Below are 44,315 nucleotides of genomic sequence, written 5' to 3' on the forward strand. Positions count from 1 at the left end.
CGATTGCGGCCCAGAGTCGTCACTTTGGCAAGAGTATGCGTGTCACTCATTGGCACTCACCGAGAGACAAAAAATGAAGAAAAAACTCCCTCTGAGTCTACAGGACTCGTTGTTTATTGGTTTTTGCGCCACTTTGCTGGTGGCCTTGACGGGAATGTTAAGGCTCAAGCTTCGGATCTCTGGTCACAGCATGTTTTTAATGAGCTTCTTCTACTTGATTTGCTACGGCGTGCTTGGGCGTTTCGGCAGCATGATTGCCTGTGGCGGGATAGCAGGCTTAGTCGCCATGGCGCTCGGTGTCGGCAAGGGCGGCCCGATGATTTTATTGAAGTTTATCTTACCGGCGATTGCGATGGATCTGGTGGCCTTGTTGCTACCGCTCACATTAAGCCTGTACTGGCGCTGCGTGATTTTAGGCATTATTGGCTGTATGGCCTGGGCGGTAAAAGTGGCACTCACTAATGCGTTGGCGGGCATGGCCTTCGACGTCGTGCTTATCCAATGGGGCGCGAGCGTGCTTAAGGGCGGATTCTTTGCCACCTTAGGTGCCTTGCTGGTGCCGCCTGTGTTGCATAGGCTTAAGGCCCATGATCTCCTCCACCGTGACAAGTTTTAATTGCTAGGAATACCGATGAAAAATTGGCTTATTTGTATCGACGATACCGACGACATTGGCACTAAAGGCACAGGCGAGATAGCCGAGGAGATTGCACATTTGCTCGCCCAAACTTTAGGTGGCAAGGCTTCCTTTGTGACGCGGCATCAGTTGTTTGTGCATCCTGATATTCCTTACACCTCCCACAACAGTGCCATGTGTTTTGCGTTGCAATCGCCATTATCGCAGGCGGAAATCCATCGGCTAGCGGTAGCGCATTTAGTCGCAGAGTCTGCGCCTAAGGCGGATCCTGGGATTGCAATTTTGGATATCGATTCCGACTATGATGTGAATGCGCTGATGGACTTTGGGCTCAGAGCCAAGCGCGAAGTGATCACCAAAGCGGCCGCTTATCAGCTTGCCGAGCAGTTACAGATCCAACTCACAGAGCACGGTGGTACTGGCCAGGGCGTGATTGGTGCTTTGGCGGGATTAGGGCTGCGTCTAATGGGCAGTGATGGGCGCGTTAAGGGGCAAATCAAACTCGGTCAGCTTGAAGAAGTGTCCCTCGAGTTAACTGTGGCAGACATTCTCGAGCAGACAGGCCTCGATGCGGTAATGAGCACAGATAAAACCCGTTTAGCGGCGGATGAAAAGGTTCAACTCAAAGGCAAAGTGAAGGCGGTTTATCTTGAGCATCAATTTGTATTGCTAGTTAGCCGTGACGGTGAGCAGTGGCGTAATGCGGGCAAACAAGCTCTGCAGGACTATTGAGGTGAAGATGAACCAGGAACTTCTCAACCAGTTTGAATACGAGACCGAACGTTGGATTTTTCGAGCGGGTTTGCAGCAATATCCTGAAGCGAGGCGAGCGGCACAGCTGTGTTCTCGCTTTGCACCCGACGATGAGGATGAGCAGGTCGATGATGAAATGCGCTCCTGCTATAACTGCCAATATCGCCGTTGGATGGTAACAAGCTTCGAATGTATGATGCTAAAAAATACCGTATTATTAAATAATTAGCCTTTAACTGAGCAATACCCCATCATTCTGCTTGGTTTTTATCTGGTTCTTTGATGCTCGTCATCAAAGCATATGGTGCTTTTCCCTCCCTCGGCTTAGAATGCAGGATAAACTGTCCTATACTACCAAGAGATAAGTCACAGCTAATATGCCCAATAGGGCGGCAAGCTGCGTAGTAAATAGCAGTCATTTTCTCTATGCCTTGGGGTTGCTAGATATGAGTGAGTCGGCAGAATCAGTTGACCTAATCAAATTGCCCGTGTCGCAATTGACACTGGGTATGTTTGTCAGCGCGATAGACAAAAGTGATCAAGGTCGGCTCGCGATTGCGAATGCAGGACAAATCAAGCATAAGGATGCGATTGCTAAATTAACGAGGAGTGGGATCAAATTTGTTTGGGTCGACACTGAGCGGTCGGCCGAACATTGCGGTTTTAAGCGCAAAGCCAGTAACGATGGGTCTGCTGGCGTTAAAAAGCCGTTAGCAACCCGCGAGAATCAGCAAAAGCAGGCTCAAGTCATTCTGACAGAGGCTAAGGATTTGATCCGCAAAGTCTTGTCCGAAACCTTTGAGGGTAAAGCGATAGAGGTCGCCCCCTTTGAAGCCTTAGCGGACAGCATGATTGAATCGGTCTTGTTGGATGAAGACGCACTGAGATGCATGTCAGCACTGCGCTCAAAGGATGCTTATCTGCTTGAGCATTCAGTGAATGTGGCCTTCTTGTTGGTGACTTTCGGTAAGTACTTAAAGCTCGACCGTTCGATTCTTCGGGAGATGGCGGTCGGCGGGATTTTGCATGATATTGGCAAGATCAAGGTCGACAACAAGGTCCTGCACAAACCTGGCAAACTCACCCCTGAAGAATTCGAACATATGAAGCTGCATCAAGTGTATGCACTTGAAATTATGAACGAAACAAAAGGCTTATCTCAGGTCAGTAAAGACGTTTGTCTGATGCACCATGAAAAGCTCGATGGCCGTGGCTATCCTCGGGGATTAAAGGCCGAGGAAATCCCGCTCCATGGTCGCATGAGTTGTATTGTCGATATCTTCGATGCCTTAACCGCTACTCGTTGCTACAAAGAGGCCATGAGCCCAGCGGCGGCCTTTAAGATCCTATTGAGTCTGACGCCATTCCACCTCGATCAAGAGCTGGTATACGAGTTTATTCGCTGCGTCGGCGTGTATCCTGTCGGCTCTTTGGTCGAATTGTCCGACGGACGCGTAGGTATCGTCTGGGCCTCGAAGGACAGGGATGCATTACACCCGATCGTAAAATGTTTTTATTCTTTAAAAGCAAAACGTTATACCGAGGTGGTTATGGTCGATCTGCTCAAATCGGATCTGCATATTGAACGCGGCGTGTCGCCAAGCTCGCTGGATATCGATCCTAAACCCTTCTACTAACGCGCGCCGTTGCACCTGATATCTGCCACGATGTCAGGTGCCATTCATTGCCCAGATAAGGGGAAAGGCCGTACACTGAGCCAAAATTTCCCAAGGGCTTTGTTATGAACAGTGTACGCAATTCTCTTCTTCCCATTCTCGTTATTCTGCTGTCTTTGGCGCTGTTAATCCCCGGCGTAACTCAGCCCATTTTGAGCCTCAACGGCAGCATAGATAAGGCCAAACTCACCGAACAAGGGATTGAGCAGGTCGCACAAAGCTTCGATGAGGATTCGGGGCGTGACAGTGCCCGCGGCATGTTGAATATGGTCAGTGGCCTATTGGGGCTGAATAACCTCAAAGGCGAGGTGGAGGTATTACAGCAAACCCGCAGTATTTGGAGCACAGTCACCGAATTATATAATACCGGCAATGGCTTAGTGGCTGGGCTGGTGATGCTGTTTAGTATCATAATCCCCACCATGAAACTCAGCCTAATGTTGGTACAACAAACCGTGAGTTCGGTTGCGTTGCAGTGGCGCATTCACCATATTGTCTCTGCGCTGGCGAAATGGTCGATGGCCGATGTGTTTGTGGTGGCTCTGATCATTACCTTTTTGGCGGGCAATGCCTCGGGTGGCATGGGTGAAATGTTAAAGACCAAGGCGCAGTTTGAGAGTGGATTCTACTTCTTTACCGCCTACTGCATTCTCTCCATCGCCAGTGGTTACTTAGTGCGTCGTCCAACCCCGATTCTGTAGTCAGGGCATACAGCAGGTTCTGTATGCCCTTTATCGTTAGGAAAGCGTGCCGTTTTGATAGATGGGCATAATCCAATAACGGCAAGGGTTGTGTTTACAAACCTTTGCTAGTGCCTCAAGCAAAGCGGTTTGCTGGCTTGCAGGGTGCATAATCTCAAACTTACAAAACTCCCGATAACCTTCCACCTGTTCCTTGATATTGAAATGGCTGTGCTCTCGGCTAAATCCGCAAATATTGCCCAAGCTAAAGCCGGATAAAAACTCCAACTCAATCAGAGTATCGACTATATCGTCCTTAATATCGTTTTGGGCGATCAGGACTAGCAGTTGTTCCGTGCTCATCGGCGTTTCTCCAGCCAAAAATACAACATGGGCAGTAAATACAAGGTCGTGATGGTGGAGGAGAGCAAGCCACCGATCACCACAATGGCCAAGGGTTTTTGGATTTCAGCACCGGGACCCGAGGCGAACACTAAGGGGATCAAACCAAACATGGCGGTGGTGGCCGTCATCAGAATGGGTCTGAGTCGCCGCGCGGCGCCCTGTTCGACTCGCTCCCTGAGGCTACCGAATAAGTATTTGGTTTGTTCGTAATAACTGACCATCACCACGCCGTTCAGCACGGCGACACCCAGCAGGGCGATAAAGCCTACCGAGGCGGGCACCGAGAGGTATTCCCCCGAGAGATACAAGCTGACGATACCGCCCATCATAGCGAACGGGACGTTGGCGAGGATTAATCCCGATTTTGCCAGCGAGCCGAAGGTGGTGAATAAAATCAAAGTGATCAGCGCGATAGCAATAGGGATCACCAGCAATAAATTGCTGGTGGCGCGCTGCTGGTTTTCAAACTCGCCACCGAAGCTGACGCTATAGCCGCTGGGCAGTTTGATCTCCTTGGCGATTTTGCTATTAAGCTCCTCCACAAAGCCCACAATATCCCGCCCTTGCACGTTGGTGGTGATCACCGAAAAGCGATTTCCCTGTTCCCGCTCGATCAGGATAGGGCCTTGTTTATAGCTCAATACCGCCACATCGCTTAGGCGTTTCAGGGAATGATCTGGCATCACCAATAACTGATTTTGCAGTTCGTTGATATTGCTTATCTGCGCCTGATTATTAGTGATAAGCACGGGCGTGCGCTTCTTCCCTTGCAGCACTTCGGTAACAACCACGCCTTCGAGTTGGCTCTTGAGGTAGCGGGCAAACTCCATAGTGCTCATCCCAAACCCTCGGGCCAGCTCATTATCTAAGGTGAGATTGATAAAGGGGCTGCCTTCAATCATCGCCATCTTAACGTCGACGCTGCCCTGAGTGGCGGTGACCAGTTGTTCTATTTCACCGGTGAGTTTTCCTAAGGTTTCGATATCATTCCCGAATACTTTAATCGCGACATCCCCAATACTGCCGGTGAGCATTTCGGAAACGCGCATCTGTATCGGTTGTGTAAAGTTAAAGTTCACGCCGGGATATTTGAGCAGCACAGTGCGGATGGCATCGATAAGCTGCTCTTTGGTCGCAAAACGCCATTCGCTGCGGGGCGCCAACTCTAAAAACACATCGGTTTCGTTCAGCCCCATGGGATCTAAACCAATCTCATCGGCGCCGGTGCGCGCCACCATCTGCTTGATTTCGGGGATTTGGCTTAGCAGGGTTTGTTGGATCTGTTTATCGATAGCGATGGATGCGTCGAGGGAAATCGAAGGGGATTTCTCTAACTGGAGAATGATGTCGCCCTCATCTAAGGTCGGCATAAAGGTTTTCCCCACCAGACTAAACAGGCCGAGACTGACGATCAGCAAGCTAAAGGCGGTGAGCATAAAAGGTTTTTGCCAACCAAAGCAGGCTTTTAGGCTGCCAAGGTAAAGGTGTTTGAGCTTTTCGATGGCCTTAGGTTCTTTGGCGGCCTTTTCGTTGACTAGGTACGAGGCAATCACGGGGATCACGGTCAGGGATAACACCAGCGCCGACAGCATGGCAAACACTATGGTGATGGCGACTGGGGTAAAGAGTTTGCCCTCTAAACCACTGAGGGTGAGCAGTGGTGAGAACACTATGATCACGATAACCGTGCCCGACACCACAGGAATGGCGACGTCTTTGGTGGCGCGAAAGATCAAGTGCAACCGCGGTAAACGCTGTTTAGTGGCGATTAAATTCACCATGTTTTCAACCACTACCACGGAGGAGTCCACCAACATGCCGATGGCGATAACGAGGCCACCGAGGCTCATCAGGTTAGCGGAAAGATTGAAGTGGTCCATCATCAAAAAGGTGAACAGTGCAGCCAGCGGCAACGACAGGGACACCACTAACGCGGCGCGCACATTCCCTAAAAACAGCGCCAGCAATACGATGACCAGCACAACTGCCTCGAATAGCGCATTGGAGATGGTCTCGATGGCGGTATTGATCAGGTTAGCGCGGTCGTAAAAGGTGTTTATCTGGCTGCCTTCAGGGAGAGTTAGGCTGATTTGCGCCAGCTTTTCCTTAATGTTGTTAACCACTTGTGCCGTATTGGCGTCCTTGAGGGCGATGATTAAGGCTTCGGCGGTTTCATTACCATCCTTAGTCACGGCGCCGTAGCGCGCAAGGTGGCCTATCTGGATATCAGCGAGATCCTGCAAGCGATAGACCTTAGCATTATCGGCTTTGATCACTAGCTGTTTGAGCTCGTCGATATCATCGATGCGTCCCTCGGAGCGTACTATGATGGTGTCTGTACCTATGGTGAGCTTACCGGCACCTTCGTTGTGATTATTCTCCACAATCGCCTGTTGCAGCGCGGCAAAGCTCACGCCCGCAGCCGCCATCGCCGCAGGATTAGGGCTGATGCTAAAGCTCTTGGCATAACCGCCAAGGATATTCACATCGGCAACGCCCGGTACTGTGCGCAGCAGCGGCCGAATTTCCCACTCGAGTAATTGACGTCGCTCCAGCAGGGAAAGATTGGGATTTTCGAGTGAAAACATAAAGATTTCACTCAGCGGCGTGCTCATGGGCGCCACACCGCCACTTACGCCTTCGGGAAAACTATCCCAGACCGCAGTGAGGCGCTCGCTCACCTGTTGGCGCGCCCAATAGATATCAGTGCCTTCTTCAAAATCGAGGGTGATATCGCTAATGGCGTACTTAGTGGTCGAGCGCAGAATCGATTGCCGCGGAATACCCAAAAGCTCGGTTTCAATCGGGACAGTAATCTGCGCTTCGATTTCCTCCGGCGTCATGCCGGGAGCCTTGAGGATAATCTTCACTTGGGTTGGGGAAATATCCGGAAAAGCATCCAAGGGAATGGCAAACCAAGCGCGTGCGCCAGCCAACATGAGGATCAGCGTCACAATCAGCACAAACAGCCGCTGAGTGAGCGAAAAACGGATCACAGAGGTGAGCATCTTATTCGCCTCCTAAACCGAGCATGATGCCTTTCACCGCGGCAACCGACTGGGATAGGACTTGCAGCTGACTCAAGTCTTGATCGCTGGCGACAATATATTGCTCTGGCGTCGAACCTAAGATATCGACCGTTAGTGCATTGAGCTGATTATCGGACTGAGTGAACACTTGGCTGTCTTGCTCCCAACTAAACACACTGTTTTTGGGCAGTAAATACACGGCTTTTTGATACTCGGGAACCACAGTCATTTGCTGACCTAACAACAGGTTACATTCCTGCGGCACCGCCGATGACCAAGCTGTTACAAAGGCGCCTTCGGCAATCGCCGACAGTGACTCAATCGCGATATGGCATTGATTAATATTGATGGCAGACAGGGAGTGGGACTGCCCTGTCGGCACATTCACTTTGATGCGGATGCTGTTATTGGGCACCAGTGAAAACAGTTGATCCCCGGCCATATAAGGGCCGCTGATGGCATTGAGTTTGACGATACCGTCAACGGGTGCGGCGACCACTAAGGAGTCGGTAGCCGCATCTGTGCTGTGGACGCGCTCCATAAAGTGCTGCATATGCTCGTATTCGAGGTGAGTCGTGAAATAGTCCTGACTGATCTCACGCCATTTTTCGGCGCTAATGCTGCCATTGGCGAGTAATGGTTTGTTGCGCTCATATCGACTCTTGGCGAGTTGATACAGGCTCGCCGCGGCCTCGACTTGTGCGAGGTAGTGGAATACTTCTGGCCCCGTGAGTTTGACTATCGGTTGGCCTTTACTGACGCGCTGGCCTTGGCCGACGAGAAAGTGCACTTGCTGGATATTCTCGGGCGTGCTGATCCAATAATCATTGCCGGGGAGGATTTCAACCTGCGCCGGCAGTGGGCTGCCCTCATAACTGGCGACTCTTTGTGGTTGGGTGTAACTGAGGTCGAGATTGCCTAAGGCGCTAATGGCTAAGCTTTCGGCCTGCGCCGAACCTACAACACTCGCGGATAAACAGAGAAGGCATGCGCCGTACTTGGCCATCATAATGAAATTCCTAAGGCTTGGAGTTGTTGAGAATGCAGTTGTTGCAAGCTGACGCGGTTGAGCGCCAAGCGGGATTCGGTGTCGAGCGCCTCCATATAGCGGCGCAGCCAGACTTCATAACTCACCTGATCTTGATCTTTTACCTTGGCGAGTTCCTCGGTAATGGTACGGCTGAGGGCGAGCGCTTGGGTGAGTAAGCGCTGTTGCTCGACGAGGTTAGTTTGCTGGCGGACTAATTGATCCCACTGGTTTTTAAGCTCGAGGGCGCTGCGGTCAAGATTGAGGCTTTGCTCGGTATTTGCTTGTTGCCATTGGGATAAATCGCTCTGTGACAGCGCCGAGCCTAAGGTTAAGGGCACTGATACGGCTATGCCTAACTGTTGATCATCTACGCCCGTATCCGCGGTATTTTTTGCTGTGAGTGAGACGGTCCAAGGATCGCGCTCACCCGCTTGCTGTGATTGGATCAGCAGCAGATGTTGCTGTTGTTGTAGCTTCAACAATTGCCACAGGGGATGTTGTGCTAAGGCCTCGGCGCCCTTGCCAAGTGGGCGGTCAGTTTCCTCAATCGCGCTGGGCATCCGGTCTTGGCCCGTCAGCTGTTGATACAGGACTAAAGACTGGGCTTGTTGCTGCAGAATGTCGGCGCGGCTTAAGGCGATATCGACACTTTCCCGCTCCAGCAGCAGAGTGTTGGCCAGTGGCAGTTCCCCCGCATCGGTCAGTTGTTTTTGCTGGCGATGGAGTTTATCGAGCAACTGCTGTTTACGCTCAAGCTGTGACCGTTTGACTTCGCTTAGGCGGTATTCCCATAGGCTTTGCCTTAATAATCCCGAGAGATACAAGCTTTGCAACGCCGTTTGTTGTTGATGAATTTGCTCGGCGAGCTGTTTTATTTGCTTATCGCTGCTGTGTAGCGCGGGGGATTTAAATGGCAAATTGACTGAGAGTTCCTGCTCGTAGCTGTTACTATTATCCAAACTCCCGAGGTGACTTAAGCTGATGCTCGGCAGGCCTGTGAGCCAGGTCGAGCTGGTTAAATGTGCCGATTGGGTATTCGACGAAGTGATATGAGCCAACCTAGCTTGGCTACTCGACAGCGCTTGGGAAAGTTCGGCTTCCGCCGCAAGACACAGGAAACTACTGCCGACTAAGCTGGTCAACAGACATAACTTGATACAAGACGAACTGACAGACATGACATGATTCTGTGGTATTAAACAATGCTGTCAGTGTAGGGATTGACGGGTGAAAGTCGTCGGGGACCTGTATCATAAATCCGCCTATGGTACATATGTCCCATAAAATAATTGATTGATTTTGCTTTTATTTAGGAGTTTTAAATGAAGGATATTGTCATTATTGGTCTGCTGGCACTCATCATGTGCTTTAAGCTTTTTGACATTAGTTCCGACATTCAATTAGGCATTCCGCAATGGCATTTAGTGCAGGAAGCCATACTCTTAGTGCTCACCGCAGTCGGGGCCATCTACCTCAGTTACGATTTAATTCGCCGCTCGCGCGAAGTTAAAGCCTTGGCGAAACGCCTCGAGTACGCCGATAAAAAAATCGACAATATGTCGACCCAAATGCGTTCCGCCAGACAGGAATACAGCCAAGCTGTTGCAAACCAGTTCAATACTTGGGGTTTTACCAAGAGCGAACAGCAAGTCGCGTTTTTATTGCTTAAAGGGCTGAGTTTTAAAGAAATTGCCGAAGTGAGACAGACAAAAGAGAAAACGGTGCGCCAACAGGCGTCGACCATTTATGGCAAGGCCGCCGTGGATGGTCGCCACACCTTTTGTGCTTGGTTTATGGAGGATTTTATTCAAGAACATAACCAAGAACTGGCGGCAAACGAGTCCGATAGCGCCCATAAGGCCGCTTAACCTAAACTCTCAGGCTTAGTTGTTATAGCTATTTGTTATTGAAAATCGATATTGGCTGGCTTTTTGGTTCTAAACAATAATGAGCATCCCCTAAGTTTGTCGGAGGATGCAATTGAAAAACTCGCTGCTGATTGTGTTTTGCCTTATTGCCTTGGTTGCATCCACGCAAACCACAGGATTACTCCGCTCGCTGATCGAATTTTCCGCCTTTTTAGGCGTACTGGGGTTGGCTTGGCGGATTAAACCCAACGCCGAGTAGGCTTCCCGCGTCAGAGTGTCAATTTAAGCCGCTTAGCTTAAATCCAGTCTATTGAAAATACAGAATATAAGCTAAAGACGTTACCCCAATCGCCGCCCACAGAACCACACCCAGTAGCAAAGGCTTGGGGCCGCTTGCCCGCATTTTTTGCACCGTAATCCCCGCGCCAATCAAGAACAGACACAGAACCAAGGTACGTTTCGACACCATAAACAGCGTGTCGTAGAGCGGCTGAAACTGCGGTAACCAATGGGCGATTGCGATGGCTAAACAGTAAAATCCGATAAAATACGGTAGGTTAAGCTTACGTTTATCGCCGCCAAAGATCAGCGCACTGACAAGGGCGATGGGGATAATCCACAGTGCGCGCGCCAGTTTAATGGTTGTGGCGGTTTTAAGTGCTTCATCACCATAGGCAGAGGCCGCGCCGACGACAGAGGAAGTGTCGTGAATCGCGATGGCACTCCACACGCCAAAATCGTATTGGCTCATATTGAGCAAATGCCCGAGGGCGGGGAATAAAAATAAGGCTACCGAGTTGAGTACAAATACACAGGCTAATGCGGTGGCGGTTTGGTCTGGTTTGGCATTAATCGCTGGCGATACGGCAGCAATGGCGCTGCCGCCACAGATGGCGGTGCCAGAGGCGATTAAGTGGCCTGTGATCGGGTCAAACTTCAGGGCGCGAGTCACCATAAAGCCTAAGATCAGCGTAAAAATAATCGAGCCGACAATTAACCCTAGGTTATGGCTGCTGGCCTCAATCGCGGCGTTGAAGTTAATGCCAAAGCCTAAGCCGATAATCGAATAGGACAGTAATTTTTTGGTGAGGGCGGCGATATTCCAGTCGTGTGGCACCCAACCTAGGCTGGCCAAGGTAAAACCGAGCACAAGCGCCATAGGGGATGAGATAACAGGCGCGAGACACAGTAGCGCGGCGCAGATAAACACAAGGCGATGGGGTTGCTTAAGTTGCGAGACTATCGATGAAAAATTCATAACGCCTTAGGTTTGCGACTGAGTGTTATCGTGCCAATCTTGGGTTTTCAGCTCCATCCACATAGGCATGGATACTCGAATAAGCCAATCGAATAAGCATTGGGACGCTGACAAAGACGGGCATTATAACGATTGGGCTCAGCTTCAATAAAATCAATTTAATTTATTTTGTAAGTCAATTTTATTGAGTCTTATTGGGTAGGTAGGTTTGAAGTAAAAAAAGGAGAGTCGCCGACGGCAGCTCTCCCGTGAAAATATGCGGAATTTAGAGATTTACGATACGTTGCAGACTGTAGTCGCCACCATCTTTAGCGGTAAACAGCTTGTCTTGAATATCGTTAGCGCTTGGCATTCCCGCGTGTAACAGGCTTAACCAGTGGCGCGAGGTGGTGTTGCGTGTTTCTGTGGGTTCGGCGGCTAACTCAACGGGCGTTTCGATTTGCACATCTTCCAAATTCGCTAAATCCCGCGCACCTATCATGCCAGTGCGGTCAAAACACAACTCTACATGGCAGCCTTGGTCCTGTAACACTATGGCGCTTGGCGCATCTTTAGTGCCGTTGAAGGCAACAAACTGCTTGGTTTGGCGTAATCCGCTGTGGCTGCCGTCGGCAAAAAATGCCAGCAGATGTTGGTAGTAAACCATATAGCTGATCACATCCTGGTGCGAACCCGCATCCAGTGGGAAATGACGGTCGAGGAACTGCTTCGCCTGGGCAAGTTTTTCATGCTCGGCCACGTTCACTTGGGCGACGGCAAGCACTTCTTCGGCGATGAAGCTGTTTAGATTCGGTTGGATCTGGTGGCTATTGATAATTGACATATTCATCGCTGCATCCTCTACACATTCAAATTAAAAATTAGGGCCTTGATTTCACTTCTAATGGTTCAACGTTTGTCTTCAATTTGGTTTGTCCGACAGAGTTAATGGTTAAGCCGTGTCAGGTGGATAACCTGCCTCGATTGCTTAATTTGTAGTCTAGTCTTTTTTTTGCTACAATTTCACAATAAAAATTTTACAATGTGAATTTTACAAAATGCGCAATGACCAGAGCTTGATGAGAAAGTCACATTTCCTAGGGACTAAAATACGTAACCTACGGAAACGTAATAATTTAACCATGGAAGATTTATCCGCGCGTTGCATTCGCGTCGATGCGGGCAGTGCGCCCTCTGTGTCATATTTGTCGATGATCGAACGCGGAAAACGCGTACCTAGTGCCGAAATGTTGGCCGTGATTGCCACGGTTTTTCAAAAGGACGTTGACTGGTTTTTAGACGACGTACCCGAGGAAAGTGCCATCACGCCGGACAAGGGCCGCCGTGGTGGGATCAGCGGCATGGCGCTCGAACCCAGCTTTTTGTTTTCAAATGATATTTTGCAAATAGCGATTCCTGAAATGCTATCCCAGACTGGGATCTCGGGTCGGCAATTCGCCCACTTATTAATCCGCGCCCATCAGGAACACCATCAAAACCATTTCCCCGATCTTGAACGTGCCGCCGAAGAGGTTGGGTTAAAACGTATGCCCTTATCTCTCGAGGAGATGCTGGATATTGCCAAGGGCGTAGGCTTGAAAATCAAATGGATAGATAGCACGCCCCAGGAAGTTATCGACGAGCGCGGCGTAAGCTCCCATCAGTTAGTGACCTCTTTCTTCGAGCCGCCCAGCACAATTTACATCAATAAAGTCCTTAAAAATCGCCCCAGTCGGCTGAAGTACGATCTCGCCGCCCATATCGGCCATTGTGTATTGCACAACAAGGATGGGCTTAAGAGTGTGATGATTTCTGGTCGAAAATTGGAGATGGATGAAGAAGTGACGATGCAATCTAATACCTTGAACGCGCAGGATATTTTGCATGCGTGGCGCGACTTTGAGTCCAGCTTCTTTGCCGGAGCCCTGTTATGCCCTAAGGTGCCCTATCGACAATTGCTCGACCGCCACGGTTACGAAATTGAGGTGCATAAACAGCTGCAAGTGTCGGCTTCGGTCGCCATGCGGCGGATGACGGTCGTATCGCCTTATCCCCATTGGCATTATTTTGATGCCTATGCGCCGGGCAAACTCAAAGCCGTTTACCGAGGCAATGGCATTCCCCTGCCTTGGGGCAATATGCGGCTGGTGGAAGACCCTTGCCAGCACTGGGCGGTGTTTAGAATGATCAGTGAACCTTCAGTTGGGACATCGGCGCAAATTTCGATTTTAAATGTGGGCAATGAACCACGGATTTACTGCTGCGAGTCGATTAAGGTCGAAGACTCGGCGGGCAACCCCCATGTGCTCTGTGCTGGCATCGATTTGAATCCGGCCATTGAAGCCCAAGGTAAAGATGCACTCTCTATCGCCCATGATTTAAAAGCCGCCTGTGTCTCTGGCGGCGGCTCAGTCGCGATTCCTAAGCATATTAAAAGCGATCTGGTCAGCGTGGCTAAGATATTGAATATCAACTGGATTGAGCGCGGGATTAAAAATGATGCTCGGCTTATCTGCTCCCGCGGCGCCGTCTGCCCACGGCAACCCAGCTGTTATCAAGCGGGTAAATCGCAGTGTGATGGGGCAACGTAAATCACTATTTGATTTATGTTGAGTTTTGCGGCCTTACGGCCGAGAAAGTCGTGGGGCTTCACCCCACACCCGACCAAGGAGGACTGCTCGTCCTATCCTCCTTGGATGCTCCATGACGCCCCAACGGAGTTGAAAGCCCCTTGTGCTCATTGGCAAATTTGCTATCGCTTCCGAAGGATGCGTCCCTGCACCTGCGAAAGCTAGTCGGTCATCCATGACCGCACTCACACAATTTGCCTATTCGCCCTGCGGCAACTCCGAGGGGAGTCGTATTCTGCAGCATCGGCGGTAAATCTAGGCTTAAAGAAATCTAGCGATAATGCGTTTGAGGCGAGAATATTAAAGGAGTGAAATGTGAGTAGGTTATGGATATTACTGTTAGTTTTTGTACTGGGGCATCCAATATCCATTGCCAATGCCAAAAATTGTAAAAAGGGTCAACCGTGCGGCAATTCCTGCATATCTTGGAACAAAACTTGTCGTATCGGATCGGTAAATACAAGTGCTAGCACTAGCACCGTGGTGTCACAAGAGAAAAGTCATTTCCAATTGCCAAACACGGACATTGCGAGCAATCCTGTTCTTGAGAATGGACAGCTATATGAAGTAACTATCGATAAGCTCAATATCCGTAATCAACCCAAGAAAAATGCAGACTTACTGGGGGCGCTCTCAAAAGGTGAGCGTATTAGTGTGCTTGCTGCAAGCGGTGATTGGAAGGCCTTTCTATATCAAAACAAACTCGCTTGGGTATTTTCGAAACATTTGAAAGCCGTATAAGAAGTATGAAGTTCTATTTCAATGACGAGCACTTAAATAAAACCCCAAGGGAGAATACCTTGGGGCTTTATTATTTAGTTAATCACATCGTCTAGGTAATCGCTAAGCTCTAATCTGTCCTGTGCCTGAAACCAGATATTTTTCAGTGGTTAAGGCTTCGAGTCCCATGGGGCCGTAGGCATGTAGCTTAGTGGTGGCTATGCCGATTTCGGCGCCGAGGCCGAGTTCGCTGCCATCGGAAAAGCGTGATGAGGCATTCACCATAACGACCGAGGCATCCACTGCGCGTTGAAAGCGGGCGGCGGTGAGTTCATTGTCGGTGCAAATCACCTCGGTATGGTGGCTGCCAAACTTAGCGATATGTTGGGTGGCGACCTCAAAGTTGTCGACTTGGCGAATGGCGATTTCTAAGTCCAAGTATTCTTGGCCAAAATCTTCTTCTGCCATATAAGTGCAAGCATCGAAATACGCGGCGGCCGGAGGACATGCATTGATTTTTACTTGATGCTCGGCCAGTGCTTTGGCGACGCGGGGCAAGAATCGCGGCGCGATATCCTTATGCACTAACAAGCCTTCGAGGGCGTTGCATACGCCAGTGCGTTGGGTTTTGCCATTGAGCAGCAAATCCAAGGCGATATCTTGATTAGCGTCTTTATCCACATATAAATGGCACACGCCCTTAAAGTGCTGAATAACCGGAATACTACTGTTTTCAGTGACGTAATTAATCAGTCCTTCGCCACCACGAGGGATGATCACATCGATAAATTCCCGCAGCTGCATCAGTTCGAGCATCAGGGCGCGGTCAGGATCGGGGATCACGCTGATAAGTGCTTTAGGCAAACCATAGGCGGTTAGTACCGCCTGTAAAATGCTGGCGATCACTTGGCTGGTGTGTAGCGCTTCCTTACCGCCACGCAGGATCACCGCATTGCCGGATTTAAAGCACAATGCGCCGGCATCGGCAGTGACATTAGGTCGCGCCTCATAAATCATGCACACCACGCCGAGTGGCACGCGCATCTTACTGATAGATAAACCATTGGGGCGTTTACCAATAAAACGCTCGCGCCCAACGGGATCGGGCAGGGCGGCGATGGTTTCGATTCCTTGCGCCATCGCCTCGATGCGGTGTTGGTTCAGCGTGAGGCGATCGACCATAGCGGGGCTTAAGTTGTCCTGAGTCGCACGGTGTACGTCAATCAGGTTAGCGCTTTGGATTTCATAACTTTTTTCCCTTAATGAGCGCGCCATATCCAGTAATACGGTGTTTTTTAACGACTCATCGAGCTGGGCGAGTGTGCGGGCCGCATGGGCGGCATCGGCGGATATTTGTTTAATTAGGCTCATAGTTTCTCCACTCAAATGGATTTAAGAATGGCGATATTCTTATCGGAAATGATGGGGCCGGTTTTTTGCTGGAATTCACTGGCAAATGCCTGATCATCCTGCTCGGTAATAAAACTCAGTAGGCAACTGCTGTAGTTAGATTTGGCTTTCGCCAACTTAGTGCCATCGCCTTTACGCACCAGAATGGTGTCGCCCACTGAGAAATCCCCTTTGACTTCAACCACATCATCGCTGGTTAATTGCTCGCTGTGCTGATCGAGTGCTAGGTCAAAATCATCCTCGACGATCACTTCGCCCTGCGCTTGCGAGGTGTGGGTCATCCAATGCAAATGTTCCTGCATCGGTTTTTCGTAGGGGGTAAAGAGGGTGCCCGGATTTTGCCCCTTTAGCAGTTGGCTAAAGGAATCGGCATTAAAGCCATTGATAATAAAGGTCTCAATGCCGTGGGAGATGGCTTTCTCGGCGGCTTGGATCTTAGTGCGCATGCCTCCGGTGCCAACATCGCTGCTGACGCCTCCCGCCATGGCATAGATATCGGCATTGATTTCAGTGACTTGCTTTATCAACTTGGCATTGAGATGCTCGTGGGGATTTTGATCGTAGAGTCCATCCACATCCGAGCAAATTACTAAGGTGTCGGCATCGGCCGCAGCCGCCACCATGGCCGAGAGATTATCGTTATCGCCAACCTTGAGTTTGTCGGCGGTGACGGCGTCATTCTCATTGATAATCGGCATTAAACCGTGTTCGAGCAGGCTAAAAATCGTGTCTCGAATACTGATATAACGCTCGCGATTACGTAAGTCGCCATGGGTCAGCAGCAGTTGGGCGGTGGGAAAATCAAATAGCTTATTCCACGTCGCCATCATATCCGCCTGACCCGCAGCCGCCATGGCCTTTTTCACCGTGACACTCGGCTGAGCTTGGCCCTCAAAATGATGCCACCCAGCGGCAACCGAGCCGGATGAAACCAATACCACTTGGATACCTTGGACGCGGCAGTAAGTAATAAACTGCGCGATACCCAAGAGATAATGGCTGCTGCAACCTTGCTTGTGGGGCGCGATTAAAGCGCTCCCCACTTTGACGACGATACGTTTACGGGGAGAGTCTGTCATTGCGCCTCCTTAGCTTTCCTCGGCCAATACACGACCGGCCTGATGGAACTGCTTAGTGGTTTTAGCGCACGGGTCGTTATCGAACTTGCTCACCAGATAAATCACTGTGCTACTGACAACAAAGCCTGGGATCATCTCATACACTAAGCTACTCAATGCCTTACCATCGGCAAGCACGGGGGCATAAATCCAAAAGAGTACCGTGAGCGCGCCCGAAATAATCCCCGCAATTGCCGCTTTATGGGTGAGATTGGCTTTATACAAACTAAACAGCACCAGCGGACCGAAGGCGGCACCAAAGCCTGCCCACGCATTACTCACGAGGGAGAGGATGCTGTTAGAGCGATCAAGCGCCAGCAGCGTAGCGACAATGGCAACACCAGCGACGCCATAACGACCCATTTTGACCATCTCTTGCTCGCTCGCTTGTTTCTTCGACAGGGTGCGATAAATATCTTCGGTCAGTGAACTCGACGAGACCAATAACTGCGATGAAATCGTGCTCATAATGGCCGCGAGAATTGCTGCCAGCAGGAAGCCGCTGATTAAGGGGTGGAACAGTAACTCTGAAAACACGATAAAGATGGTTTCAGGATCCGAAAGCTTCATGCCAAATTTATTGGCGTAGGCGATACCAACCAAGCCCGTCGCTAAGGCGCCGATAATGGTCACTGTCATCCAACTGATACCGATGCGGCGTGCGGTTTTAATGTCGGCGACCGAGCGGATCGCCATAAAACGTACAATAATATGCGGCTGGCCGAAATACCCGAGTCCCCACGAGAGGCTAGAGATTAAGCCTAGCAGAGTCACATTTTGCATAGCATCGGTAAAATGCGGGATTGACTGATAGGCAAAGTTCATCATGCGATCTGCGCTGGTAAATTCTTGATATGCCACGAAAGGCACTAAGACCAAGGCGACAAACATAATACAGCCTTGCACAAAGTCGGTAAGGCTAACGGCTAAAAATCCCCCCAGCAGAGTGTATGACACCACGACGGCTAAGGTGACGACTAGGCCAATATCGTAGTTCAGCCCAAAGGCGGATTCGAACAACTTGCCGCCCGCGACTAGTCCCGCCGAGGTATAGAGGGTGAAAAAGATCACTATGATGGCGGCGGCAATAATACGAATGCTGTTATCGGCCTGACCAAAGCGTTTGGCGAAGAACTCTGGAATAGTCAGCGCGTTATCGGCGACTTCGGTGTAGACCCGCAATTTAGGGGCAACTACCAGATAATTGATTAGAGCACCAATTAATAATCCGAGGGCGATATACAGGGTTTCAAACCCCACTAGAAACATGGCGCCGGGCAGGCCCATCAGCATCCAGCCACTCATATCCGAGGCGCCAGCAGAGAGTGCTGTGACGTGTGGGCTCACTTGGCGGCCACCCAAAATATAGCCTGAGACATCATCGGTCGACTTACGATAGGCGAACAAACCAATAGCGAGCATGGCAATAAAGTAAATTGCCAATGAAACGTAAGAGAGGGAATTCATCGATTATTTTCCTCCTAACGCTTTGTTATTTTGAATGAAGCTCGGTTTCAAAATGACAAAGAGATAGGTACTTAGAATGGCGAACAGGCAGAAATATTGTAGTGTTCCATGAAGGCGTTCCCGGGTGGAACGGATGATCTGTGAGATGGGATTTTCATCTGTAGCATGCTTAGCTGACATAATGCCTCCTTGATTTATTTAGAGCGGATAATAGTTAGTGCTATAACTATAATAAGATCTTTATTAGCAAGATATCAAGTTGAAATGCCCAGTTTGCATACTTTTGGTTGGTGTAAAATAAGGAAAATTGATTTGAATACTGATAAATTTACCTGTGCATTTAATGGTAAATTGGGGCGAAAGAATGGGATGTTAAGAGCGGATAAATAAGCTTGATGGCTTACCGTTGAACATAAAAAAGCGGCGCTGAGAATATCAGAGCCGCTTCGATAAAATGCAACACTCACAGGCTATTGAGCCAGATTTAAGGCTTGAGTCATGCGCTTAGCGCATGGTCACAAATTCCTCAGCACCAGTGGGGTGGATGGCGACAACGGCATCGAAATCGGCTTTGGTGGCGCCCATTTTCATAGCAACGCCAAACCCTTGGAGAATTTCGTCCATACCAAAACCAATGCCATGAATACCCACGACTTTCTCTTCTTTACCCGCGCAAACTAGCTTCATTTTACAGGCTTGGCGATGGCTAGTGACGGCGGTATACATTGAGGTAAAGCCTGAGGTGTAAACCTTCACATTATCATCACCATATTGCGCGCGGGCTTCTGGCTCGGTTAAGCCCATAGTGCCAATCGGAGGATGGCTGAAAACCACGGTTGGGATTTGGCTGTAATCCATTTTGGCATCGCTCATGCCGTTGAATAGGCGCTCAGAGAGTAAACGACCCGCTTTAACCGCAACGGGAGTCAGCTCCACTCCGCCCGCCATAATATCGCCCACGCAATAAATGCCTTTGTGGGTGGTATTTTGCTGCGCATCGGTTACCACATAACCTTTGCTATCCAGTTGCACATCGGTGTTTTCTAAACCGATATTGCCTGTTGCTGGTGAGCGGCCAATGGCCCAAATCAGACAATCAACGGTCACACTTTCGCCATTCTCCAGATTCAGAGTCAGGCTGTCGTCAGCATTTTTGACCACAGATTGTGGGACGCTGTTGGTGTGCAGGGTTGGGCCTTCGGTCTTCATGGCATCGACTAGGGCATCGATTAGCATAGGATCGAAGTTACGCAGCGGCGCATGTTTACGTACAAACAGGTGAGTCTCGCTGCCAAGTGCGTGTAAAACGCCCGCGACTTCGACGGCGATATAGCCAGCACCGACGACAGCGACACGTTTAGGTTGTTCGCGCAGGGCGAAGAAACCATCGGAATCAATCCCGTATTCCGCACCCGGAATGTTAGGGATAGTTGGCGAGCCGCCGGTGGCGATCAGGATATGGTCGGCCGTATAGTGCTCGCCATTTACTTCAATCGTGTTGCCATTAACGAAACGGCCATAGCCATTCAGCAGGGTGACCTTGTTATTGGTAAAGCCTCGACCGTAGGCCTCGTGGATGCGACCTATATAAGCTTCGCGGCTGTTTACTAAGGTGTTCCAGTCGAATTTGTTAACTGAAACATCAAATCCATAATCTTTGGCGTAGAGGTTCATGGCTTCGGCGATATGTGCGCCATACCACATGACTTTTTTGGGTACGCAGCCCACGTTTACGCAGGTGCCGCCAACATGTTTTGCTTCGATGAGTAGAACTTTAGCGCCACGCATGGCAGCTCGGTTAGCTGAGGCGATACCGCCGCTGCCTGCGCCTAGGCAGATATAGTCAAAATGTTGAGCCATGAGTTTCTCCGTCTAACTCTAAGAATGAGGTGCTTATTAGCAGAAGGTCATTGTAGGTTGGAATGGGTTTGCAGACCAGCCCATTAGGTTGCTTTGCTATAGACCTTGTTTTGCCGCCAAAAATCTCAGCAAAGCACCTACTTTATCTTTTGGCGGTTAGCTCAAACTTAACGGCGATATTGGCAGCGATAGTGATCGTCTTGGTTTGGCCCTTCGGCGCCGCATTTAAGGCATTGCCACTCCTGCTGACGGGCACTGAGCTCATCGGTCTGATAGCTTGCCGCTTTGTCGGGGCGGTTGCCAATCTGGGTCTCGAGTTGTGACATGCGGGCATTGAGCCAGCGGCAACTGGGGTTGTTAGCGACTCTCTCTCGGCTGGCGAGTTGTTGTTTGCGGCTCTGCTTTTTCTTTTTCGATGACGTCGACTTTGCCTTATGGGTATTTGTTTTCTCAGGCATATTGTCAGTGTTTATGACGGGAGATTGGTAATCTAAGGCGCTTTGTTGAGTCGGGATCGGGAGTGGTTTCCCTTCACTGTCGAGTAGGGTTCCTAAAGGTAGGGGCTCAGTTGTGGTCGATTTGGATAATGTTTCTAATTCTGGCTCGGCAGCAAATGATGATAAGCCATAAAATATCAATAAGATAAATGCGTTAGACAGCCATTTTATATGATGCGTTAACATTCCCTGTTCCTCGCCTAAGCTGAGTCGTTCCATCGACTTCTTGAGTGTAGTTAGGGCGAGAAGAGTTTGCCAAACGGAGAAGCGTGCTTAAAAACTTAAAAACTCATATTAAAGTGGACACCCGCATAGGTTTGATCCTGCGAGCTAAAGTCGCCATTGGCGGCAGCTTCTAGTTCAATATCACTCTGGGCAATGCTGTGGCTAATATGGCCACTGAGACTCATATTATCGGCCAGATCATAATTGGCCTCCAAACCAAATTGCAGATGATTGCGGCCATTGTGGCCTTCTGTTCGATATTTAAAATCAAGCCCTTGGGTTATATAAGGAGCGAGAGTAAAGCTTTCACTCAGTTGCCAATAACTGTGTAGACTCAGCTCGACAAAATAGCCTGCGGCCTCGGTGGAATACACATAACTCACCGAAGGCACTAACCAAGGGGCGGCGGTGTAGGCTAATTCTGCGAACAGTTCGTTATCCTGACAGCGACTGCTGCTATAACCTTCAATCCGCTGATAACCCAGATTCGCCTCTAAGTGTTCGCTGAGGTTTAACGCGTATTCGAGACCAATGTTCCACTCGGTATAAGCTTGGCTATCGCCGCGTCCGACAAGGGCGTAGGTGGTGAGATTGCCGTATTGGACGCTAGCATTTAGCCAATAAATTCCGCCCTCGGCCAGATTATTGCGCCCCTGGGACACATATTTGCTATCCCAACCTAAGTCTAGATTTGCGGCCCAAGGTGCTGTGGTTGCTGCGGGTAATACGCTGCTTGAGACACCTTCGGTTTGCACTAAGCTCTCGTTCGCCAAGCATGGGTGACTCAAGCAAATGACGCTAATCACGCCGACGGCACTAAGGATGGGATGAAGTGAAGCTGCCATATTTAAGCCAATCTGATAAAAGATGCGGAATATGTGCAGATATTAACTCAGGCGAATATGATCGTTAATGAGAATGGATTCGATTTGCGATCAGCTCGTCAAGATTTAGTAAGTAAATTTGGTGTAAATCTTAATTGTGAACTGGCTCGCTTTTTTCTTTGTTGAATACGGCTAGGTGTATCTGCGAAGGGGGCAATCGGTTTTCTCGCCTTGATAAATAGTAGATAAGCCCTTATTTATTAGCTACACAGATTGTAGAGGAACCATTATGAGCAACCCTTTGCTTAACGGCGCAAAATTACCGCTTTTTTCCCAGATTAAACCTGAACACATTCAAGTTGCCGTTGAGCAGGCCATTGCTCAGTGTCGTGCCAAGATTGATGAAGTGCTGCAAACCCCAGGGCCTTTTACCTGGGATAACTTAGTCGCTCCGCTCGAGCAAGTGGATGATGAGTTAAGTCAGATTTGGTCGCCTGTCTCCCATATGAACTCAGTGGTGAGCACAGATGAATGGCGCGCCGCCCATGATGCTTGTTTGCCGCTGTTATCCGAGTACGGCACCTATGTTGGCCAACACCAAGGGCTATACGAGGCCTATAAATCCCTGCGTGCATCGGCAGAGTTTGACCAATTAAGCCAAGCACAACAGATGGTGATTGAGCACAGCTTACGGGACTTCGAGCTTTCGGGTATTGGCTTAGATGATGGGCAAAAAGTGCGTTATGGCGAAATCGTTAAACGCCTATCCGAGCTGACGAGCGGTTTTTCGAATCAACTGCTCGATGCGACCCAAGCTTGGACTAAGTTAATTACCGACGAGGCAGAATTAGCTGGTTTACCCGATTCAGCCAAGGCGGCCGCCAAAGCGATGGCCGAGGTCCGTGAATTAGAAGGTTGGTTATTTACCTTAGATTTCCCTTCCTATTTACCCGTGATGACCTACAGCGAAAACCGTAGCCTGCGTGAAGAGTGTTATCGCGCCTTCGTGACGCGCGCCTCGGATCAAGGTCCAAATGCGGGCGAATTCGATAATGGTCCCTTGATGGATGAAATCCTTGCGCTGCGCCACGAGCTGGCGCAATTGTTAGGCTTTGATAGTTTTGCCGAAAAATCTCTCGCGACGAAAATGGCCGAAACGCCAGCTCAGGTGATGGCATTCTTAAACGAATTAGCGCTGCGTTCAAAAGACCAAGCCAAGGCCGAACTGGCCGAGTTAAAAGCCTTTGCGCTGGAACAGTACGGCGTGAGCGAAATGGCTTCTTGGGATTTGAGTTTCTACGCCGAGAAGTTACAGCAACATAAGTATGAGATTTCTCAAGAGTTGCTGCGCCCTTACTTCCCCGAAGATAAAGTGCTCTCTGGCTTGTTTTACACTGTCTCGCGCCTATTTGGCTTAAAGATTGTCGAGCAAACTGAGTTCGACCGTTGGCATAAAGACGTGCGCTTCTTCGATATTTTCGACGAAACGGGCGAGCACAGAGGCAGCTTCTATTTAGACTTGTACGCCCGCACGGGTAAACGCGGCGGCGCTTGGATGGATGATTGCCGAGTGCGTCGTCACACACCTACGGGTCTACAAAAGCCTGTGGCTTATCTCACCTGCAACTTTAACGGCCCTGTAGATGGCAAACCGGCACTCTTTACCCACGATGAAGTGACGACGCTGTTCCACGAATTTGGCCATGGCATTCACCATATGCTGACCAAAATCGACGTGGCAGGCGTGTCAGGCATCAACGGCGTGCCTTGGGATGTGGTCGAATTACCTAGCCAGTTTATGGAAAACTGGTGCTGGCAAGAAGAAGCCTTAGCGGAGATCTCCGGTCACTACGAAACCGGTGAACCTTTGCCAAAAGCCATGTTAGACAAGATGTTAGCGGCGAAAAACTTCCAATCAGGCATGATGATGTTGCGCCAGTTGGAGTTTTCACTGTTCGATTTTAGATTGCACCACGAATATGACCCCGCCAAAGGGGCGCGTATTCAAGAGACCTTGGACGAAGTTCGTCGTCAGGTAGCCGTGTTAATTCCGCCAGCATTTAACCGTTTCCAACATGGTTTTGCGCATATTTTTGCGGGCGGTTATGCCGCGGGTTACTACAGCTATAAGTGGGCAGAAGTGCTGTCGGCGGATGCGTTTTCTCGCTTCGAAGAGGAAGGCATCTTCAATCCTGACACGGGGCGTAGCTTCCTGCACAACATCCTCGAAATGGGTGGTTCAGCCGAGCCTATGGACTTGTTCAAACAGTTTATGGGTCGCGAGCCGAGTATCGATGCGTTGCTGCGCCACTCTGGGATTGCTGCTTAAGCCAGACTAAATAGGAATGCTTGAGCATAAAAAGGCGCCATTTGGCGCCTTTTTTGTGAGCCAGATCTCGCTTGCCCTCTGGTATGACCTCTGTTAGCCTGTGGCTCTTATTTTTAGGGCGACTGCATATGAATCTGTATTTCCGTTTGTTTTGGTTGTTGTTTTGGCGCACGCGTCACTGCCGTAAGATTGATTTTTTGGGCACGAGCCGTATTACTTACCGGGCATTACCCAGCGATTGCGATATCAACTTCCACCTGACCAACTCCCGTTATCCGGCGTTTATGGACCTTGCGCGCACTTATATGTTGGCCGAAATGGGGCTGTTGAAGCGTTTCCTTAAATTAAAGTGGATGCCAATTGTTAACGCCGCCGAATTTACCTATATCCGCGATATCAAGCCCCTGAAAAAGTTTGAGATTGAAACTAAAGTCGTGGGCTGGGATGAGAAATATTTTTATATTGAACAACGCTTTGTGAGCGAACGCGGCTTGCACTGCATTGTGCATGTGCGTGGGGTGTTTGTCTGTAAAGGTAAGCAAGTACCCTTGGATGTGTTAGTCAAAGAGGCGGGTTATACCGATCCTGCTCCTGAGTTGCCGCCAGAAGTCATTAAATGGAAAGCGTTTTTACAGTTGAAGAAAGAACGCAATCGCTAGGGCGTGTTGACGTTTCGAGATTAGATTTTGTTCGTTCTGGCAAGCTCGTGCTCGCGAAACGAGGAATGACGTGTAGTTATTCTACTCAAATGACGAGTGACAAAGAGAACGAGCTTGCTAGACCAACCCTTCGGGCAGCGTTTGGCTGACGTTTCTGCTGCGTTATCGTCCGTTTATGTAGAATAACTACACTGCACGGACTTCGCCTTGCATAAACGCCAGCCAAATTGCTGCAAAAATAACCCTGAAACGTCAACACGCCCTAATGTGTTGGCACTAGGGAATACTCCTGATCCCTGTGTCTTCCTCCATTTCGGCGAGTAGCACTTCTTCAAGTACCAGCATCCAGGCGCCGCGCAGCTGCGCCTGTTGCCAGTAACGCACTAACTCATCTAAATCCAGCAGGTTTAAGTGGGCAAAACTGTAGCTTAAACAGGGAATAAGTGCGCAGTCGGCCAAGGTAAAACTGTCACCGCAAACCCAGTGATTCTGGCTCAAATGGGCATCAAGGCGCTGAAACTGGATAAACATCTGCTTTTCTATCTGCTTGATCTCAAATTCATGCCCTTCGGGCGCATGCTTTAATTTTTCCAATTGAAATAATGGGTTATTGATATCGTTATCAATAATGCGATCGAATAAGCGCACAGCAAGATTGCGCTCGGGTTCGGTGGGCAGTAACTCGGTACCGTTTCGAAAATGCCTGTCTAGGTATTCGATGATGATGCTGGACTCGGGGAGCAGTTGGCCTTCGTGGGTTTTGAGTAGAGGCAGTTTCCCGGGAGGATAAAATTGCTGGAATGTTTGACGCGCTAACGGGTCGCGCAAATCGGTGATCCGCGGGTAAAAGTTCGCTTGTTTTTCATAGAGAGCAATCAACACCTTCTGTGAATAACGTGATAACGGATGATAGAACAGCTCCATAGGTGTCGACCCCACAACCCCTGCATTTTTTGACTCTACGACTTAACTTTAGTCGCTATCAAGGCGCTTGCTGTAGGATTTCCCTTAAAAGTAGTGGAAGTGGCGTAAAAGTGGTTTGCCATGCGGAATGATCCGCTCGCGCTAAAATTCGGTACTATTAGCTTTAACACCGCAGTGAAATAGAGATAACCAAAGGTAACAGTATGAGCCAGTTAGAAAGTTTCTCATCCATCTATGCCAGAGCGAGTGAGCGCAAGGGCGGTAAAAAGGGGCTCGAAGCATTGTTGCCAGGCTGCCTGACCAGTGCCGAAATTCGCCAGTATGATGATGCCACGCTGCTCTCAGCCATGAGTCGGCAGGTATTTCAGAGTGGCTTCGTCTGGCGTGTGGTCGATAATAAATGGTCCGCCTATGAGCAGTCTTTCTTTCATTTCGTGCCTGAAAAAGTATTGATGTTGTCGCCCGAGCAGCTCCAAGCCCGCGCCGCGGATGCGACCTTAATTCGCCATTTAAAGAAGACCCAAGCGATTTATGATAATGCCTTGATGATCCATGATATTGCCCGCGAACATGGCAGCTTGGCTAAGCTGATTGCCGACTGGCCGACCGAAGATATCGTCGGACTCTGGGCGTTATTGAAGAAGCGTGGCGCTCGCCTCGGTGGCAATACGGGGCCCTATTTCTTGCGCGGCATTGGTAAGGATACCTTTTTGTTAACCGATGATGTGCAAGGCTATTTTAAGGCGCATAAGTTGGTGGATGCCGGTTTTAGCTCGCAAACGGCGCTAAAGCAGGTGCAGGCCGCTTTCAATCAATGGCAGCAAGAATCGGGTCGGTGTCTTGCGGATATTAGCCGAGTCTTAGCTTGTAGCGTGGGTGATAATCGTATTTAGATAAAAAAGGACCAGCCAAATTGGCTGGTCAAGGCTCGATATTTCAAGCAATTGGAGTACTGCAGGGAAGCAGCGGGATGAACGTATAAGCAAAAAAACAGGATTAGAAACTTTTACTGATCCCAATGACGACTCTGTCATCGAAGATTTGAGTTTGAGTGCCATAGACCTTATGGTCACTGTCGACAGTACTGCCGTGGTAGCGCAGGTCGAAGTTGAGGCCGTAATAAGCTTTGCTCAAACCAATGTTCCAGTGGCCCCAACCTTCGGCGCCATCACCCGTGAGGTCTTGATAACCCACAGAGGCCGAGATTTTTACACCATTGTCAAAGCTATAGCTTGGGTGCAAGGCATAGTTAACCCCGTGCCAGCCATCGACACCAAACCAATCATCAACCGTTGGAGTGACTTCGAGTTGCAGATTTGCGCGGCCAAATTGTTTACCCACTTTTAACCATAACTCGGTGTAGTTAGAGTAGGACGCACCTGGGTAGAGGTATGAAAACAACATCACATCATAGGTAAAACCTGAGTCGCCAAATTCCCCCGCTTTACCAATAAAAGGTGCAGTAACGATTTCTAAGTTAGGGTCGGCGAATTTGATGTTGGAGCTAAATACACCCGCATACCAGCCTTGGTTGTGATTCCAGCTCAGTGTGCCTTGCACCACAGGAATATCGCCGTCTAAGGTTTCTGATTCTCCACGAAACACATAGTCAGATGCAAAGTTAAGGTTGCCGTTAATGGTGCCACCAAAGAGTTGATTATCTTCGGCGCCGTGGGAGCTTGCCGCCAAAGAAAGCAACGCCCCTGTCAGCAAAAATTTAGTACGAGTCTTCATAATCATCATCTCAAAGTATTGGGAATTGTTAGCGCACCTTTATCGTAAAAATAAGTTGTGAATAGCGCTGCAGCTTGGGATGAACCAATGACGAAAAGATATGAATGAATGTGAACAAGCGGCGAAATAACCGAGTTTGCCGGAGATGTGTTTGTGATCTAATTAATAAAAATACGTTTTTTGGGAAGCAGAGTTTCATTAAATGGGGTGTAAAAAGCCATTTCAGATTTGCCCTCAATTAAGCTTGGTCATAAAATGTCGCGTTCAAAGAGTTGAGTGTCACTCATTTCTGCTGATATGTAGATTCAAAGCGAATTTACATAAACCATACATCATTACCGTTACATCAATAGAATTAAGCATTCGAGTTTTGTAGCGTCTTGTTTGCATCACCATGAGTGAGAGAGCCATATTGCTCTCTGGCAGACAAGCCAAGCTAAACGACTGATGGTATATGCAAAAATGCTTATTTATTGGCGTAATGTAGTCGGATAAGTGTCATTTATATCGAATAGACTGTTATCAGGGTTCGCTTGATAGCAGCCTGTGGTGTCGAACAGGTTTGCAACATTTTCGATATAGAGTAGGCTGAATAAGTGTTTTGTATCGTACAACGCTAACAAGCTTATCCACTATTAACATATTTCTTAAATAGGATAACAATTCAATCAATAAGGTATTCGCGAAGGTGTGAATATTTTCATTAGTTTACACTTTAGTTTGTTTATCTTTCTTGTTCATCCTTATAGGGTATGCGATAAGTAACAGATTTGATTTTAGTTATAATTACGGCCGTCAGTTCACCTTTGAAAGCGTGAAAAAACGGTAGCGTTAATATTTAAAGGAGTTCTCATGCGGCAGACAATTAAACTTGCCTCAGTAATCAGCGTGGCGTTGTGGATGGCAGCTTGTAGCCCTCAAGAGGATAAGGCAGCTCAAGCAGGCGCTGGGCCGCAGAGTATGGAAGTTGGTGTAATCAACGTGGCGGCCCAGCCTCAGGTTATCCAAGTCGAATTACCCGGCCGCAGCAAGGCGTTCCTCGAAGCCGAAGTGCGTCCTCAAGTCAGCGGTATTGTTACCAAGCGTAGCTTTGTCGAAGGCGGTCATGTGAAGCAGGGCGAGTCCCTCTATCAAATCGATTCCGCGCCTTACAAGGCAGCACTGGTGAGCGCTAACGCCGATTTAGCCAGAGCGAATGCAAGTCTTGCTTCTGCTAAGGCCAAAGCGGCCCGTTATCAACAACTGGTTAAGACTAACGCTATCAGTAAGCAGGATTTCGATGAAGCCGAAGCGGCTTACAAAGAAGCGCTAGCAAGCGTGACAGTCGCTGAAGCGGCAATCAACACCGCCAAAATCAACCTCGAATACACCGAAGTGTTAGCGCCAATTTCTGGTCGTATTGGTAAATCGAGTGTGACTGCGGGTGCGCTGGTCACGGCAAACCAAAGCCAAACGCTGGCGACGATTCAACAGCTCGATCCTATCAATGTGGATATCGCCCAATCGAGTGCCCAATTGCTGCGCCTAAAAGCGAAATTACAGCAAGGCAAGCTGCAAGCGGCTGATAACGCTGACGTGCAGTTAGTGCTTGAAGACGGCACTGTTTATGGCCACAGCGGTAAGCTGCAATTTGCTGAGGTGAGTGTGGATGAAAACACGGGCTCAGTGATCCTGCGTGCAGAATTCCCTAACCCAGATGGTCTCTTACTGCCTGGCATGTATGTTCGCGCCGTGCTGAATACTGGTACCGATCCTCAAGCCATCTTAGTACCGCAAAAAGCCATTAGCCGTAACGCTAAAGGGCAAGCCGTGGCTATGGTGGTGAACGATCAAGGCGTAGTGGAAGCAAAAATTGTTACTACCGCTGAAGTTATCGACAATCAATGGCGTATTACTGCCGGTTTGGAAGCGGGCGATAAGTTGATTGTGGAAGGATTACAAAAGATCCGTCCAGGTGCACCAGTCACTCCCAAAGTTATTTCTGAAACCCAAGCACAATAGGGCATAGCTATGGCACGTTTTTTTATTGATCGCCCCATCTTTGCGTGGGTGATCGCCTTAATCATTATGTTGGCGGGGGTTCTGTCGATCCGATCCCTGCCAGTCTCGCAGTACCCCAGTATTGCGCCACCGACAGTGGTGATCAGTGCGAACTACCCAGGTGCATCGGCCAAAATCGTTGAAGACTCAGTGACTCAGGTGATTGAGCAACGTATGAAGGGTATCGACCACCTACGTTATATCGCATCGACCAGTGATAGCTTTGGTAACGCGTCTATTACTTTGACCTTTAACGCGGAAGCCGATCCGGATATCGCGCAGGTTCAGGTACAGAACAAGTTACAGGGCGCTATGACTCTGTTACCACAAGAGGTGCAATCTCAAGGGGTTAACGTTAACAAGTCAAGCTCAGGCTTCCTGATGGTACTGGGCTTCGTCTCGACCGACGGTTCTTTAGATAAGGGTGACATCGCCGACTATGTGGGCGCGAACATCCAAGATCCGATGAGCCGTGTACCGGGCGTGGGCGAAATTCAGATTTTCGGTGCCCAATACGCGATGCGTATATGGTTAGATCCACTGAAGCTGACCCAATACAATCTCACCAGCTTAGATGTGGTGAGCGCTATCCGTGCGCAAAACGCGCAGGTATCTGCGGGTCAACTCGGTGGTACACCATCACTGCCGGGACAAGAGTTAAACGCGACAGTATCGGCACAGAGCCGTCTGCAAACGCCAGAACAATTCCGCAAGATCATCATCAAATCCGATACTTCGGGTGCGAACGTGTTCTTGGGTGATGTGGCGCGTGTTGAGCTAGGTTCTGAAAGCTATGCGGTAGAGTCTCTGTATAACGGCAAACCCGCTTCTGGTATTGCGATTAAGTTGGCTACTGGTGCTAACGCCTTAGACACGGCAGAAGCCGTTCGCGCTAAAGTTGAAGAGTTACGTCCCTTCTTCCCTGCTGGGCTAGATGTGGTTTACCCCTACGATACAACGCCATTCGTTGAGAAATCGATTGAAGGCGTGGTACACACTCTGCTCGAAGCTATCGTACTGGTGTTCGTCATCATGTACCTCTTCCTGCAAAACTTCCGTGCGACGCTGATTCCAACCATCGCAGTACCTGTCGTATTGCTGGGTACCTTTGCGATTCTGTCGGCAACGGGCTTCTCCATCAACACCCTCACCATGTTCGCTATGGTGCTGGCAATTGGTCTGCTCGTGGACGACGCGATTGTGGTGGTGGAAAACGTTGAGCGGGTAATGGCCGAAGAGGGCTTAAGCCCACTCGAGGCGACCCGTAAGTCGATGGATCAAATTACTGGTGCGTTAGTCGGTATCGGTCTGACCTTGTCTGCGGTATTCGTACCTATGGCGTTTATGTCGGGTTCAACCGGGGTAATTTACCGTCAGTTCTCGATCACTATCGTGTCTGCGATGGCGCTGTCTGTGCTGGTGGCCTTGATTTTAACGCCTGCACTCTGTGCGACCATGTTAAAACCTTTGAAGAAGGGCCATGGCCATATCGAAACCGGTTTCTTCGGCTGGTTTAACCGTGGCTTCGATCGCTTAACGAATCGTTACGAATCGAGTGTGGCTGGCATTATAAAACGTAGCTTCAGAGTCATGATGATTTACGCTGCATTAGTTGTGGCTGTGGGCTGGATCTTCATGCGCATGCCAACGGCATTCTTACCCGACGAAGACCAAGGTATCTTGTTCACGCAGGCGATTTTGCCAACCAACTCAACCCAAGAAAGTACGCTTAAAGTGTTGGAGAAAGTCTCTGATCACTATCTGGCAGAGGAGGGCGTGAGATCGGTGTTCAGCGTGGCGGGCTTCAGTTTCGCGGGTCAAGGCCAGAACATGGGTATTGCCTTCGTTGGCTTGAAGGATTGGTCAGAGCGTGAAGCGCCAGGTATGGATGTGCAATCCATTGCGGGCCGCGCGATGGGCGTATTCAGCCAAATGAAAGAAGCCTTCGTATTCGCCTTCGTACCGCCTGCGGTAATCGAGCTGGGTACGGCTAACGGTTTCGACATGTACCTGCAAGATAAGAATGGCCAAGGGCACGACAAGTTAGTCGCTGCGCGTAACCAATTGTTGGGTATGGCGGCACAGAATCCAAATCTCGTGGGCGTTCGTCCAAACGGTCAGGAAGATGCGCCAATCTATCAGTTGCATATCGACCATGCCAAACTGAGTGCCTTAGGCATTGAGATTGCGAACGTGAACAGTGTACTCGCAACCGCATGGGGTGGCTCTTATGTAAACGACTTTATCGACCGTGGTCGTGTGAAGAAGGTTTACGTACAGGGTGATGCGCAATACCGTATGCAACCTGAAGACTTAGACACTTGGTACGTGCGTAACAACAAGGGCGACATGGTGCCATTCTCGGCCTTCGCAACGGGCGCATGGGAATATGGTTCACCTCGTCTAGAACGCTTCAACGGTTTACCTGCCATGAACATTCAAGGCGCAACGGCTCCTGGTTTCAGTACCGGTGCGGCGATGAATATCATGGAAGACATGGTGAAGCAGTTACCACCTGGCTTTGGTATCGAGTGGAACGGCTTATCCTATGAGGAACGTTTATCCGGTAACCAAGCGCCAGCACTGTATGCTCTGTCGATTTTGGTCGTATTCCTCGTACTGGCAGCCCTGTATGAGAGCTGGTCTGTACCGTTCGCAGTAATCCTAGTGGTTCCGCTCGGTATTATCGGTGCCCTGCTGGCGATGAATGGTCGTGGCTTGCCAAACGACGTGTTCTTCCAGGTGGGTCTGTTGACGACGGTCGGTTTGGCGACGAAGAACGCCATCTTGATTGTGGAATTCGCCAAAGAATTCTATGAGAAAGGTGCGGGTCTTATCGAGGCGACCTTACATGCGGTCCGCGTGCGTTTGCGTCCAATTCTGATGACGTCACTCGCCTTCGGTCTGGGTGTTGTACCGTTAGCGATTAGTACGGGTGTAGGTTCTGGTAGCCAGAACGCCATCGGTACCGGGGTACTCGGCGGTATGATGAGTTCGACCTTCCTAGGTATCTTCTTCGTGCCGTTGTTCTTCGTGATCGTGGAACGCATCTTTAGTAAGCGCGAGAAGAAAGGTAAAGAAGAAAAGCCGACCTCGGCGGAGTAATCTAACCTAACATTATTAAAGCCCTGCACATGCAGGGCTTTTTGTTAGCGTATCGTTACTACGATGGATAGCCAGCATTAGCCAATTCGGGCATATTGATGGAATCATAAAGGATGGGGAGCTTGGTATGTCGGCACAGGAACTGGCTGCATTGGATAAAGCCATAGCTAAGGGAAAGTGGTTTTTTATCCTAGTGGTTGGTGTGTTGTTTTGGGGTTGTATGACTTCAGTCGTGGTCGCCGCGATTCATTATTTCACCTCAGATACATCCTTTTGGGGTGAATTAGCTCGGGCACTCTGTATTTATCCAGCGGCAGGTCTTTTATTTGGTTGGTTTGCTTGGGTGCGGCTACAACGTAAAAGAGATAGACTGCGCGCCGAATATTATCAGCCGCATAATGAGTAACAGTGCGTTGGCTTTAGGAGCAAAGTGGTGTCATCGGTGAGAGGTTTTATGACTAAGCAGCTTATCATGGCCGTCGTTTGCCATTGTATCGCCGTGGGCACGGTCGCCTATGGCGCCTATGAGTTTTATCTTGAGCAGCTGGCCGTTCCTGAGCTGACTCGCCTCTTTGCCGTCGCAGTATTTTTTATTGGCATGGGGCTCGACCCTAATATGTTTTTTACTCCTCTCAACCAAGTGATGAGTCAGGCGGAGGATAAATCGCCTAAGGCAAAATTACAGACTGTGGTGTTTAATCTGGGGGTTTTCTTGCTGATCTGTAGTTTTTTAATGGAATGGTTATACGACTGAGGCCGTTAATCCACCCAAGAATTCAAACATCAAAAAGGGCGTCGAGCTTAGCTTCGACGCCCTTTTGGTTAGGGATGGAGGTAAACCTCGGCTTAAGGTGTGTAGTAAGTAGCTGCGCCTGGCCCCACTGGCAGACCAAAGCCAAACACCCACAGGAAGAAGAACGCCGTCCAGCCAACTAAGAACACTAAGGTGTACGGCAGCATAGTGGCGATAAGCGTGCCTATGCCAAGGTTTTTCTGGTAACGGCAAGCCACGGCCAAAATCAGTCCAAAATAACTCATCATAGGCGTGACTAAGTTAGTCACTGAGTCGCCAATACGGTAGGCCGCTTGAATGGTTTCAGGCGCATAGCCGACTAACATCAGCATGGGCACAAAAATCGGTGCGGTAATGGCCCACTGGGCCGAGGCGCTACCCAGCATCAAGTTGATAAAGCCACAGATCATAATAAAAAACAGGAACAGGATTGGCCCAGTTAAGCCAATGGATTGCAGGGCATCGGCACCCAGCACGGCTAACACGGCGCCCAGATTACTCCAGTTAAAGAAGGCCACAAATTGCGCTGCAAAGAATACCAGTACGATATACAGCCCCATAGTGCTCATACTGTGCGACATGGCATTGATAACGTCTTTATCGTTTTTAATGCTGCCAACGACCTTGCCGTAGACAAAACCTGGGATCGCAAAACAGATAAAGATAAAGGCGACTATGCCTTTGAGGAAGGGGGAACCCGAGACCAGACCGGTTTTAGGATCGCGCAGTGGCGCACCCTCTGGCACGACTGACAGCGCAAGGATTACCGCTAGCAACAGCATAGATAATCCCGCCCACTTGAGGCCGCGTTTTTCCAGCTCGGTGATATTGCCCATGGATTGGTGCACGGTTTCATCGGCATCATCACCTTGATATTTGCCCAGTTTCGGCTCGACAATTTTCTCGGTCACAAAGGCACCGAGGAAAGTGATCACAAAGGTCGAGACAAACATAAAGTACCAGTTAACCTCGGGGCCAACGTTGTAATCGGGATCGATCATCCGCGCCGCCGCCTCAGTGATACCCGATAACAGCGGATCGACAGTACCGAGCAATAGGTTAGCGCTGTATCCCCCTGATACCCCAGCAAATGCTGCTGCCAAGCCTGCCAGTGGATGGCGACCTAAGGAGTGGAAGATCATCGCCGCCATGGGAATTAATACTACATATCCAAGCTCAGCCGCGGTATTCGACATAATGCCGGCAAATACGATAGTTAACGTTACCAAACGCTTCGACGCGCCCATAACGAGTGCCCGCATCGCCGCGGATAACAATCCAGAACGCTCGGCGATACCCACACCCAGCAGGGCGACCAGCACAGTGCCTAAGGGCGTAAAGCCAGTGAAGTTAGTGACTAAGTTGGACACTATCATCCGCAAGCCTTCGGCATTCATCAGGCTAACTACATGGATAAGTCCATCGGCGCCTCGGCCGTGGGCGCCTTCGGGGCGCGGATCGGTCACCGTTAATCCAAAGTAGCCCGCAATGCCTGATACCAATATCACGGCGACACAGAACAGGGCGAACAAGGTAATCGGATGGGGAAGTAAGTTCCCTAAGCGTTCGACAATATTAAGAAAACGGACAAACCAGCCGCGAGAACTCATGTCGTCGGCCTGTGGTGAATTGACGGGAATATCGTTGGATTTCGAACTCATTCTCTTGCCTCTGTCGACCTTTGCTAGCGCATTCTTTACCCGGGAGCAGAATCGATGCGGCGTACTTGGCAGAGCTATGTCTGGCCCAAGTGGTTGGATTAACGCTAAGGTGAAAGTTAAAAAATTGGCCGAAAAGTATGATGGTTAAGCTTTAATTGAAACTTAAATGTTGCAACTGCGGATGAGCTGCGGATTTTGGGAGAATTAGGGATAAAAAAATGGACCCACTAGGAGTCCAGTATTCACGAGCAAAAAGGTTGCTCTTAACGTTGTGCAAATACAGTATAGTGCATTTTTTCTGTATCCAAGCTGAATAATCACTATTCACGATTTATTGTTTAATGCTCTGACCAGAGTCGGTAAAGCTAATATTTCATTGCGTTAGCTAACGCTTTAGATGAAATTCTTAGCCAGTTATGGTTAGCTGTACCTGTTAAGAGTAAGAATAAACCCTAAGGATGGAAGATGGACAAACTGTTATTAGGATTAGCGCTGATTTTTATCGTCACCTATCTTTGGTACGTCAGTCTAGTCAAAAAGCGCAATACCGCCCTTGAAGCCCTGTCAGGAATCGATGTGCAGTTAGCCAAGCGTGCCGATCTTGTACCCAATATCCTCAAAATCGCTAAGCGATTTATGGATCATGAAAAGTCATTACTCACTGAAATCACCGAGCTGCGCACCCAATTAACCCGTAATTACAACAAGACAGATCCCAATGCGGTTAAAGAGCATATCGCGCAAGCCGAGAAGCTTAACGATAAAATGGGGGCCTTGATGGTAAGCGTTGAAAGCTACCCTGAGCTCAAGTCGGACAATACTATGCTCGAGGCGATGCAAACCTATAACGAGGTCGAAGCCCATATCTCTGCTGCCCGCCGTTTCTATAATTCGGCGGTATCTGAGTTAAATACCGCCGTTGAGATTTTCCCCGGGTCGATTATTGCATCGATGGCAAACATTAAGGTGATGCCATTCTACGAGGTGCATGAAGCCTCTAAAGCGCCGATAGACGCGGCGGATTATTTGTAATCCTTCAATATTTGTGGAGCCAAGATTGGCTCCACATACATATGAACTCAATGAATATATTCAGCTTTATCTTAGGCCGCCCCATCAAGGCTCAGCGGCAGGCGGTAACCTTGTTGGCAGAACCTTCGGATAAGGCGTCACTTCAGCATTATTACGATACACACCTTGCACCGCTCGCCGCTCGCTATGAAACCAAGCGCGTCAACAGCCTTAAGGCAACACGCAAACGCCTATCTCTGGGTTTGGTGATAGTCGCGGGTCTCGCGCTGTTAGCGCTATTGGGGCATAGCCGTGGGATCATGCTGTTTCCATTACCTTTAATTGGATTGTTGGTATTAGGTTTTTGGAGTTTTGAGCCGACTAGGCAGTTTACCCGTCAGGTGCAGCGAGATATTTATCCCATCATGTTTAAGTATTTTGGTGAGGATTTTATTTATAACCGCGAGATACGCCTCGATATGAATCGCCTCACCGCGGCTAAAGTGCTGCCAGATTACGATAAGGCGAGTTTTGGTGATTATATCCAAGGCCAATACAAGGGTGTTGATTTGGTTGTTAATGAGTTAACCCTGACCAAAGATGTGCGAGTTGATGAGTGGCACGGCAATAAACGCAGAACCGTGACCCGCACTGAGACCCCCTTTCGCGGTACTGTTGTTGAGCTAAGTAGTCATAAGCGTTTTGTTGGCCATACCGTGGTTTTAAAGGATCGCGGCGGGCTGGCAAACTTCTTATCCGATAGCCATTCAGGGTTGCAAAGGGTGAAGCTTGAAGATCCCCTGTTCGAAAAAGAATTCGATGTGTTTTCAACGGATCAAATTGAAGCTCGATATTTGCTCAATACCGCCTTTATGGAACGTTTGCAGCAACTGGCGAGGTATTTCGATGATGATATCCAATGCGCCTTCTTTCGCAACCGTTTGCTTTTGTTCTTGCCCAATCGTCGCAGCCGTTTCCAAAATCGCTCCATCTTCGACAGCGCTAATTTTTCAGCAGAGTTTAGTCAGTTAAACCGTGAGATGAAGCAACTCTTTGCTATTATTGAAGTACTTAAACTCAACGAACATACGGGACTTTGATGCCAGCAACGCACTCTTCACCACTTTGCCTTAAGTCGATAGCCATAGCTAGCCTTAGTTTGTGCTTGGCTTGGGGAAGTGTTGCGGCCGCGTTTGCCGAAGAAGCCAAGCCTAAGCCGCGCATTGTGGCCCGTTATTCTGAAAGCGGTATTGTGAGCAATGTAGGGCAGGAGAAAGTCAAAGTTTATCAATATCAACAGGCCAATGGCGTCACGGCTTTTACCGATAAAGCGCCGACCACCAATGAGTATCAAATCCTGCTCTATGACTGCTTTGCCTGTCGCCCCGATTCCAAAATTGACTGGAATGGCATTCAGTTGTTTACCCGCAATTACGATAGTTTGATCAGTCGTGCGGCCCATAAACATCAATTAGACCCTGCACTTATCCGCGCCGTTATCCATGCCGAATCGGCCTTTAATGCCAGAGCCTTGTCGCGTACTGGCGCAATGGGGTTGATGCAATTAATGCCCGAAACCGCCAAAGAGATGGGTGTGACCAATGCCTTTTTGCCGGAGGAGAATATTCTCGGCGGCAGTAAGTATTTGGCGCAAATGCTAAAACAGTTTAATGGTGATATTGCATTGGCCTGCGCGGCTTACAATGCTGGGCCAACCACTGTGACTCAATACAACGGTATTCCTCCCTATCCAGAAACCCAAGCCTATGTTGAGCGGGTGCAAATTCTGCTAAAGCGTTATCGAAGCGCCAAAGTCTAGCGGCACTGCCACTCTCTATTTAACCTGAACTCGGTAAGGAGTGTCGAAAAGATGCCTATTTAGTGTCTCTACTTATCCCGAGCTTAGGTTATTTCATGCTGACAAAACAAAAGCAGCGGACCTAGGAGGTGACGCTGCTCTGCTGCATACGGTGATGACGCAATAGGATTTGCTTATTCGCCGACTTCCCATTTGACGATGACATTGCCATCCGCTTGGCCTAAGTTTTTGCCAAGATAGTCGAGCATGTCGGTCGCGATTTCATCCAGTTGCCAAGGTGGGTTAATCACCCATAGTCCTGCGGCTGTCATGCCAAATTCATTGGAATCAGGTTTGATTGCCTGCTCGATACGCAGCTGGCGCTTAATGCCGCTGCCAGCTAAGCGGGAAAGCATTTCTTCCGTCTGCGCGCGGTTGACAACAGGATACCAGAGCATAAATACGCCCGTGGCAAAGCGTTTGTGCGCCTTGATTAAGGTCTCTGCAACCGTTTGATAGTCGGTCTTAATCTCATAACTGGGGTCGACAAGCACCAGTGCACGGCGCTCAAGTGGCGGTACCGCAGCAATTAATCCTTTTAGGCCGTCGCCCTTGATGACTTTTACCTGCTTATCCTGCTCGAAATACTCATCCAGCAGCAGATGATCGGTACCATGCAGCTCGTGCAGCAGCATACGATCCTTCGGCCCCAGCTCCATATCGATAATGGCGGGGGAGCCTGGGTAGAAGTTGAGATCTTCTGGATTATCTTCGTTAAAGTGGCGCACCGCATCCACATAATCCTGTAGGGATTTTGGCAGATCGGTTTTATCCCAGAGCTTAGCTACGCCTTCGAGGTATTCACCCGTTTTCTGAGCAAACTCATCCGTTAACGCATAACCACCCGCACCCGCATGGGTATCGATATAGACTAAAGGTTTGTCTTTCTTATGCATTAACTGCAAGGTTTGCAGCAAGATAGCGTGTTTCAGCACATCGGCATAATTGCCGGCGTGATAACCGTGGCGGTAACTTAACATGGGGGATCCTAGTTATTTGCAAACAAAGCAAAGGGAGGCAAATGCGTGTTGCTAATTATACCTAGGATGCCCTAATGCGTAAAACGAATGCCTTAGTTGGCACTTTTCTTATGGTTTAGCCAGTGGGAGGGCGTTTGCATCTGATAGGTTTTCAGCCACAGCGCTGCGGGCGCAGGCTTACCAAATAAGTAACCTTGAAACTGTTCACATCCAAGCGTTGTCAGCTGTAACAGCTGGGTTTCTGTTTCTATCCCTTCGGCAATCACATTGAGTTTTAAACTCTTCGCTAACAAAATCGCCGCGTTGACAATCTGCGTGTGGCGCTCGCTAATGCCGAGTTGGCTGACAAAATAGCGATCGATTTTAATCGTATCGGCACTGATATCGATCAGCTGGCTCAATGAGGCATGGCCAGTCCCAAAATCATCGATGGCAATCGAAACGCCCATTTTTGCGAGGGTATTTAAACGTTTACCCGTTTCTTTGTGTGTCGAAAAAACTGAGGTTTCGGTGATTTCAATTTCTAAGATTGGGATCAGTTCGGGATGGTTAATGTACGTCTGGATCAGCACTTTGAAGAAACGATCCGACAGAATATCTTGCCCCGACAGGTTAAAAGCGATTTTAGTCATAGGGACATTTTTTGGCCAAGCGCGGATCAATTGGAGTAATTGCCTAAACACTTTAATGGCGAAAATCGCCTGCAACTGCGATGACTCTATGATCGGAATAAAGGTGCTTGGCATAATCATGCTGCCGTCTTTGTCGAACATTCTGGCGAGCGCTTCGAAGCTGACAATATGGCCATCGGCTAACACTTTGGGTTGCAGCCACATTTCCAGTCGGTTGTGTTTCAGTGCGTCGCGGATTTTGCTTTCTTTCGAGGAGGCTTCAAGTAAATTGTTAATCAAACCAACGTAATACACCATAACCGGGTTAGCTTGGGTGGTTTGTTTAATGGCAATCAAGCATTGCTCTGCGGCTTGCTGTGGCGCGGATTTATGGCCAGAACTGCAGCCAACGCGGCACTCTAAATGGTAGTCAATCTGTTGTTCTTGCTTAAGTTTTAAACTTGTTGGAATGCGAAGACGTAATTGCGGTGCGAGCGTCTCTGGCGAGATGAGTGGCAGTTCGGTAAATTCCAGGGCAAAGGATGCTCCTCTAAAGCGATATATTTTTGCTTGATGGCCGAAGCGCTCTTTAAGCTCTAAGGCAAAGGCTTTTAGGATAGCGTCCCCGACACTTATTCCAAAAGCAGCGTTGATTTGGCTCAGATTATCAATCTTAACCAAAGCTACCGTCATTTCTTGGTGGGCCGCACTTGGCGTCGGGTTATACCAGTGGTTCTCGTTGGGTAAGCCCGTGACTAAATCATAAAAATGGGTACTGATATGGTGTTTTTTGAGCCGATTAACTTCGAGCTCGTGGTTGGCCTGTGCCGTGATATCGTGGCAGTGAAATAGCAGAGTATCGTGGTGCTCTAATGACGCTTTTTGCAGGAGATATCGGCTGCTGTCATTATTTTTTAAGCGGGTCTGAAATGATGCTGCAAGTAAATTAACGCTAGTGTCTTCGCTCAGTTCAAAAATATCACAGAGACGGGTACAGTTGAGTTGGACATTCGCGGCGATATCTTTGGCAGCATTGTTTAGATTGAGGATCGTGCCCTCTTCATTGCAGAAGAAAGACGCTGTGCCATTGTTGTCAAATATTTCAGCATATTGGTCTAGGGTGCGTTGCAGTGCTTTTTGATGCCTAATCATCTGCTGTGCATGGATTTTTTGAGTTTTTAACAACCGCATTGCCGATAAGGGGATGCAGATATTAAAAAACATAAACAGCAGCCCGTTGAGATAGGCGTGGGTCGCGGGCAGGCTAATATCTACATCGACAATGGGCGGAAGGTTTTGGTTACGCAGCAACAATAAAAAAGGCAACACATTGAAGCACATCATCCAGCAGGCGACTTTTCTGCCAAACAAAAAGAGTGCCATTAAAGGCAGCGTGTACAGAAAAGTAATACCCGCCTGCGACAAATTGAAATTTGGCACAAACAATAAGATAGACAAACAGGCTGCAACCACCATTACCAGCAAGCTGATAGAACTCGCCAGTAAATATTTGCGCGTAAACCATAAGGCAAGAAATAGCACAGTTAAAAAACTGACCGTAATGCCAATAATAAAACTGAGGTTTAGCTGATAGGCGATCAACGAACTATGCAGCACTATGCTGGTGGTAAGAACGGCACCACTCAGCAAAATAATTCGCAATAAACTGGTTTTTAATATGGTTCTATCGGGGTTTAAAAAATCTTGCTCCCTGATAAACAAAAAACCTTTCAGCCAGTTAAGCAAAGATTGTCCTTATTCCATACGGAAGTCGCTAAGGTTGACTGGGGATAAGACATATAACATAAATCGCTTAATTGTTACACAAATAGATTATAACCTCTATAAATCAGTAGATTACAATGTGATTCATGTTTGAGCTTATGTCGGATGAGTTAGACAAATTGACCAATAAGCAGAAACTCGCAAATAGGGGGATTTGCTTGCATGTTCATCAAGGCGGTTCTTTGGCATAATGGCCGCAATTTCTCCCCGTTAAACAGTGATCCCTTTGCCTATTCCAGTCTTTTTTAATCAGCAATTTCCAACTCTTGTGGACATTTGTGCCCGTTGGCAACTGGTTTTTGATGCCGATGCGCCGTTTGAATTGCGTTTTGAATCAGACACCTTGACGCTACATAAGCGCGATGAGCCTAAGCTCGATGGCATAGTCGTTGATTTTGTCACTGGCGCGGTTGCCCATAGGCGCAAGTTTGGTGGCGGTCGTGGGCAGTCGATTGCTAAGGCTGTCGGGTTAAAGCAGGGAGTTACGCCAAAAGTGGTCGATGGTACAGCGGGCCTCGGCCGCGATGCCTTTGTGCTGGCAAGTTTAGGCTGCACTGTGACTATGGTAGAGCGCCATCCTGTGGTGGCCGCATTATTAGAAGACGGCTTGCGCCGTGCCTATCAAGATGCCGAAATCGGCGACTGGATGCGTGAACGTATGCGGCTTTTCCATGGTTCTAGCCTCGAAGCACTCGCCAAATTGGAGCAAGAGGTTGATGTGGTCTACCTCGACCCTATGTATCCCCACCGCGACAAATCAGCCTTAGTCAAAAAAGAAATGCGAGTCTTTCAAACCTTAGTCGGTGCGGATCTCGACGCCGATGGCTTGCTCGCCCCCGCCATGGCTCTAGCCAGTAAGCGTGTAGTGGTGAAGCGCCCCGATTATGCCGAAGACCTCGCCGGCGTTAAGCCCAGCATGGTTATAGAGACCAAGAAAAACCGCTTCGATGTCTATGTGAAATCGGCAATGAAGTAGGCTATAAGCTGAGTATTAAATCGATATAGCTGTCGCTGAACCCATAGATTGACAAATTTAAAGCATATTTTGACATAAAATGGGGTTCTGTAATTTACAAATAAAACACAACACCAATTAAATTAATGAGTTACATTGGTGCTGAAGTGTTGTCTGACAAATCCATAAAAATAGAAGCAGTAATGCTTCTATTCAACCTCTTACTTCCAAAGTCTCTAACAAAGAAATGCCCCAAAGCAATTTAGCACTCCATGTTTAGACACCGCTTTAATTTTATTTATCCATGAGATTTTATAATCCATACGTGTTCAACTATGAGCACTATTTCCTAAAATTTAAGTGTCTATTCATCACAACCAGAGGAGGTTTGTATGGACGCTTGGAATAAAGGTCATCCCATGGGCCAAAAACGACCTTTTAAATTGGAAGAGATTTGGCGCATTCGTACTCGTTTGGAGTTAGAGCGTAATATTGCTGAGTTAGCGTTACTTAATCTGGCGATTGATTCAAAATTACGCGCTTGTGACTTACTGCATTTGAAAGTTCAAGACATTACCTCAGCAGGCGTCATCAATCCGCGCGTGCGATTAACACAGCGTAAAACCCACCGTGAAGTACAGTTTGAAATTACGCCACCAACCCAACATTGTTTGACCTCTTGGTTGCTCGAAAAGCGACTCATCGCAGAGGACTACTTATTTCCGAGCCCAAGGTGTGCTCATCAGCCGATGAGTTACAGCTATTACCGCGCGATAGTCAAAAACTGGGCGCGTCAGTTAGGCCAAAATAGCGAATTATACGGCACGCATTCACTGCGCCGAACCAAAGCCACATTGATTTACCGTAGAACGAAAGATATTCGAGCCATTCAAATATTACTTGGCCATGTCAAGTTAGATAACACCGTCCGCTACTTAGGTGTTGAGATTGAAGATGCACTGCGCATATCGGAATCCATAGAGGTATAAATGGGTAAAGGCAGTGGTCGGCTTAAGCACCATTGCCTTGGTCTAATCACATGTAGCACCGTCCCCAAAAAACATCCCCAATTTACCGAAGTCAGCCCCATTGGAAGATGGATTCGCAAACACTTAAGTTAGTTGTTTGCTTTTAACGTGTTGCAACCATGTATTTGTTTTTGTATTTTGATTTGACAAGAATGGAAACTTAAACTAAAGGGAATGCCATGTTGCCGCTATGGACACAGCGCCGTAACTCATCTTTTGCCGCTTTTATATTGTTGTTTGGGCTTGCAGTGTGGGCTCCGAGTGAGGCGGCGCTGACAAAACCTGATGTTGAAATTGATCCTGTATTACCAAGTATTCCTTTACCAGTAGAAATACCTTCTCTTTCCGGTAGTCGCTTTTCGTCAAATGTCGAGTTGCGCTGGAGTAATGATTGCTCTGTCACTGCCGTTAATATTCAAGAATCCATCAATAATCAGTCTTGGACAACAATCTATACGGGATTAGGTCAAGCGGATAATACCGCTGCCTATGCTGCGTTTGCTGTTGGTGGGGATGTTTGCAGCGGTGATTGGTCAAGCAAACGATTATTGCAACTCCCTAATAAGACCCTCCCTGGCTATTACTACCGCATCAATGCCTGCAAAGGTTCATTGTGCAGCGCTTATAGCCCTTCTATTCTAGTTGGCAGCCCTTCTATACCAACAACACCATCGGCCCCGACATCAATATCTGTTCCAGCAACTAACGCAACAGGTGCCTTCAATGTGACTTGGTCTAGCGTCAGTGGCGCTACACGTTATGAATTACAGCAGCGC

42 protein-coding genes (1 of these 42 only partly in view) are annotated in these 44,315 nt (G+C 48.8%); 24 read left to right on the plus strand and 18 right to left on the minus strand.

What is annotated here, in order from left to right:
* The 6 genes from B5P39_RS20510 to B5P39_RS20535 form a co-directional block, all read left to right on the plus strand.
* Positions 1-77, plus strand: partial view of an energy-coupling factor transporter transmembrane component T gene (locus tag B5P39_RS20510; protein ID WP_088212786.1) — the end only. 607 nt of this gene lie to the left of the window's left edge; only the last 77 of its 684 coding nucleotides appear in the window; its start codon lies off the left edge, out of view; it ends in the stop codon at positions 75-77.
* Positions 74-616 carry a core component of ECF transporter gene (locus tag B5P39_RS20515; protein WP_088212787.1) on the plus strand — a complete coding sequence of 181 codons (543 nt, stop codon included), beginning with the start codon at positions 74-76 and terminating at the stop codon, positions 614-616. Before B5P39_RS20510 ends, B5P39_RS20515 begins: the two co-directional genes overlap by 4 nt.
* 15 nt (positions 617-631) lie before the next feature.
* Entirely contained in the window at positions 632-1,369 is a 738-nt protein-coding gene (locus B5P39_RS20520) for a DNA-binding protein (protein ID WP_088212788.1), read from the plus strand.
* 7 nt (positions 1,370-1,376) lie between these two features.
* The gene (locus B5P39_RS20525) at positions 1,377-1,619 is read left to right on the plus strand and encodes a hypothetical protein (RefSeq protein WP_088212789.1); all 243 of its coding nucleotides are present in this window, start codon (positions 1,377-1,379) and stop codon (positions 1,617-1,619) included.
* 217 nt (positions 1,620-1,836) lie between these two features.
* Complete coding sequence (locus B5P39_RS20530; RefSeq protein WP_088212790.1) at positions 1,837-3,027, plus strand: HD-GYP domain-containing protein; 1,191 nt, start codon at positions 1,837-1,839, stop codon at positions 3,025-3,027.
* Between the two features lie 104 nt (positions 3,028-3,131).
* Positions 3,132-3,767 (plus strand): paraquat-inducible protein A, encoded by a 636-nt coding sequence (locus B5P39_RS20535; protein ID WP_088212791.1) that lies wholly within the window; start codon positions 3,132-3,134, stop codon positions 3,765-3,767.
* 36 nt (positions 3,768-3,803) lie between these two features.
* On the opposite strand, the gene B5P39_RS20540 is transcribed toward B5P39_RS20535, so the two are convergent.
* The 4 genes from B5P39_RS20540 to B5P39_RS20555 are packed head-to-tail and all read right to left on the minus strand — an operon-like array spanning position 3,804 to position 9,388.
* Positions 3,804-4,109 carry a DUF3240 family protein gene (locus B5P39_RS20540; protein WP_088212792.1) on the minus strand — a complete coding sequence of 102 codons (306 nt, stop codon included), beginning with the start codon at positions 4,107-4,109 and terminating at the stop codon, positions 3,804-3,806.
* Positions 4,106-7,159 (minus strand): efflux RND transporter permease subunit, encoded by a 3,054-nt coding sequence (locus B5P39_RS20545; protein WP_088212793.1) that lies wholly within the window; start codon positions 7,157-7,159, stop codon positions 4,106-4,108. Before B5P39_RS20545 ends, B5P39_RS20540 begins: the two co-directional genes overlap by 4 nt.
* Before the next feature lies 1 nt (position 7,160).
* Positions 7,161-8,189 carry a membrane fusion-like protein gene (locus B5P39_RS20550; RefSeq protein ID WP_088212794.1) on the minus strand — a complete coding sequence of 343 codons (1,029 nt, stop codon included), beginning with the start codon at positions 8,187-8,189 and terminating at the stop codon, positions 7,161-7,163.
* Entirely contained in the window at positions 8,186-9,388 is a 1,203-nt protein-coding gene (locus B5P39_RS20555; RefSeq protein ID WP_088212795.1) for a metal transporter, read from the minus strand. Before B5P39_RS20555 ends, B5P39_RS20550 begins: the two co-directional genes overlap by 4 nt.
* Positions 9,389-9,532: 144 nt before the next feature.
* Here B5P39_RS20555 and B5P39_RS20560 point away from each other — a divergent pair, with 144 nt between their 5' ends.
* Both B5P39_RS20560 and B5P39_RS20565 read left to right on the plus strand, forming a co-directional pair.
* The gene (locus B5P39_RS20560) at positions 9,533-10,078 is read left to right on the plus strand and encodes a helix-turn-helix transcriptional regulator (RefSeq protein ID WP_088212796.1); all 546 of its coding nucleotides are present in this window, start codon (positions 9,533-9,535) and stop codon (positions 10,076-10,078) included.
* A gap of 112 nt (positions 10,079-10,190) precedes the next feature.
* Positions 10,191-10,337, plus strand: coding sequence for a hypothetical protein (locus B5P39_RS20565; protein ID WP_083758005.1), 147 nt, complete (start codon positions 10,191-10,193; stop codon positions 10,335-10,337).
* 48 nt (positions 10,338-10,385) lie between these two features.
* Here the strand turns inward: B5P39_RS20565 and B5P39_RS20570 are convergent, their stop codons facing one another.
* Both B5P39_RS20570 and B5P39_RS20575 read right to left on the minus strand, forming a co-directional pair.
* Positions 10,386-11,336: a YeiH family protein gene (locus tag B5P39_RS20570; protein WP_088212797.1), complete on the minus strand. Its 951-nt coding sequence runs from the start codon at positions 11,334-11,336 to the stop codon at positions 10,386-10,388.
* A gap of 265 nt (positions 11,337-11,601) precedes the next feature.
* The gene (locus tag B5P39_RS20575) at positions 11,602-12,165 is read right to left on the minus strand and encodes a malate synthase (RefSeq protein ID WP_088212798.1); all 564 of its coding nucleotides are present in this window, start codon (positions 12,163-12,165) and stop codon (positions 11,602-11,604) included.
* A 208-nt stretch (positions 12,166-12,373) separates the two neighbouring features.
* Between B5P39_RS20575 and B5P39_RS20580 the strand changes: the two genes are divergently transcribed.
* Together B5P39_RS20580 and B5P39_RS20585 are read left to right on the plus strand one after the other, a co-directional pair.
* Entirely contained in the window at positions 12,374-13,906 is a 1,533-nt protein-coding gene (locus tag B5P39_RS20580) for a DUF3612 domain-containing protein (protein ID WP_088212799.1), read from the plus strand.
* Between the two features lie 354 nt (positions 13,907-14,260).
* On the plus strand, positions 14,261-14,686 hold the full coding sequence (locus B5P39_RS20585; RefSeq protein ID WP_088212800.1) for an SH3 domain-containing protein: 426 nt from the start codon (positions 14,261-14,263) through the stop codon (positions 14,684-14,686).
* Between the two features lie 102 nt (positions 14,687-14,788).
* Here B5P39_RS20585 and B5P39_RS20590 read toward each other — a convergent pair whose 3' ends face one another.
* The 7 genes from B5P39_RS20590 to B5P39_RS20615 all read right to left on the minus strand — a co-directional run bounded on the left by B5P39_RS20590 (position 14,789) and on the right by B5P39_RS20615 (position 22,087).
* Positions 14,789-16,036, minus strand: coding sequence for a glutamate-5-semialdehyde dehydrogenase (locus B5P39_RS20590; RefSeq protein WP_088212801.1), 1,248 nt, complete (start codon positions 16,034-16,036; stop codon positions 14,789-14,791).
* 11 nt (positions 16,037-16,047) lie between these two features.
* Complete coding sequence (proB, locus tag B5P39_RS20595; protein ID WP_088212802.1) at positions 16,048-17,154, minus strand: glutamate 5-kinase; 1,107 nt, start codon at positions 17,152-17,154, stop codon at positions 16,048-16,050.
* A 9-nt stretch (positions 17,155-17,163) separates the two neighbouring features.
* Positions 17,164-18,660 carry a sodium/proline symporter PutP gene (gene putP, locus B5P39_RS20600; RefSeq protein WP_023266153.1) on the minus strand — a complete coding sequence of 499 codons (1,497 nt, stop codon included), beginning with the start codon at positions 18,658-18,660 and terminating at the stop codon, positions 17,164-17,166.
* 3 nt (positions 18,661-18,663) lie between these two features.
* The gene (locus B5P39_RS24770; protein WP_176400016.1) at positions 18,664-18,840 is read right to left on the minus strand and encodes a hypothetical protein; all 177 of its coding nucleotides are present in this window, start codon (positions 18,838-18,840) and stop codon (positions 18,664-18,666) included.
* Positions 18,841-19,164: 324 nt separating this feature from the next.
* Positions 19,165-20,520: a glutathione-disulfide reductase gene (gorA, locus tag B5P39_RS20605; RefSeq protein WP_088212803.1), complete on the minus strand. Its 1,356-nt coding sequence runs from the start codon at positions 20,518-20,520 to the stop codon at positions 19,165-19,167.
* A gap of 167 nt (positions 20,521-20,687) precedes the next feature.
* The gene (locus B5P39_RS20610; protein ID WP_088212804.1) at positions 20,688-21,203 is read right to left on the minus strand and encodes a hypothetical protein; all 516 of its coding nucleotides are present in this window, start codon (positions 21,201-21,203) and stop codon (positions 20,688-20,690) included.
* 95 nt (positions 21,204-21,298) lie between these two features.
* Positions 21,299-22,087, minus strand: a complete 789-nt coding sequence (locus tag B5P39_RS20615) for a hypothetical protein (protein WP_088212805.1) — start codon at positions 22,085-22,087, stop codon at positions 21,299-21,301.
* A gap of 268 nt (positions 22,088-22,355) precedes the next feature.
* On the opposite strand from B5P39_RS20615, the gene prlC reads away from it, so the two are divergent.
* Complete coding sequence (gene prlC / locus B5P39_RS20620; protein WP_088212806.1) at positions 22,356-24,395, plus strand: oligopeptidase A; 2,040 nt, start codon at positions 22,356-22,358, stop codon at positions 24,393-24,395.
* A 128-nt stretch (positions 24,396-24,523) separates the two neighbouring features.
* Positions 24,524-25,054 (plus strand): thioesterase family protein, encoded by a 531-nt coding sequence (locus B5P39_RS20625; RefSeq protein ID WP_011718763.1) that lies wholly within the window; start codon positions 24,524-24,526, stop codon positions 25,052-25,054.
* A gap of 276 nt (positions 25,055-25,330) precedes the next feature.
* Here B5P39_RS20625 and B5P39_RS20630 read toward each other — a convergent pair whose 3' ends face one another.
* Positions 25,331-25,978 (minus strand): glutathione S-transferase family protein, encoded by a 648-nt coding sequence (locus B5P39_RS20630; protein ID WP_088212807.1) that lies wholly within the window; start codon positions 25,976-25,978, stop codon positions 25,331-25,333.
* A gap of 203 nt (positions 25,979-26,181) precedes the next feature.
* On the opposite strand from B5P39_RS20630, the gene B5P39_RS20635 reads away from it, so the two are divergent.
* Positions 26,182-26,871: a DNA-3-methyladenine glycosylase I gene (locus tag B5P39_RS20635; RefSeq protein ID WP_088212808.1), complete on the plus strand. Its 690-nt coding sequence runs from the start codon at positions 26,182-26,184 to the stop codon at positions 26,869-26,871.
* 103 nt (positions 26,872-26,974) lie between these two features.
* On the opposite strand, the gene B5P39_RS20640 is transcribed toward B5P39_RS20635, so the two are convergent.
* Entirely contained in the window at positions 26,975-27,721 is a 747-nt protein-coding gene (locus tag B5P39_RS20640) for a TorF family putative porin (RefSeq protein ID WP_086902476.1), read from the minus strand.
* Between the two features lie 843 nt (positions 27,722-28,564).
* Here B5P39_RS20640 and B5P39_RS20645 point away from each other — a divergent pair.
* The 4 genes from B5P39_RS20645 (at position 28,565) to B5P39_RS20660 (ending at position 33,611) form a co-directional block, all read left to right on the plus strand.
* Positions 28,565-29,713, plus strand: a complete 1,149-nt coding sequence (locus B5P39_RS20645) for an efflux RND transporter periplasmic adaptor subunit (protein WP_088212809.1) — start codon at positions 28,565-28,567, stop codon at positions 29,711-29,713.
* 9 nt (positions 29,714-29,722) lie between these two features.
* Complete coding sequence (locus B5P39_RS20650; protein ID WP_011718758.1) at positions 29,723-32,857, plus strand: efflux RND transporter permease subunit; 3,135 nt, start codon at positions 29,723-29,725, stop codon at positions 32,855-32,857.
* A 127-nt stretch (positions 32,858-32,984) separates the two neighbouring features.
* Complete coding sequence (locus tag B5P39_RS20655; protein WP_088212810.1) at positions 32,985-33,263, plus strand: hypothetical protein; 279 nt, start codon at positions 32,985-32,987, stop codon at positions 33,261-33,263.
* A 48-nt stretch (positions 33,264-33,311) separates the two neighbouring features.
* On the plus strand, positions 33,312-33,611 hold the full coding sequence (locus B5P39_RS20660) for a hypothetical protein (protein ID WP_088212811.1): 300 nt from the start codon (positions 33,312-33,314) through the stop codon (positions 33,609-33,611).
* Positions 33,612-33,703: 92 nt separating this feature from the next.
* On the opposite strand, the gene B5P39_RS20665 is transcribed toward B5P39_RS20660, so the two are convergent.
* On the minus strand, positions 33,704-35,311 hold the full coding sequence (locus B5P39_RS20665; RefSeq protein WP_140418340.1) for an AbgT family transporter: 1,608 nt from the start codon (positions 35,309-35,311) through the stop codon (positions 33,704-33,706).
* Between B5P39_RS20665 and B5P39_RS24775 the strand changes: the two genes are divergently transcribed.
* The 4 genes from B5P39_RS24775 (at position 35,295) to B5P39_RS20680 (ending at position 38,141) form a co-directional block, all read left to right on the plus strand.
* Positions 35,295-35,459 (plus strand): hypothetical protein, encoded by a 165-nt coding sequence (locus B5P39_RS24775; protein ID WP_176400017.1) that lies wholly within the window; start codon positions 35,295-35,297, stop codon positions 35,457-35,459. The genes B5P39_RS20665 and B5P39_RS24775 overlap by 17 nt on opposite strands.
* 317 nt (positions 35,460-35,776) lie before the next feature.
* Positions 35,777-36,343 carry a LemA family protein gene (locus B5P39_RS20670; protein WP_088212812.1) on the plus strand — a complete coding sequence of 189 codons (567 nt, stop codon included), beginning with the start codon at positions 35,777-35,779 and terminating at the stop codon, positions 36,341-36,343.
* A gap of 50 nt (positions 36,344-36,393) precedes the next feature.
* Positions 36,394-37,422, plus strand: coding sequence for a DUF3137 domain-containing protein (locus B5P39_RS20675; protein WP_088212813.1), 1,029 nt, complete (start codon positions 36,394-36,396; stop codon positions 37,420-37,422).
* Positions 37,422-38,141 (plus strand): lytic transglycosylase domain-containing protein, encoded by a 720-nt coding sequence (locus B5P39_RS20680; protein WP_088212814.1) that lies wholly within the window; start codon positions 37,422-37,424, stop codon positions 38,139-38,141. The genes B5P39_RS20675 and B5P39_RS20680 overlap by 1 nt, the downstream gene beginning before the upstream one ends.
* 173 nt (positions 38,142-38,314) lie before the next feature.
* Here the strand turns inward: B5P39_RS20680 and B5P39_RS20685 are convergent, their stop codons facing one another.
* On the minus strand, positions 38,315-39,160 hold the full coding sequence (locus tag B5P39_RS20685; RefSeq protein ID WP_088212815.1) for a 23S rRNA (adenine(2030)-N(6))-methyltransferase RlmJ: 846 nt from the start codon (positions 39,158-39,160) through the stop codon (positions 38,315-38,317).
* 92 nt (positions 39,161-39,252) lie between these two features.
* Positions 39,253-41,517 (minus strand): GGDEF domain-containing phosphodiesterase, encoded by a 2,265-nt coding sequence (locus tag B5P39_RS20690; RefSeq protein ID WP_088212816.1) that lies wholly within the window; start codon positions 41,515-41,517, stop codon positions 39,253-39,255.
* A gap of 265 nt (positions 41,518-41,782) precedes the next feature.
* Between B5P39_RS20690 and B5P39_RS20695 the strand changes: the two genes are divergently transcribed.
* The 3 genes from B5P39_RS20695 to B5P39_RS20705 all read left to right on the plus strand — a co-directional run.
* A complete protein-coding gene (locus tag B5P39_RS20695) occupies positions 41,783-42,532 on the plus strand; it encodes a class I SAM-dependent methyltransferase (protein WP_088212821.1) in 750 nt (249 codons plus the stop codon).
* A gap of 371 nt (positions 42,533-42,903) precedes the next feature.
* The gene (locus B5P39_RS20700; protein ID WP_088212817.1) at positions 42,904-43,500 is read left to right on the plus strand and encodes a tyrosine-type recombinase/integrase; all 597 of its coding nucleotides are present in this window, start codon (positions 42,904-42,906) and stop codon (positions 43,498-43,500) included.
* 218 nt (positions 43,501-43,718) lie between these two features.
* Positions 43,719-44,315: hypothetical protein (locus B5P39_RS20705; RefSeq protein WP_140418341.1), on the plus strand; the 597-nt coding region annotated here is incomplete at its 3' end.

Origin of the sequence: Shewanella sp. Shew256 (assembly GCF_002196695.1) — a bacterium.
In the GTDB taxonomy this organism is placed as follows: Bacteria; Pseudomonadota; Gammaproteobacteria; order Enterobacterales; family Shewanellaceae; genus Shewanella; species Shewanella mangrovisoli.

Bases quoted from the DNA above. Each gene is read 5' to 3' on its own strand.
- prlC (WP_088212806.1), top strand. From the start codon at position 22,356: ATGAGCAACCCTTTGCTTAACGGCGCAAAATTACCGCTTTTTTCCCAG.
- B5P39_RS20650 (WP_011718758.1), top strand. From the start codon at position 29,723: ATGGCACGTTTTTTTATTGATCGCCCCATCTTTGCGTGGGTGATCGCC.
- B5P39_RS20525 (WP_088212789.1), top strand. From the start codon at position 1,377: ATGAACCAGGAACTTCTCAACCAGTTTGAATACGAGACCGAACGTTGG.
- B5P39_RS20515 (WP_088212787.1), top strand. From the start codon at position 74: ATGAAGAAAAAACTCCCTCTGAGTCTACAGGACTCGTTGTTTATTGGT.
- B5P39_RS20555 (WP_088212795.1), bottom strand. From the start codon at position 9,388: ATGTCTGTCAGTTCGTCTTGTATCAAGTTATGTCTGTTGACCAGCTTA.
- B5P39_RS20575 (WP_088212798.1), bottom strand. From the start codon at position 12,165: ATGAATATGTCAATTATCAATAGCCACCAGATCCAACCGAATCTAAAC.
- B5P39_RS20615 (WP_088212805.1), bottom strand. From the start codon at position 22,087: ATGGCAGCTTCACTTCATCCCATCCTTAGTGCCGTCGGCGTGATTAGC.
- B5P39_RS20675 (WP_088212813.1), top strand. From the start codon at position 36,394: ATGAATATATTCAGCTTTATCTTAGGCCGCCCCATCAAGGCTCAGCGG.
- gorA (WP_088212803.1), bottom strand. From the start codon at position 20,520: ATGGCTCAACATTTTGACTATATCTGCCTAGGCGCAGGCAGCGGCGGT.
- B5P39_RS20535 (WP_088212791.1), top strand. From the start codon at position 3,132: ATGAACAGTGTACGCAATTCTCTTCTTCCCATTCTCGTTATTCTGCTG.
- B5P39_RS20655 (WP_088212810.1), top strand. From the start codon at position 32,985: ATGTCGGCACAGGAACTGGCTGCATTGGATAAAGCCATAGCTAAGGGA.
- B5P39_RS20570 (WP_088212797.1), bottom strand. From the start codon at position 11,336: ATGAATTTTTCATCGATAGTCTCGCAACTTAAGCAACCCCATCGCCTT.
- B5P39_RS20540 (WP_088212792.1), bottom strand. From the start codon at position 4,109: ATGAGCACGGAACAACTGCTAGTCCTGATCGCCCAAAACGATATTAAG.
- B5P39_RS20640 (WP_086902476.1), bottom strand. From the start codon at position 27,721: ATGATGATTATGAAGACTCGTACTAAATTTTTGCTGACAGGGGCGTTG.
- B5P39_RS20625 (WP_011718763.1), top strand. From the start codon at position 24,524: ATGAATCTGTATTTCCGTTTGTTTTGGTTGTTGTTTTGGCGCACGCGT.
- B5P39_RS20660 (WP_088212811.1), top strand. From the start codon at position 33,312: ATGACTAAGCAGCTTATCATGGCCGTCGTTTGCCATTGTATCGCCGTG.
- B5P39_RS20670 (WP_088212812.1), top strand. From the start codon at position 35,777: ATGGACAAACTGTTATTAGGATTAGCGCTGATTTTTATCGTCACCTAT.
- B5P39_RS20530 (WP_088212790.1), top strand. From the start codon at position 1,837: ATGAGTGAGTCGGCAGAATCAGTTGACCTAATCAAATTGCCCGTGTCG.
- B5P39_RS20680 (WP_088212814.1), top strand. From the start codon at position 37,422: ATGCCAGCAACGCACTCTTCACCACTTTGCCTTAAGTCGATAGCCATA.
- B5P39_RS20545 (WP_088212793.1), bottom strand. From the start codon at position 7,159: ATGCTCACCTCTGTGATCCGTTTTTCGCTCACTCAGCGGCTGTTTGTG.
- B5P39_RS20630 (WP_088212807.1), bottom strand. From the start codon at position 25,978: ATGGAGCTGTTCTATCATCCGTTATCACGTTATTCACAGAAGGTGTTG.
- putP (WP_023266153.1), bottom strand. From the start codon at position 18,660: ATGAATTCCCTCTCTTACGTTTCATTGGCAATTTACTTTATTGCCATG.
- B5P39_RS20635 (WP_088212808.1), top strand. From the start codon at position 26,182: ATGAGCCAGTTAGAAAGTTTCTCATCCATCTATGCCAGAGCGAGTGAG.
- B5P39_RS20610 (WP_088212804.1), bottom strand. From the start codon at position 21,203: ATGTTAACGCATCATATAAAATGGCTGTCTAACGCATTTATCTTATTG.
- B5P39_RS20580 (WP_088212799.1), top strand. From the start codon at position 12,374: ATGCGCAATGACCAGAGCTTGATGAGAAAGTCACATTTCCTAGGGACT.
- B5P39_RS20590 (WP_088212801.1), bottom strand. From the start codon at position 16,036: ATGAGCCTAATTAAACAAATATCCGCCGATGCCGCCCATGCGGCCCGC.
- B5P39_RS20645 (WP_088212809.1), top strand. From the start codon at position 28,565: ATGCGGCAGACAATTAAACTTGCCTCAGTAATCAGCGTGGCGTTGTGG.
- B5P39_RS20665 (WP_140418340.1), bottom strand. From the start codon at position 35,311: ATGAGTTCGAAATCCAACGATATTCCCGTCAATTCACCACAGGCCGAC.
- proB (WP_088212802.1), bottom strand. From the start codon at position 17,154: ATGACAGACTCTCCCCGTAAACGTATCGTCGTCAAAGTGGGGAGCGCT.
- B5P39_RS24770 (WP_176400016.1), bottom strand. From the start codon at position 18,840: ATGTCAGCTAAGCATGCTACAGATGAAAATCCCATCTCACAGATCATC.
- B5P39_RS20550 (WP_088212794.1), bottom strand. From the start codon at position 8,189: ATGATGGCCAAGTACGGCGCATGCCTTCTCTGTTTATCCGCGAGTGTT.
- B5P39_RS20700 (WP_088212817.1), top strand. From the start codon at position 42,904: ATGGACGCTTGGAATAAAGGTCATCCCATGGGCCAAAAACGACCTTTT.
- B5P39_RS20685 (WP_088212815.1), bottom strand. From the start codon at position 39,160: ATGTTAAGTTACCGCCACGGTTATCACGCCGGCAATTATGCCGATGTG.
- B5P39_RS20520 (WP_088212788.1), top strand. From the start codon at position 632: ATGAAAAATTGGCTTATTTGTATCGACGATACCGACGACATTGGCACT.
- B5P39_RS20560 (WP_088212796.1), top strand. From the start codon at position 9,533: ATGAAGGATATTGTCATTATTGGTCTGCTGGCACTCATCATGTGCTTT.